The organism is Methylogaea oryzae, assembly GCF_019669985.1.
GTDB lineage: Bacteria > Pseudomonadota > Gammaproteobacteria > Methylococcales > Methylococcaceae > Methylogaea > Methylogaea oryzae.
This window is the reverse complement of sequence record NZ_AP019782.1, coordinates 55,711-113,381: the sequence shown is the minus strand read 5'-3', so window position 1 is coordinate 113,381 and position 57,671 is coordinate 55,711. Positions and strand designations below refer to the sequence as shown.

General features: G+C 65.5%; 47 protein-coding genes (2 of these 47 only partly in view). 43 read left to right on the top strand and 4 right to left on the bottom strand.

The window, feature by feature from the left end; all coding sequences use genetic code 11:
* The 20 genes from K5607_RS00520 to K5607_RS00425 form a co-directional block, all read left to right on the top strand.
* Positions 1-1,095 carry the end of a prepilin-type N-terminal cleavage/methylation domain-containing protein gene (locus tag K5607_RS00520; RefSeq protein WP_221047887.1) on the top strand. 1,371 nt of this gene lie to the left of the window's left edge, so the window shows 1,095 of its 2,466 coding nt (coding positions 1,372-2,466); the start codon falls outside the window, past its left edge; the stop codon is at positions 1,093-1,095.
* Positions 1,096-1,305: 210 nt separating this feature from the next.
* A complete protein-coding gene (prlC, locus tag K5607_RS00515) occupies positions 1,306-3,351 on the top strand; it encodes an oligopeptidase A (protein WP_221047886.1) in 2,046 nt (681 codons plus the stop codon).
* Positions 3,352-3,478: 127 nt separating this feature from the next.
* Positions 3,479-3,772: a hypothetical protein gene (locus tag K5607_RS00510; protein WP_054772887.1), complete on the top strand. Its 294-nt coding sequence runs from the start codon at positions 3,479-3,481 to the stop codon at positions 3,770-3,772.
* Positions 3,773-3,924: 152 nt separating this feature from the next.
* The gene (locus K5607_RS00505; protein ID WP_221047885.1) at positions 3,925-5,535 is read left to right on the top strand and encodes a multiheme c-type cytochrome; all 1,611 of its coding nucleotides are present in this window, start codon (positions 3,925-3,927) and stop codon (positions 5,533-5,535) included.
* Positions 5,536-5,721: 186 nt separating this feature from the next.
* On the top strand, positions 5,722-6,762 hold the full coding sequence (gene haoB, locus K5607_RS00500) for a hydroxylamine oxidation protein HaoB (protein ID WP_162232289.1): 1,041 nt from the start codon (positions 5,722-5,724) through the stop codon (positions 6,760-6,762).
* 143 nt (positions 6,763-6,905) lie between these two features.
* The gene (ccmA, locus tag K5607_RS00495; protein WP_054772885.1) at positions 6,906-7,526 is read left to right on the top strand and encodes a cytochrome c biogenesis heme-transporting ATPase CcmA; all 621 of its coding nucleotides are present in this window, start codon (positions 6,906-6,908) and stop codon (positions 7,524-7,526) included.
* The gene (gene ccmB, locus K5607_RS00490) at positions 7,523-8,200 is read left to right on the top strand and encodes a heme exporter protein CcmB (RefSeq protein WP_221047884.1); all 678 of its coding nucleotides are present in this window, start codon (positions 7,523-7,525) and stop codon (positions 8,198-8,200) included. Before ccmA ends, ccmB begins: the two co-directional genes overlap by 4 nt.
* A 63-nt stretch (positions 8,201-8,263) precedes the next feature.
* Complete coding sequence (locus K5607_RS00485; protein WP_221047883.1) at positions 8,264-9,340, top strand: bile acid:sodium symporter family protein; 1,077 nt, start codon at positions 8,264-8,266, stop codon at positions 9,338-9,340.
* Positions 9,341-9,363: 23 nt separating this feature from the next.
* Positions 9,364-10,107 (top strand): heme ABC transporter permease, encoded by a 744-nt coding sequence (locus K5607_RS00480; protein ID WP_054772882.1) that lies wholly within the window; start codon positions 9,364-9,366, stop codon positions 10,105-10,107.
* 38 nt (positions 10,108-10,145) lie between these two features.
* Positions 10,146-10,715, top strand: coding sequence for a Uma2 family endonuclease (locus tag K5607_RS00475; protein WP_054772881.1), 570 nt, complete (start codon positions 10,146-10,148; stop codon positions 10,713-10,715).
* Between the two features lie 35 nt (positions 10,716-10,750).
* Complete coding sequence (gene ccmD / locus K5607_RS00470) at positions 10,751-10,954, top strand: heme exporter protein CcmD (RefSeq protein ID WP_054772880.1); 204 nt, start codon at positions 10,751-10,753, stop codon at positions 10,952-10,954.
* A complete protein-coding gene (gene ccmE / locus K5607_RS00465) occupies positions 10,951-11,415 on the top strand; it encodes a cytochrome c maturation protein CcmE (RefSeq protein WP_054772879.1) in 465 nt (154 codons plus the stop codon). The genes ccmD and ccmE overlap by 4 nt, the downstream gene beginning before the upstream one ends.
* Positions 11,412-13,397, top strand: a complete 1,986-nt coding sequence (locus tag K5607_RS00460; protein WP_221047882.1) for a heme lyase CcmF/NrfE family subunit — start codon at positions 11,412-11,414, stop codon at positions 13,395-13,397. Before ccmE ends, K5607_RS00460 begins: the two co-directional genes overlap by 4 nt.
* A gap of 30 nt (positions 13,398-13,427) precedes the next feature.
* Positions 13,428-13,841, top strand: a complete 414-nt coding sequence (locus K5607_RS00455; protein WP_221047881.1) for a hypothetical protein — start codon at positions 13,428-13,430, stop codon at positions 13,839-13,841.
* Between the two features lie 141 nt (positions 13,842-13,982).
* Entirely contained in the window at positions 13,983-15,254 is a 1,272-nt protein-coding gene (locus K5607_RS00450) for a TolC family protein (RefSeq protein WP_221047880.1), read from the top strand.
* On the top strand, positions 15,251-16,393 hold the full coding sequence (locus tag K5607_RS00445; RefSeq protein WP_221047879.1) for an efflux RND transporter periplasmic adaptor subunit: 1,143 nt from the start codon (positions 15,251-15,253) through the stop codon (positions 16,391-16,393). The genes K5607_RS00450 and K5607_RS00445 overlap by 4 nt, the downstream gene beginning before the upstream one ends.
* Positions 16,393-19,440: an efflux RND transporter permease subunit gene (locus K5607_RS00440; RefSeq protein ID WP_221047878.1), complete on the top strand. Its 3,048-nt coding sequence runs from the start codon at positions 16,393-16,395 to the stop codon at positions 19,438-19,440. The genes K5607_RS00445 and K5607_RS00440 overlap by 1 nt, the downstream gene beginning before the upstream one ends.
* Positions 19,437-19,739 carry a DUF3240 family protein gene (locus tag K5607_RS00435; RefSeq protein ID WP_054774210.1) on the top strand — a complete coding sequence of 101 codons (303 nt, stop codon included), beginning with the start codon at positions 19,437-19,439 and terminating at the stop codon, positions 19,737-19,739. The genes K5607_RS00440 and K5607_RS00435 overlap by 4 nt, the downstream gene beginning before the upstream one ends.
* 115 nt (positions 19,740-19,854) lie before the next feature.
* Positions 19,855-21,219, top strand: a complete 1,365-nt coding sequence (locus K5607_RS00430) for a D-alanyl-D-alanine carboxypeptidase family protein (RefSeq protein WP_221047877.1) — start codon at positions 19,855-19,857, stop codon at positions 21,217-21,219.
* Positions 21,220-21,262: 43 nt separating this feature from the next.
* Complete coding sequence (locus tag K5607_RS00425) at positions 21,263-21,856, top strand: DUF2939 domain-containing protein (protein ID WP_221047876.1); 594 nt, start codon at positions 21,263-21,265, stop codon at positions 21,854-21,856.
* 14 nt (positions 21,857-21,870) lie between these two features.
* On the opposite strand, the gene K5607_RS00420 is transcribed toward K5607_RS00425, so the two are convergent.
* Positions 21,871-22,092: a hypothetical protein gene (locus tag K5607_RS00420; RefSeq protein ID WP_221047875.1), complete on the bottom strand. Its 222-nt coding sequence runs from the start codon at positions 22,090-22,092 to the stop codon at positions 21,871-21,873.
* Positions 22,093-22,219: 127 nt separating this feature from the next.
* The gene (locus tag K5607_RS00415; protein WP_054774721.1) at positions 22,220-23,206 is read right to left on the bottom strand and encodes a helix-turn-helix transcriptional regulator; all 987 of its coding nucleotides are present in this window, start codon (positions 23,204-23,206) and stop codon (positions 22,220-22,222) included.
* Between the two features lie 74 nt (positions 23,207-23,280).
* Here K5607_RS00415 and K5607_RS00410 point away from each other — a divergent pair, with 74 nt between their 5' ends.
* From K5607_RS00410 to K5607_RS00390, 5 genes are all read left to right on the top strand, one after another.
* On the top strand, positions 23,281-23,751 hold the full coding sequence (locus K5607_RS00410; protein ID WP_054774722.1) for a transcriptional repressor: 471 nt from the start codon (positions 23,281-23,283) through the stop codon (positions 23,749-23,751).
* Between the two features lie 56 nt (positions 23,752-23,807).
* A complete protein-coding gene (locus K5607_RS00405; RefSeq protein WP_221047874.1) occupies positions 23,808-25,832 on the top strand; it encodes a TonB-dependent receptor in 2,025 nt (674 codons plus the stop codon).
* Between the two features lie 85 nt (positions 25,833-25,917).
* The gene (locus K5607_RS00400) at positions 25,918-27,117 is read left to right on the top strand and encodes an SGNH/GDSL hydrolase family protein (protein ID WP_221047873.1); all 1,200 of its coding nucleotides are present in this window, start codon (positions 25,918-25,920) and stop codon (positions 27,115-27,117) included.
* Between the two features lie 82 nt (positions 27,118-27,199).
* Positions 27,200-28,003, top strand: coding sequence for a GNAT family N-acetyltransferase (locus K5607_RS00395; protein WP_221047872.1), 804 nt, complete (start codon positions 27,200-27,202; stop codon positions 28,001-28,003).
* Between the two features lie 163 nt (positions 28,004-28,166).
* Entirely contained in the window at positions 28,167-28,340 is a 174-nt protein-coding gene (locus tag K5607_RS00390; protein ID WP_156302847.1) for a hypothetical protein, read from the top strand.
* A gap of 6 nt (positions 28,341-28,346) precedes the next feature.
* Here K5607_RS00390 and K5607_RS00385 read toward each other — a convergent pair whose 3' ends face one another.
* Complete coding sequence (locus K5607_RS00385) at positions 28,347-28,811, bottom strand: GspH/FimT family pseudopilin (RefSeq protein ID WP_082411726.1); 465 nt, start codon at positions 28,809-28,811, stop codon at positions 28,347-28,349.
* 160 nt (positions 28,812-28,971) lie between these two features.
* Between K5607_RS00385 and K5607_RS00380 the strand changes: the two genes are divergently transcribed.
* The 14 genes from K5607_RS00380 (at position 28,972) to K5607_RS00315 (ending at position 49,097) form a co-directional block, all read left to right on the top strand.
* Positions 28,972-29,394 carry a type IV pilin protein gene (locus K5607_RS00380; protein ID WP_082411727.1) on the top strand — a complete coding sequence of 141 codons (423 nt, stop codon included), beginning with the start codon at positions 28,972-28,974 and terminating at the stop codon, positions 29,392-29,394.
* A 123-nt stretch (positions 29,395-29,517) separates the two neighbouring features.
* Positions 29,518-30,492 (top strand): AAA family ATPase, encoded by a 975-nt coding sequence (locus tag K5607_RS00375; protein ID WP_221047871.1) that lies wholly within the window; start codon positions 29,518-29,520, stop codon positions 30,490-30,492.
* 46 nt (positions 30,493-30,538) lie between these two features.
* Entirely contained in the window at positions 30,539-31,444 is a 906-nt protein-coding gene (locus K5607_RS00370; RefSeq protein WP_221047870.1) for a DUF58 domain-containing protein, read from the top strand.
* 3 nt (positions 31,445-31,447) lie between these two features.
* Positions 31,448-31,930: a DUF4381 domain-containing protein gene (locus K5607_RS00365; RefSeq protein ID WP_221047869.1), complete on the top strand. Its 483-nt coding sequence runs from the start codon at positions 31,448-31,450 to the stop codon at positions 31,928-31,930.
* Positions 31,927-32,913 (top strand): vWA domain-containing protein, encoded by a 987-nt coding sequence (locus K5607_RS00360; RefSeq protein WP_221047868.1) that lies wholly within the window; start codon positions 31,927-31,929, stop codon positions 32,911-32,913. The genes K5607_RS00365 and K5607_RS00360 overlap by 4 nt, the downstream gene beginning before the upstream one ends.
* Positions 32,910-34,709: a VWA domain-containing protein gene (locus K5607_RS00355; RefSeq protein WP_221047867.1), complete on the top strand. Its 1,800-nt coding sequence runs from the start codon at positions 32,910-32,912 to the stop codon at positions 34,707-34,709. Before K5607_RS00360 ends, K5607_RS00355 begins: the two co-directional genes overlap by 4 nt.
* Positions 34,710-34,714: 5 nt before the next feature.
* A complete protein-coding gene (locus K5607_RS00350; protein WP_221047866.1) occupies positions 34,715-36,442 on the top strand; it encodes a BatD family protein in 1,728 nt (575 codons plus the stop codon).
* Positions 36,443-36,916: 474 nt separating this feature from the next.
* Positions 36,917-37,303, top strand: a complete 387-nt coding sequence (locus tag K5607_RS00345; RefSeq protein ID WP_221047865.1) for a hypothetical protein — start codon at positions 36,917-36,919, stop codon at positions 37,301-37,303.
* A 60-nt stretch (positions 37,304-37,363) separates the two neighbouring features.
* Complete coding sequence (locus K5607_RS00340; RefSeq protein WP_221047864.1) at positions 37,364-41,443, top strand: hypothetical protein; 4,080 nt, start codon at positions 37,364-37,366, stop codon at positions 41,441-41,443.
* A 166-nt stretch (positions 41,444-41,609) separates the two neighbouring features.
* Positions 41,610-44,057: a HEAT repeat domain-containing protein gene (locus tag K5607_RS00335; RefSeq protein ID WP_221047863.1), complete on the top strand. Its 2,448-nt coding sequence runs from the start codon at positions 41,610-41,612 to the stop codon at positions 44,055-44,057.
* Between the two features lie 2 nt (positions 44,058-44,059).
* Positions 44,060-45,625 carry an efflux transporter outer membrane subunit gene (locus K5607_RS00330; protein WP_221047862.1) on the top strand — a complete coding sequence of 522 codons (1,566 nt, stop codon included), beginning with the start codon at positions 44,060-44,062 and terminating at the stop codon, positions 45,623-45,625.
* Between the two features lie 93 nt (positions 45,626-45,718).
* Positions 45,719-47,248, top strand: coding sequence for a sensor domain-containing diguanylate cyclase (locus K5607_RS00325; RefSeq protein ID WP_054774290.1), 1,530 nt, complete (start codon positions 45,719-45,721; stop codon positions 47,246-47,248).
* A 183-nt stretch (positions 47,249-47,431) separates the two neighbouring features.
* A complete protein-coding gene (locus K5607_RS00320) occupies positions 47,432-48,721 on the top strand; it encodes an ammonium transporter (protein WP_221047861.1) in 1,290 nt (429 codons plus the stop codon).
* A 64-nt stretch (positions 48,722-48,785) separates the two neighbouring features.
* Positions 48,786-49,097 carry a hypothetical protein gene (locus tag K5607_RS00315; protein ID WP_054773640.1) on the top strand — a complete coding sequence of 104 codons (312 nt, stop codon included), beginning with the start codon at positions 48,786-48,788 and terminating at the stop codon, positions 49,095-49,097.
* Between the two features lie 125 nt (positions 49,098-49,222).
* On the opposite strand, the gene K5607_RS00310 is transcribed toward K5607_RS00315, so the two are convergent.
* Positions 49,223-50,653: a porin gene (locus K5607_RS00310; RefSeq protein ID WP_082411522.1), complete on the bottom strand. Its 1,431-nt coding sequence runs from the start codon at positions 50,651-50,653 to the stop codon at positions 49,223-49,225.
* Between the two features lie 693 nt (positions 50,654-51,346).
* Between K5607_RS00310 and K5607_RS00305 the strand changes: the two genes are divergently transcribed.
* From K5607_RS00305 to K5607_RS00290, 4 genes are all read left to right on the top strand, one after another.
* Positions 51,347-52,684, top strand: coding sequence for a TolC family protein (locus tag K5607_RS00305; protein ID WP_425515796.1), 1,338 nt, complete (start codon positions 51,347-51,349; stop codon positions 52,682-52,684).
* Positions 52,681-53,865 (top strand): efflux RND transporter periplasmic adaptor subunit, encoded by a 1,185-nt coding sequence (locus tag K5607_RS00300; protein ID WP_221047859.1) that lies wholly within the window; start codon positions 52,681-52,683, stop codon positions 53,863-53,865. The genes K5607_RS00305 and K5607_RS00300 overlap by 4 nt, the downstream gene beginning before the upstream one ends.
* Complete coding sequence (locus K5607_RS00295) at positions 53,862-56,978, top strand: efflux RND transporter permease subunit (protein ID WP_221047858.1); 3,117 nt, start codon at positions 53,862-53,864, stop codon at positions 56,976-56,978. Before K5607_RS00300 ends, K5607_RS00295 begins: the two co-directional genes overlap by 4 nt.
* A gap of 133 nt (positions 56,979-57,111) precedes the next feature.
* Positions 57,112-57,671, top strand: the start of a protein-coding gene (locus K5607_RS00290) for a hypothetical protein (protein ID WP_246598919.1). 652 nt of this gene lie beyond the right edge of the window; 560 of the gene's 1,212 nt are visible here — the first part of the coding sequence; its start codon is at positions 57,112-57,114; its stop codon lies off the right edge, out of view.

The window sequence follows — 57,671 nt, the reverse complement described above, 5'->3', positions numbered from 1 at the left end:
GGGCAGAGTTTCACCTTACCGACGACGCCTCCCGCAGCGCAAAGGAATAGCTCCAACCCCTTGGTGATGCAGGTGGGAGACAAGGTGCAGCTGACCGGCCGGGCCGTTTACGTGGATTACCTGTTCTCCACCCTGCTGGACAAAGTGCGGGCGCAAAAGGCGGCCGGCTCGGACTACCTCGTCAACGTGCCCTTCTACGAAGTGGAAGTAACCGGCCGCGCCCCGACCTGCACCGACAGCCCCCTCCCGAACCAAGACTCCGCCTATACCGGCGGCTGGTGCCGCCCCACCGGCACCAGCAGCGTATCGGTCGGCGCGGTGGGCAACGGCGCCAACGCGCTCAATGCCGGCCAGGTTCAGGGCAACAGCGACAGCGGCGGCCAACGGACGGTCACCTTCGACTTCCGCCGCAGCAACACCGGCTTGACCGGCTCCAGCAGCCCGGCCGACGTCAACCCCAACGCCGCCAACCGCGACAGGCTCAAAAACCGCGCAAACGTCGTGGTACAAGTGCTCGGCGCCAGCTCCGCCACGGTTACCCTAACGGTGCCGATAACCGGCGGCTCGCCCACCAGCAGCGTGCTGTCGTTCACCGACACTTACGGCGCAGTGCAGTGCACCGGGACCGGCGCCGGCCCGTTCAACTGCCCGGTCCACTCCGGCGTAGCGGGAACCTTGACCTATACCGGATCGAACGCCACGCAAACGTGCACAGGCTCGGGCAGCTACAGCGCAATAGGGGCGAACACCACGCTATCGCCGGCGCTGGCCATTACCTGCACCACGACCGTGGTCAACTATCCGTTGACGATCAACTTCAATTACAGCCCGAGCAACAAGAAAGCTGACGCGGTCACTTCCTTGACGGCCGTGAACGCCCAAGGCAACAGCGTACTCAACGGTTCGTGCACACCGACGACCCAAGGCCAGACCATCACCGGCTTCACCTGCCAAGTGACGGCCAGCGCCGGTACGGTCACCTTCAGCGGCACGCGCACGTCCGGGCAGTCGACGACGGCCTGCTCGGGATCGGGCTCCTTCGCCGGCGCCACGCAATCCGGCGGCACGGCGACGGTGACGGTCACCTGCCAATAACGCCACCAAGGGAGGGTTCGCCGCAAAAGCGGCCCCTCCCTGCCGATGGCCGGACAAACCTTCGCCTCATCCCTCACGGGATGGGGCGATTTTTTTGCGCCCGGATTACCGCGTGAGAACCGTGTCCGCCCATCCCTCGGCGTCGCGCAGCGGAACCTCCAGGGCTTCGGGTAAACTAGCGAGCAACATCAGCCCCTTAATCAATGCGCCATGAACGACACCAATCCCTTGCTCGAATCCTTCGCCCTACCGCCCTTTTCCCGCATCAAGCCGGAACACGTTGAGCCGGCCATCAGGCAGTTGCTGGACGACAACCGCCGCGCCATCGACGCGTTGCTGACCGGCAACGAGGCCTACACCTGGGACAATCTGGTGCAGCCGCTGGAGGATCTGGACGACCGACTCAGCCGCGCCTGGTCGCCGGTGGGGCATATGAATTCGGTGGTCAACAGCGACGAACTGCGCGCCGCCTACAACGCGTGCCTGCCGCTGTTGTCCGAATACAGCACGGAGCTGGGCCACAACCGCAAGCTGTTCGAGGCCCACAAGAGCCTGGCGGAAGGGCCGGAATGGGCGAAATTGGACGAGGCGCAGAAAAAGATCGTCACCGACGCCCTGCGCGACTTCCACCTGTCCGGCGTGGACCTGCCCGAGGACAAGAAGGCGCGCTTCAAGGATATCGCCCGCGAACTGTCGGAAATCACCAGCCAGTTCGAGGACAACCTCATGGACGCCACCCACGGCTGGCACAAGCGCGTGCACGATCCGGCGCAACTGGCCGGTCTGCCCGACTCGGCGCGCAGCATGGCGCGGGAGCGGGCCGAGCAGGAAGGCGTGGAAGGCTGGCTGTTCACCCTGGAGTTTCCCTCGTACGTGGCGGTGATGACCTATGCCGATGACCGGGAGCTGCGCCGCGAGCTGTACGAAGCCTATGTGACCCGCGCTTCGGAAGCGGGACCCAACGGCGGCCGCTGGGACAACACGGAGCTGATGAACCGCATCCTCGCCCTGCGCCACGAAGAGGCACAGCTGCTGGGCTACGCCAACTACGCCGAGCTGTCCCTGGCCACCAAAATGGCCAAGTCGACCCGGCAAGTGCTGGATTTCCTCAACGACCTGGCACGGCGCTCCCGCCCCATGGCGCTACAGGATTTGCAGGAGCTGCGCGACTACGCCCGCCAACAGCACGGCGCGGACGAGCTGCAAGCGTGGGACATCGGCTACTACGCGGAAAAACTGCGCCAGCACCGTTTCCAGCTATCGGAAGAAGAAGTCCGCCAGTATTTCCCGGCCCAGAAAGCCATCGACGGCATGTTCGCCATCGTCGAGAAGCTGTACGGCATCAGCTTCCGCCGCGTCGAAGGCGTCGATACCTGGCACCCGGACGTGCATTTCTACGAAATCCTCGCCGACGACGGCCAAGTGCGCGGCCAGTTCTATCTGGACCTCTACGCTCGCTCGAAGAAGCGCGGCGGCGCCTGGATGGACGATTGCGTCACCCGCCGCAAGCTGGAAGGCAAGGTGCAGCTGCCGGTAGCCTACCTCACCTGCAACTTCCCGCCGCCCACCAAGGACCAGCCGTCCCTGTTGCGCCACGACGACGTCACCACCCTGTTCCACGAATTCGGCCACGGCCTGCACCACATGCTGACGCGGGTGGACTATTTGTCCGCCTCCGGCATCCACGGCGTGGAATGGGACGCGGTGGAGCTGCCCAGCCAGTTCATGGAGAACTTCTGCTGGGAGCGAGAAGGGCTGGACTTGATCGCCGGCCATTGGCAGACCGGCGCGCCGCTGCCGGAGGAGCTGTACAAGAAAATGCTGGCGGCCAAGAACTTCCAGTCCGGCATGATGATGGTGCGGCAGCTGGAGTTCTCCATCTTCGACTTCCGCATCCACGGCGAATACGACCCGGCCCAGGGCGGGCGCATCTACGACATCCTGGACGAAGTGCGGCGCGAGGTATCGGTAGTAATCCCGCCGGCTTTCAACCGCTTCGCCCACAGCTTCTCGCACATCTTCGCCGGCGGCTACGCGGCGGGCTATTACAGCTACAAGTGGGCGGAGGTGCTGTCGGCGGACGCCTTTGCGCTATTCGAGGAAACTGGGATATTCAACCCGGAAACCGGCCGCAAGTTTCTGGAGAATGTTCTGGAGCGGGGCGGCTCCCGCGAAGCCATGGAGAATTTCGTGGCTTTCCGGGGACGGGAACCTAGCATCGACGCGCTGCTGCGGCACAACGGCATCGCCGCCTGAAATCGAGGAGGCGTCCCGCGCGGCGGCGACCGACTATAGTGTTCCTTACCCGCAGGCAAACCGCTGGGCAGCCGAGACCGGCTGCCATAGCTAACCGTCTACAAGGACTTCACCAGAGGAACTCGCCATGAGCAAAAAATATCTCGCCGGCTTGATGCTGGCAGCTCTCGCCATGACCACCCTGTCGCAAGCGGGATGGGCGAAAGGCCCCGGAACGGGGCGCGGCCACGGCGGCGGCTGGTCCAACAGCAACCGCCAGCAGGACGAAGACAGTCTGCGCGGCCGTGACAGGGCCGAGGAACGCGAAGATTATCGCGACCAGCGGCAGGATCAACGAGAGCTGAACAGGGACTACCGCGAACGCGGCCAGGAACGGGACGACTTTCGCGGACAAGGCCGCGGCGGCAAAGGAAAGCACTAAACTCAACCGCAGAAAGTAACACGGTCCGAAGCGAGGCGCCTCCGCCGGCCGGAATTGTGCGCCGCAAATGTTTTGATCCGACACCGTAGTTCATCTACAATCCCGAACGGCGTCATAACCCCAGCATAACAACGGCGCGCGGAGGCAATTTCATGAAGATCACAAAAACCCTATTACTAGCCCTCGGCGGGCTGTTGATGTTGTCGGGGCTGGCGCTAGCGAAAAGCGACACGCCCGACTTCGACGATCTGAAGGCGCAATACGTCAAGGATCACCCCGGCAAAGGCTCCCACGCCGAATACTGGGAGCCCATCCCCATCCAGAAATACTGGAATCCGCGTAATTTCTACAAGCCGCCGCAAACCGTGAGCGGCGAAGTGGCCCGCGACGCCTGCGTCGCCTGCCACCAGAGCACCACCCCGGGCGCCTACCACGCCTGGAAGGGCAGCACCCACGCCAACCTGGACAAGATCCGCAACATGCCCAACAGCATGGATGCCCGCTACTACAAAAAAGACAAGCTGGCGGAAGTGGAAAAGCAACTGGTTAAGCAAGGCCTGCTGCAGGAAGGCCAGCAGCTGACCGAAGTCGGCTGTATCGACTGCCACGGCGGTGTCGGCAAGCAATCCATCCAGCACGACAAGGATCTGGTGATGCCGGACCGCGCCTTGTGCGGCACCTGCCACACGCCGGAGTTCGCCGAGGCGGAGTCGGAAAAGAACCAGGAATGGCCGCAGAAACAGTGGGGCAAGGGCCATCCCTCCCACGCCGTGGACTGGGCCGCCAACGTGGAAACCGCCATCTGGGCCGCCATGCCCCAGCGGGAAATCGCCGCCGGCTGCGACATGTGCCACTACCAGCAGAACAAGTGCGACGGCTGCCATACCCGCCACACCTTCTCCGCCGCCGAGGCGCGCCAGCCCGAAGCTTGTGCCACCTGCCACAACGGCGTGGACCACAACGAGTGGGAGAACTACCAAACCTCCAAGCACGGCACCGTCTACCAGACCCAAAAGAAGGACTGGAACTTCGAAGCGCAGCTGAAGGACTCCTTCACCAAGGGCCATTACACCGCGCCCACTTGCCAAACCTGCCACTTCGAGTTCAAGGGCGAATACAGCCATAACCTGGTGCGCAAAGTGCGCTGGGCCTTCAACCCGACGCCGGCCATCGCCGACAACCTGAGCCATCCCTGGTTCCAGGATCGCAAGGAAGCCTGGGTGGAGACCTGCTCCAACTGCCATTCCCCCAGCTTCGGCGAGGCTTACCTGACCGCGGCCGACAAGGGCACCATCGACGGCCTGAAAGTGGAACAGGAAGCCAAGAAAGTCGTTACCGCCCTGCACAAGGAAGGCTTGCTGCCCGGCCAGAAGACCAACCGCCCTGCTCCGCCCAAACCGGAGAAGGACGAGGCCGGCGGCTTCTTCCAGCTGTTCTGGGCCAAGGGCAACAGCCCGACCCATGTGGAGCGCGTCTATGCCGACATGTGGGAGCACGACGTGATCAAGCTGTACAAGGGCATCTTCCACGCCAACCCGGGCGGCTTCACCTACACGGAAGGCTGGTCCGAGCTGATGCGCGACTATGCGGAAATCATGGACGCCAACACCCAGCTGCGTGAAAAGGCCGCCATGAAGGTAGGCAGCGCCAGCGCCGCCCCGGTCGGCAACGACCAGGACAAGGAAGGCGGCATGGGACGTTACGTCCTGGGCGTGGCGCTGATCGGCGCCGGCTGGATGGCAATGCGCCGCCGCAAAAAGTAAGCAGCCCCTCGGTTCCCACGCTTCGGCGTGGGAACGCCTTATCTCAAGCCACGTTCCCTGGGTAAACGCTGATCGATCCAGCCTTTACCCAGGGAACGTGGCCTCCAATCCCTCGAAAACCCTCCCCACCCGCCGCGCCGGGCCGTATGTTTCCGGCAGGCCGGGGAAACAGAATTCGGCATTCCCGTGACTCAACGACTTCGTTTATTTTTCGGTATTGCGCTATTGCTGGCGGGCGGCGCCATCGTCGTGCTCGGCCTTCCCGACCTGCCGTTTTTCTGGCATAGGCCGTTCAGCTACAGCAAGCAGGCCGAGCTGAAACCCGGCGACGCGGACTTTCCCAAACTGGAAAGCCGTTACCCGCTGGATAAGCTGACCCGCTACGCCATTACCCGCGACGGCGGCAACGCATTGACCCTGCCCGTGGCGGATTACCGCGACGCCCAGGGCCAAACGCGACGCGCCATGGTGAATTTACCGACCAACGCCGCGGTACCGGGTCCTACCGAAGCCGCCCAGCAGTTGCGGCACGACATTTGGGCCAGAGCGGCCAAGTCCATCGCCAGCCACGTCGGCCCCCACGCCCTGTTCCTCTCCTGGTGGGACGACGGACAACGCCTGCACCTGCTTAGCGGCGCGGACAGCTGGGGCCTGCTGCCCGACGCCGAAGGCTGGCGCGACGGGCACGAACGGCAATTCTGGCTGGAACTGGCGGGCGGCCGCGACGACGGCCAAAAGCAGCGCCAACTGGCGCGCTGGTTGACCATGGATGCGGCCCAAGCGGTCAAGGAAATGGCCGAGGCGGTGCCCAAGGACAAGGACGCCTATGTGTTGGTAACCGTGGACGACTTGGCCCGCCTGGGCGAAATCGAAAACCTGGCCGGCGTCAGCCTGCCCCTGGAAACGCAGGTATTTCCCTCGGGCGAGAACTTCCATGCCCTGATCGCCCAGGTCAAGCGTTGGGCGGGTGAAAGCGAGCGGACCGGGAAAGATCAAAATGACAAGCCCGCGCAGCAGGAAGAAGCCGCCAGCAACTACCTGGTGCAGCAACTGCCCGGCGTCGGCGTGCGCGCCTGGCGCGTCGCCGACCCCAAGGCCAACGACCTGCTCATCACGCGGCTGCTGCCTTTCACCGGCTCGCTCAACCGGCCGCTGGAGGGACTGCAGTTGGTATACCAGTCGGAACAGGCTTATTTGTCGGTTTACCGCTTGGCAAAATCGCCCTGAAGCAAAGCCGTTGTACCGACTTTAGCGGGCATTTCCGCCTACAGCCGCCGCGAAGCGGAAAAGAAGGCTGGCCGAAAGTCGGTACTCCAAGCCTCACTCGGATAAAATGGGCGTTCGACCACCCCAACAGCCCCATCGAGCCCATGCCCCCCGCCCAACTGCTAGTGGACAACCTGGAATGCCAGAGGGGCGACCGCGTGTTGTTCAGCGGCCTGAATTTCCAGGTCGAGGCCGGCCAATTGCTGCTGGTGGAAGGGGAAAACGGCGCCGGCAAAACCAGCCTGCTGCGTTTGTTGTGCGGCTTGAGCCGGCCGGCGGCCGGCGAGGTGCGCTGGCGCGGCGAGAACATCGCCCGTCATCGCGCCCAGTTCCATAACGACATGGCCTATTTCGGCCACCACGGCGGCGTCAAACTGGAGTTGACCGCCCTGGAAAACCTCGTCGCCGCCAGCGCTCTGCGCCGCCATGTGACGGTGATCGAGATGGAAGAGGCCCTGTATCAGGTCGGCCTGGGCGGTTTCGAGGACATTCCCGGCCGGCGTTTGTCGGCCGGGCAGAAGCAGCGCCTGGCCTTGGCCCGCTTGCTGTTGAGCCAGGCCACGCTGTGGATCATGGACGAGCCGTTCACCGCGCTGGACGTGGACGGCATCGCTCTGGTGGGCGGACTGTTGGAGCGCCACGCCGCCAACGGCGGCTTGGCGGTGCTGACTTCCCACCAGCCGGTGGAATTGAAAACCGACCTGCACAGACTGAGATTGGGATGAACGGTACCCCCCACGCCATGGCCGCCCTGATCCGCCGCGACCTGCTGCTGGCCTTCCGCCACCGGGGCGAGCTGGCCAATCCGTTGCTGTTTTTCGCCATGATCGTCACGCTCTACCCCCTGGGCGTCAGCCCCGATCCCGAGCTGTTGCGCGTGGTGGCCCCCGGCGTCATCTGGATCGCGGCGCTTTTGGCGGCGCTGTTTTCCCTGGAAAACCTGTTCCGCTCCGACTTCGACGACGGCGCCCTGGAGCAAATGGCGCTCAGCCCTCATCCCCTGCCGCTGCTGGTGCTGGCGCGGGTGTTGGCCCACTGGCTGGTGTCGGGCCTGCCCCTGCTGCTGCTGGCGCCGCTGTTGGCCCTTCAGCTGAATCTCAACGCTGCCGCCATCCAGGCCCTGCTCGCCACCCTGGCGCTGGGTACGCCGCTGTTGAGCCTGGTGGGCGCCATCGGCGTGGCCCTCACGGTGGGCCTGCGCCGCGGTGGCATGTTATTGACCCTGCTGGTGATGCCGCTTTACATTCCGGTGCTGATTTTCGCCACCAACGCCGTCACCGCCGCCGGCGCCGGCATGCCCATCGAAGGGCAGCTGTATTTCCTGGCCGCGCTGCTGGCGCTGGCCCTCACCCTGGCACCGCTGGCCGTGGCGGCGGCGCTGCGCATTAGCCTGAGCTAGAGGAGAACGATCCGATGAGCGAAGTCCTTTTGTTCCGCACCAAGGCTGTCCGAAGGAAATACCATGGCTATGTCTAGCAACGTCGCGCTACGGCTTGCCGAACACCTGCACCACAACCTGCTCCGATACATTCTCGTCGCCTATTCGGTTGCCGCAGTATTTCCCGAAGCCGGCCTGGCCATCCGAAACATCAATTTCCTGACGATTTCGATTTTCGACGAAACCGTTCAAATCACCGTTCCCGCGGCGCTACTGGCGACACTGCTGTTTAACGCCGGCCTGGGCATCCGCGTGGAGAGCTTATTCGGTCTGGTCAAACGTCCTCTCCTGTTGATATTGGGATTGGCGGCCAACCTCGCCATTCCCCTGGCGTTTATTCTTGCCATATCCATATTCATGCTTCCCTGGCACAACCCAACCGAAGTCCAATACATTCTGGTTGGGCTGGCGTTGATCGCCTCCATGCCCATCGCCGGATCCTCCTCGGCGTGGTCGCAGAATGCCGACGGCGATTTGGCCCTAAGCCTGGGACTGGTCATCCTTTCGACCTGCTTGAGCCCGCTGACGACACCGATGGCATTGAATGCAGCCGGCTGGGTAGCAAACGACGTATACGCCCAACTACTGAACGAACTGGCCGATCATCAAACCAAGGTATTTCTGGCGATGTTCGTATTTCTACCCACTACCTTGGGCATCGGTGCCCGCCGGCTGATGCGCGAAGGCCAATGGGAGCAAGCCAAGCCCCTCATAAAGCCGGCCAATACGATGGTCCTTCTCACATTGATCTATTCGAATGCCGCCGTTGCCTTGCCTCAGGCTTTAGCCAATCCCGACTGGGACTTCTTTGCCGCCTTAACCGCCATTCTTGTGTTGCTGAGCGTCGTCACCTTCGGCTCCGGCTGGATGATCGCCCAAGGCTTGCGGGTAACGCATACCCAACGCGCCGCGTTGATGTTCGGGTTGGGCATGAATAACAACGGAACCGCCATGGTGCTGGCATCCACGGTATTCAGCCAAATGCCGGAAATCATGCTGTCGATAATCCTCTACAACCTGCTGCAACACTTTGCCGCCGGTATTGTCGACCGTTGGATCATCCGGACACCTCTGCCTTTGCAATACGGCACACACGCATAAACACCATCAACCTGCGAACACCTATGTGGTCCTTCTTCTACAAACTCGCCTCCCCCAAATACTTCTACGACCTGGCCGGCAAGTTCATACCCTGGCTGGGCGGACTGGCGGCCGTGTGCTTGGTCGCCGGACTCTACCTAGGCCTGTTCGTAGCCCCGCCCGACTACCAGCAGGGCGAAAGCTACCGCATCATGTTCGTGCACGTGCCCAGCGCCTGGATGTCCATGTTCATCTACACCTTCATGGCGGTGGTGAGCGGCATCGCCATGATCTGGAACATCAAGCTGGCGGACGTGATGGCGCAAAGCTCGGCGGCCCTGGGCGCCTCCTTCACCTTCCTGGCCCTGGCCACCGGCAGCCTGTGGGGCAAACCCATGTGGGGCGCCTGGTGGGTGTGGGACGCGCGGCTGACCTCGGAACTGATCCTGTTGTTCCTGTACCTGGGTTACATCGCCCTCACCAACGCCATCGAAGACACCCGCACGGCGGGCCGGGCCGGCGGCATTTTGATCCTGGTGGGCGTGGTCAACATCCCCATCATCCATTACTCGGTGGAGTGGTGGAACACCCTGCACCAGGGCGCCACTGTGACCAAAATCGACAAGCCCTCCATCCACGCCAGCATGCTGTGGCCGCTGCTGCTGATGGCATCGGCCTTCCAGTTCTACTACTTCACCGTAGTGCTGATGCGGGCGCGGGCGGAAGTGCTGGAGCGGGAGAAGCGCAGCGCTTGGGTGGCGGAGCTGTTGAATCGCCGGGCTGGATAGCCCAAGATGGCCGGAGCTAGCGGATGGGAGCATCAGCCATGAGCAGCGTTTCCGAAAAACTGTACACGCCGGAGGAATACCTGGCTTTGGAGCGCCAGGCTGAATTCAAGAGCGAATACATCAACGGCCGCATTTACGCCATGGCCGGCACCAGTCGGGCGCACAATCTGATTGTCTTCAACCTTGTCCGCGAATTGGGCAACCAGTTGAAGGGCCGGCCCTGCGAAGCCTATGTGGCCGACATGCGCGTGAAAGTTACTCCCACCGGCCTTTACACCTACCCGGATGTGGCGGTGGCCTGCGGCGACATTCGCTTCGACGACCAGCACAACGACACCTTGCTCAACCCCGGCGTCATCGTCGAAGTGCTGTCGGAAAGCACCGAGGCCTACGACCGCGGCGAAAAATTCGCCCATTACCGCCGCCTCGCATCGTTGCGCGAGTACGTGCTGGTGTCCCAGGACCGCATGCGGGTGGAGCACTATCTACGCGACGGCGAGCAGTGGATACTGACCGAACTGAACCAGCCGGAAACGGTGCTGGAACTGTCGTCGATCCAGTGCGGCGTGTTGCTGAAAGACATTTACGACAAAGTGACCTTGTCATAACGGCCTTCGAGGCTTTTGAGTAAGACCCTACCTCCATGAATTTCGAAACGTTCTTCCACATGGGCGGCTACGCCCTCTACGTTTGGACCAGCTACGGGCTGGCTTTAGCCGTGCTGGCGATCAACCTGATCCTGCCGCTGCGCCGCAAGGCCCAGCTACTGGAAAGCCTGGAGCGGGCCCAGCGCCAGGAATCCCGCAAACAGGCCGGCCGAACAGCCGCCGAGGAGAACGCCGCATGAAGAATTTAACCCCCCGCCAGCGCCGCATGGTTTGGGTGGGGCTGTTGATCGCCGGCGTCGCCGTCGCCGCCTTCCTGGCCCTAACCGCGTTCCAGAAAAATCTGCTGTATTTCTACACGCCCAGCCAGATCGCGGCGGGCGAGGCGCCCAAAGGCTATCCGTTCCGCGTCGGCGGCCTGGTGGAGCAAGGCAGCGTGCAGCGCGACCCGCAAAGCCTATTGGTGCGTTTCACCGTCAGCGACGGCAAGGCCAGCGTGCCCATCGCCTACACCGGCATCCTGCCCGACCTGTTCCGCGAAGGCCAGGGCATCATCGCCATGGGCCAGTTGGACGATGCCAACGTGTTCCAGGCCAGCGAAGTGCTGGCCAAGCACGACGAAAACTACATGCCGCCGGAAGTGGCCGACTCCCTGAAAAAGAACGGCCAGATGCCCACCACTTACAAGGACTACCAGAAATGATCGCCGAACTGGGCCACTTCTGTCTGGTCATGGCTTTGCTCATGGCCGGCGTGCAAGCCGTATTTCCCTTGTGGGGCGCGGCCAACGGCAACGGGCTATGGATGGCCCTGGGCAAGCCGGCCGCCCGCTCCCAAGCCATGTTCTTGTTGGCCGCTTTCGGCTGCCTGGTGTACGGCTTCGCCGGCAACGACTTCTCCGTGGCCTACGTCGCCGAAAACTCCAACTCGGACCTGCCCACCTACTACCGCATCGCCGCCACCTGGAGCGCCCACGAAGGCTCCATGCTGCTGTGGGCGGTGATCCTCGGCCTGTGGACGGTGGCGGTGACCATCTTCAGCCGCACGCTGAGCGACGACTTCCTCGCCCGCGTGCTGGGCGTGATGGGGCTGGTGAGCATGGGCGTGCTGAGCTTCATCCTGTTCACCTCCAATCCGTTCGGGCGAATGTTCCCGCCCGCCCCGGACGGCGCCGACTTGAACCCGCTGTTGCAAGACTTCGGCCTCACCGTGCACCCACCCATGCTCTACATCGGCTACGTGGGGCTGGCGGTGGCTTTCGCTTTCGCCATCGCGGCGCTGCTGTCCGGCAACCTGGACTCGGCCTGGGCGCGCTGGTCGCGGCCCTGGACCCTGGTGGCCTGGATGTTCCTCACTTTCGGCATCACCCTGGGCTCCTGGTGGGCATACTACGAACTGGGCTGGGGCGGCTGGTGGTTCTGGGATCCGGTGGAGAATGCGTCTTTCATGCCCTGGCTGGTGGCCACCGCGCTGATTCACTCCCTGGCGGTCACGGAAAAGCGCGGCGCCTTCAAGGCCTGGACCGTGCTGCTGGCAATCTTCGCCTTTTCCCTGAGCCTGATGGGCATGTTCCTGGTGCGCTCCGGCGTGCTCACTTCGGTGCACGCTTTCGCCTCTGACCCGGCCCGCGGCCTGTTCATCCTGGTGTTCCTCGGTTTGACGGTGGGCGGCTCCCTGGCCCTCTACGCCTGGAAGCTGCCGGCAGTGAAGGAGCACGTGCACTACGAATTCGCATCCCGCGAAAACCTGTTGCTGGTCAACAACCTGCTGTTGGTGGTGGCCGCCGCCAGCATCCTGCTGGGCACGCTCTACCCGCTGATTTTGGACGCCTTGCACCTGGGAAAGATTTCCGTGGGCCCGCCCTATTTCAGCGCCGTGTTCACCCCGCTGATGGCGCCGATATTCCTGCTGGCGGGACTCGCCCCCATGGTGGGCTGGCGCTCGGCCGAGCTGGGCAAGATCGCCCGCCGCTTGCGCTGGGTCGCGCCGGTCAGCCTGGCGGTCGGCATCGCCTTGGCGGCCATCTGCTTCAAACCGGTGGAATTGAAAGCCATGGCCGCGCTGGCGATGGCCCTGTGGCTGGCGGCCACCGCGCTCATTTCTTTCTATAGCCGGGTCGGCTTGCGCGACTCGCTCAAGGACGGCCTGCGCCTGCAATCCGCCGGCTTCTACGGCATGACCGTGGCCCACATCGGCCTGGCGGTGTTCCTGGCCGGCGTCGCCGTGTCGTCCCTCTACAGCCAGGAAAAAACCGTGCGCCTGGCACCGGGCGAGACGGCGGAACTGGGCGGCTACGCCTTCCGCTTCGACGGGGTGGAAGCCGCCCCCGGCCCCAACTACGTGGCCCAGCAGGGCCGCTTCACGGTGAGCCGCGACGGGCAAACGGTCGCCGAACTGCACCCGGAAAAGCGCCGCTACAACGTACGCGGCAACACCATGACCGAAGCCGCCATCGACCCCAGCCTGTCCCGCGACCTTTACGTCGCCCTGGGCGAGCCCCTGGGCGACAACGCCTGGAGCGTGCGCCTCTACCACAAGCCCATGATCCGCTGGATCTGGCTGGGCGGCTTGGTGATGATGGCGGGCGGGCTGCTCGCCGCGTTGGACCGGCGCTACCGCCTGGCCAAAGCGCTGGTGGCCGGGCGTGCGAGCGCGACAGCCAGCCCCGCCGGTCGGCCGGTTTGACATTCGCGCCGCCCCCCGCATAATCGTTCCATGGCAGCCACTTCCCTCAGAATCGCGCTCGCGTTGCTCCTGGCCGTCGCCCAACTGGCGGCGCCCCTGGTGCATGCCCATGTGGGCGGCGAGGCCATGACGGGCAAAGTGCATTTGCCGGGCTTGGAAACGCTGGCGGCATCGCCGGATGCGGCGACGTCGGTCGCGGCCGATCCCTCGCCGCAAGAGCCCGGAATGGCGGTCGGCATCGCCACGGGCCTGCAGGCCAAACCGGATCGCGTACTGTCGCCTCCCAGCCCCCAGCTGGCGCTGATGTTTTTCCCCTCGCCGGCGAACTGCGGCCAGATCGCGGCGAGCCCATCGCCGAAGGAACTCGGCCCTTCCCCCCTAGCCAGCCCCCCCAGACGAAAGCTGGCGTCGCCGCGCGCACCGCCCTTCTCGGCTACGCTTTAATCTTTCGTTGCCAAACGTCGCCGGGCCCCGGGCAAGAGCCGTGGCCCGGCGACGCCGGCAACGTAGACTCGACCCTTATTGCGTGTCTCGACCTGTCCGGGCTGTCGCGAACCTGCTCGCGCCCCATGGAGTTTTTCATTTATGTTCATCAAACTCCGGCACTTGCCGGCGCTGTCACTCAGCGTTTTTCTCGGGGCGTCGCCTTTCTGCGCCACGGCGGACAGCAACCATGCCGCCATCGAACACTACGACCAATTGATCAGCGACCCCGGGTTAAACCTTAAGCAGCTGGTCGACATCGCCACCGAGGTTTACCCCAAGCTGGCCGTGGCGGGCGCCATGGAGGAAGAAGCCGGCGCCCTCAAACGGCGCGGCGACAGCTGGATGCCCGGTTATCCGCAATTGTACGCCCAGTACATCGACGACTCCCTGAGCCGCGACCGCGGCATCAAGCAAGTCCAGACCGGCATCCAGATGCCGCTGTGGATGTGGGGCCAGAAAGCGGCCGGCCAGCACTTGGCCGAGCAAGCCGCCACCAATGCCGCCGAATTCCAGCGCGCACTGCGTTACGAAGTGGCGGGGCTGGTGCGGGAGCTGTTGTGGGAGATCAGCCTGGCGGAAAGCCGTTACCACTTGGCCAAGCAGGTATACGACTTGTCCACCCGGCTGACGGACACCGTGCGGCTGCGAGTCGATGCCGGCGATTTGGCGCGCGCCGACTTGCTGCTGGCGCAAAGCGACAACCTGGAAAAGCTCAATGCCTTCACGGAAACGGAGGCCAACCTAATGCACGCGCGCCAAGCCTACATCAACCTCACGCGGCAGGAGCGCATACCGGGCGCTTACGACGAGCAGCGCAGCCCGCGCACCGACATCGGCGGCGACCACCCGGCCCTCGCGGCAGCCTCCACCGCCGTGGAGCGGGCCCGCGCCGAACTGGAATGGGTGAAAAAGTCCAAGCAAGGCAACCAGCCCACCGTTCTGGTGGGCACCCAGCACGACTGGTTCCAGCGGGGCCAGGCGCGCGACGACTCCACCAACCTAGTGGTGCAAGTGCCCTTCGGCGGCAGCGACTACAACGCGCCGGTGGAAGCGGACGCCAACGTCAAGCTCAGCCACGCCATCGCCGACCGCGACCTGTTGGCACGCCAGCTCGAACGGTCCCTGCACGAAGCGAAACACCACCTGGAAGTGGACAAGGCGCAACTGGGGGTGGCCGTGGAGCGCAAGAAGCTGGCCGAGCGGCATTTCGAAATCAGCCGTACCAGCTTCGAAGCCGGCGAAATGGAGCTGCTGGACTTGCTCAAAATCGAATCCGCCGCCCGCACCGCCATCCGCGACGCCGAGCTGCTGGCCATTCAATTGAAACGCGACACCGCCCGTTACAACCAGGTGGTGGGGGAAATGCCATGAAAATTGTTACCGAATATGCGCCGCGCGCCGCGCAACGATATCGGCATGCCGTGCGCCCCCTGGCGCTGATCGCCGCCCTGGCGACGGCCGCCCCGGCCCATGCGGCGCCCCTTATTCCCATCACGGCCGATCAAGCCGCCAAGCTGGATATCCGCACCGCCAAGCCGCGCCCGGCCGGAGCCACGCCGTTGCTGTCCGCCTCCGCGCGGGTGGTGGTGCCGCCGGGGCGTGAATTCATGGTCAGCGCCACTCACGCCGGCCTGGTCAGCCGCATCGATGTGGCCGTGGGCGACACAGTGACCAAAGGCCAGGTATTGGCGCAAATGGCCAGCCCGGCCTTCCTCACCTTGCAACGGGAGGCCCTCCAGGCGTCCCACGAGCATCATTTGGCCGACAGCCTGCTAAACCGCGACCAGAAGCTGCTGGCCGAGGGCGCCATTCCCAAACGCCGCTGGGACGAAACCCGCACCCTGCACGACAAGAACTCCGCCGGCGACGCGGAAGTGCGCCAAGTGCTATCCATTGCCGGCATGACGCCCGCCGAAATCGACCAGCTGTTCAAGACCCAAAAACTGACCGACCGGCTGGAAATCCGGGCGCCGGTGTCCGGCACGGTGCTGGAACGGCTGGTGACCACCGGCGAGCGGGTGGATCAGCTCGCCGCCCTATTCCGCGTGGCCGACGTGAGCCGCTTATGGCTGGAAATCGACCTGCCGCCGGAACAAGTCGACAAAGTGGCCGACGGCGACGTGGCGCGCGTGCAAGGCCGCGAAATCAGCGCCCGCATCGACAGCGTCGGCAAACAGGTGCTGCCCGCCACCCACAGCGTGGTGGCGCGGGCGGAAGTGGACAACGGCGCCCAGCGCCTCTACCCCGGCCAAACCGTCGGGGTGGACATCCTCCGCTCCGGCGCAGCCGCCGGCTTCCGCGTTCCCGCCGCCGCCCTGGCCCGGCAAGCCGGCGCCAGCTATGTCTTCGTGCGCCTGCCGCAGGGATTCGAACCGCGCACCGTCGAGTTCCTGGGGCAAACCAACGGCGACGTGGTGGTGAGCGGCGCCCTAAGCGAACAAGACGACGTGGCAGTGCAAGGCGTTGCCGCCATCAAAGCCAAATGGACGGAAAGCGAGGGCGGCGAATAGTGGCGACGCTGATCCGCTTGGCGCTGACCCAGCGCCTCCTCATCCTGGTTCTTACCACGCTGATGGCCGCGGGCGGCTATATCGCCGCCCGCGGACTCCCCATCGACGCGTTTCCCGACGTGGCCCCCACCCAGGTCAAAATCATCGTCAAAGCCCCCGGCATGACGCCGGAAGAAGTGGAGTCCCGCATCACCGCCCCCATCGAGCTGGGCCTCTTGGGCATTCCCAAGCAGACCATGCTGCGCTCCATCGCCAAGTACGCCGTCACCGACATCACGGTGGACTTCGAGGAAGGCACGGACATCTATTGGGCGCGCCAGCAAGTGGCGGAGCGCCTCAACGGCGTTTGGGCCGATCTCCCCGGCGGCATCGACGGCGGGGTCGCGCCCATGACCACGCCCTTGGGCGAAATGTTCATGTTCACCATCGAGGGCGATATTTCCCTCACCGAGAAGCGCCGGCTGCTGGACTGGACGATCCGCCCGTTATTGCGCAACGTGCCCGGCGTGGCCGACGTCAACGCCCTGGGCGGCTCGGTGCGTAGTTTCGAGGTGACACCGGACCATTTGCGCATGGCGGCGCGGGGCGTGGACTTCCAGGAACTGAAAAGCGCTTTGCAGGCCAACAACAGCAACGACGGCGCCGGCCGCGTCAGCGAGGGCGAGGAATCGTTGCTGGTGCGCTCGGAAGGACGCATCCAGAGCCTGGAAGACCTTGCCGCCATCGTCGTGGCGAACAAGGACGACGTGCCGATCCGCGTCGGCGACGTGGCGAACGTGCGCATCGGCGCGTTGACCCGCTATGGCGCGGTCACGCAGGACGGCAAAGGCGAGGCGGTGGAAGGGCTGGTGCTGAGCCTGCGCGGCGCCAACGCCCGCCAGGTGATCGCCGGTCTGGAACAAAAGCTGGAAGACCTCAAGCCGGCGCTGCCCCCGGGCGTCAGCCTCAAAGTGTTCTACAACCGCGGCGACCTGGTGGGCCGCGCCGTGCACACGGTGGTGAAAGCCTTGATCGAAGCCGTGGTGCTGGTGGTGGTGTTGCTCGCCCTGTTCCTCGGCGACGCCCGCGCCGCGTTGACCGTGGCCTTGTCCCTGCCCCTGGCGGCGCTGTGGACCTTCATCCTGATGAGCTGGTTCGGCTTGTCGGCCAACCTCATGAGCCTGGGCGGCCTGGCCATCGCCATCGGCATGCTGGTGGACGCCGCCGTGGTGGTGGTGGAAAACATCGCCACGCGGCTGGCCGACGGCGAGGCGGCCGCCCGGCTGCCGCGTTTGCACGTGATCTACCGGGCGGTGAAGGAGGTTTCCCTACCGGTCACTTCCGGCATCCTCATCATCATCATCGTGTTCCTGCCCCTGCTCAGCCTGGAAGGGCTGGAAGGCAAGCTGTTCGGCCCGGTGGCGCTAACCATCGTCTTCGCCCTGTCCGGCTCGTTGCTCATGTCGCTCAGCGTCATCCCGGTGCTGGCCTCGTTCCTGCTCAAGCACGTGTCCCACGAGGAACCCTGGCTGCCGCGCAAGCTGCACGCCCTCTACCGGCCGACCCTGCTGTGGTGCCTGGAGCACGTGCCGACGGTGGTGAAGACCGCCGGCGGCCTACTGGTCCTGACCGTGCTGCTGTTCACCCAGATCGGCAAAACATTCATGCCCACCATGGACGAAGGCGACATCATCGTCCAGGTGGAAAAACTGCCTTCCATCACCTTGGAGCAATCCACCCGGCTGGACCAGCAAATCCAGAAAGCCATCCTCAAGCAAGTGCCGGAAGTGACCCGCGTCATCGCCCGCGTCGGCTCGGACGAACTGGGGCTGGATCCCATGGGCCTCAACGAAACCGACACGTTTCTGGTGCTGAAACCGCGCGACGAATGGCGCATGGGCGACAAGGACGCCCTCATCGACGAAATCCGCAAGGTAATGGACGAGTTCCCCGGCATCGCCTACGGCTTCACCCAGCCCATCCAGATGCGCGTGACGGAAATGCTCACCGGCGTGCGCGGCGACGTGGCGGTGAAACTGTTCGGCCCGGAACTGGCCGTGCTCAACGCCAAGGCGGAGGAAATCGTCGCCGCTCTGAAGAAAGTGCCGGGGGCGTCGGACGTGTTCACCATCCGCAACGAAGGCATGCAGTACCTGCGCCTCAGCGTGGACCGCCTGGCCGCCGGTCGGCTGGGGCTCACCGGCGACGCCTTGCAGGAAGCCCTGCGCGCCAGCATCGAAGGCCTGCGGCTGGGCATCGTGCAGGAAGGCATCCAGCGCACCCCCCTGATCCTGCGCGGCCCCGGCGACATGGGAACCTTATCCGCCTTGCAGGTGGCCCTGCCCAACGAACTGCGCGCCCCCCTGTCCACCGTCGCCAAGCTGGAGCGGGTGGAAGGCGTGGTATCCGTAGCGAGGGAACGGGGCCAGCGCTTCGCCGTGGTGCGCAGCAACGTGCACGACCGCGACCTGGTGGGCTTCGTCGAGGAGGCCCGGCAGGTGGTGCAAAAAGAAGTGCAGCTGCCGCCCGGCTACTTCCTGCAGTGGGGCGGCCAGTTCGAAAACCAGCAGCGCGCCGCCGCCCGATTGCAACTGGTCATCCCGGTCGCCATCGGCCTGATCTTCCTGCTGCTGTTTTCCACCTTCGGCTCGGTGCGCCAGGCGGTGCTGGTGTTGTCCAACATCCCGCTGGCCATGGTCGGCGGCGTGGTGGGCCTGTGGGTTTCCGGCGAATACCTGTCCGTGCCCGCCTCGGTGGGTTTCATCGCCCTTCTGGGCATCGCCGTGCTCAACGGCGTGGTACTGGTGAGCTACTTCAACCAGCTGCGCGCCCTGGGCTACGACATGCAGCGGGTGGTGGTGGAAGGCACCTTGCGGCGGCTGCGCCCGGTGCTGATGACCGCCGGCATCGCCGCCTTCGGCTTGGTGCCCATGCTGTTCGCCACCGGCCCCGGCTCGGAGATCCAGCGGCCCTTGGCCATCGTGGTGATCGGCGGCCTGGTGACTTCCACGGCGTTGACGCTGATCCTGCTGCCCATCCTTTACCGGCGTTATGGTGAACCCGCATGACCGACAACTACCTCGTCACCCTCATCGCCGCCCCCAGCCTGGAGGAAACCTTGGTGGACTGGCTGCTCAGCCACGAAGGCCGCTACGGCTTCACCAGCGCCTGCGTCGCCGGCCACGCCAGCCGCCACCAGGGCCTGAGCCTGGAAGAGCAGGTGGCCGGGCGCAAAAAGCAGGTGCGTTTCGAGATGCACGTGCATCAGGCGGACTTGGCCGGGCTGCTGGCGGGACTTAAGGAAGACTTCACCGGTACCGGTCTACATTATTGGGTGTCGCCCGTCATGGAATGCGGTAGCTTGTAATATGACATTGCGGCGGCAAAGGCTATTATTAGGGGATTGGAAAGCCGCGCGTCCACCGCGCCGGCGGCGGCTTACAGCCGTCCCCCGATAAAAACAACCCGCTAGGAGACGACCGTTGCCCGCAACCGCCAAGAGAATTCCGCTGATCCTGTGCCTATGCCTGATGTCGGGTGTCTCGTTCGCCAAGGGCCATCATCAGGCGCAAACGGCCCAGCCGGTCGCCAAGCACAAACCGGCCAAGGCCGCCGCCCGCAGCCACGGATACGATAATCCCGACACCCATGCCGCGCTGGTGATCGACACCGCCAACAATGCGGTGCTGCACGCCCACAACGCCGGCGAGCCCTGGTATCCCGCCTCCCTGACCAAGATGATGACGGCGTTTATGGCATTCGACGCCATGGAAGCCGGCCGCCTAAGCCCGGACGACACGCTGACCGTGTCCTATCACGCCGCCGAGCAGAAAGGCTCGCGCTTGGGGCTGCGCGCCGGCGAGCGCATTACCGTGGACGACGCCATTCGCGGCCTCATCGCCCGTTCCGCCAACGACGCCGCCGTGACCCTGGCGGAACACATCGGCGGCAACGAGGGCGACTTCGCCGCCGCCATGACCAACAAGGCGCACCAGATCGGCATGAGCCATAGCTCGTTCGAAAACGCCACCGGCCTGCCGGCCCCTCACCAAATCACCACCGCCCACGACATGGCCGTCTTGGCGCAAACCCTGATTCGCCGCTTCCCGTCCCAGTACCACTACTTCCAGACGGACAGCATGACCTTCCACCGCCGCACCATGGGCGCCATCAACCCCCTGCTCCGTTCCTACCCGGGCGCCGAGGGTATGAAAACCGGCTTCACCTGCGCCTCGGGCTACAACATCGTCGGCGCCGCCAAGCGGGACGGCCGCCGCTTGATCGCCGTCTACCTGGGCGGCGGCAGCCGCAACCACCGCAATGCCGAGGTTTCGCGCCTACTGGACGCGGGCTTCGCCGACAACCGCGACGCCGCGCAACTGCCCGGGCTGGATGACGCCACCGTGGTGCAGGCGAACAACCAATATCCCATCCACCGGCTGGGCCCGAACGTGTGCAACTCCACCGTGCCGCCGGTCAACACCGCCGCCCACGCGCCGTCCCACGCTCAGCCGGCCGTTGCCGGCGTCGCCGGCCGCGGCAGCCATGCCGTCCAGGCGGCGGACGCCAAACAGCACCGTAGCTGGGGCGTGGTGGTAGGCAACTTCCCCAACCGCCAGCAGGGCCAGGGCGTGCTGCAAAAACTGCGCAGCAACGCGCCCAATGTGGTGGCCCACAGCCAAGCCACCATCATCAGCCGCACCCTGAACAAAGGCCCGCAACAATACGCCGCCCTGCTCACCGGACTGGAGCGGGACGAAGCCGGCCGCCTGTGCAATATGCGCAGCTGGGAGCGTAGCGTCAGCTGCACCGCTCTCGACCCCATCGCCCTGCGCGCCATCCAATAAGCCCCCCGATGCCTGCGGGGGGCCTCCCCTAGGAGTACCCCCCATGCGCAAATCCGTTACCGCCGTCCTGACGCTGGCCCTGCTGGGAGCCGGTGCCGGCTATTTCTACGCCAGCCCGCGCCTGGCGTTGGCGGAGATACAACAGGCCGCCAAGAACAACGACACGGACGCACTGGCCGAAAAAGTGGATTTCCCCCAATTGCGGGCAGGGGTCAAGACCCAGTTGAACACCCTGATACAGGGCAAAATCGGCCGGGAACTGGGCGGCAACCCTTTCGCCGCCTTCGGCGCGGCCATGGCGACAGTGGCCGTGGACGGCATGGTCGACGCCTATGTGTCGCCGGCCGGCATCGGCGCCCTGGCCGGCGGCCTGTCGCCTCGGCATGATTCGAAAAAGCCCCGCCAGGCCGAAACGCCTCCCGTCGCAGCGGCGCCGCCGCCCTCCGCGCCGCAGGAAGCAAGCCCGGCGGAGCGGCCCAAAGCGGAAAAGGTCGCGGTGGAATTCGACTCGCTGCAACAAGCCTCCGCCTACGTCACCGGCAAGCGGGGCGAGCAAGTGCGCTTCATACTGACCCTGGAAGGCCTGCGCTGGCGGCTCACCAATCTCGTTTTGCCGGCGGAGCTGTTCGGCGAGTAAAGCGCGTGCCAACCTCAGTGCCGCACCGCGGCGGCGGCGCCGCCCACGGTGATCACCTCGCCCTCGGCATCCAGCACCGCGTAGAACGAACCCGCCCTGGGGCCGAACACGCGCATGCCGCCGGCGCCGTCCCGCACCACCCTGCCCTGCTCCAATAATCCGCGCAGCGACATTTCGTTCAAACCCAACTGCTTCATGCGTTGGCGCGCATGGCCGCTGATTCTGCCCAGTTTCATGCTCGTCTCTCCTCGATTGGCGCCGGGACCGGAGTGCCCTGGCTTGGGGGAGAGTATGGGCAGGGTAGTGGCTCGCCACGTGAGCCCGTGAAGAATATTTTTTGCAGGATCGTCGCCTTGGCCGCCGTCAACCGGCGTTTTCGAGCGAAGGCGCGGCATACAGCGCGCCGGCGTCGGCCAGCAATCGCGCCACCTTGGCGCGCAGGGAGGGCGGCGCCAGCACTTCCACTTCCGGCCCGTATTTGAGTATGTCCATGAGCAATTCGCGATCGTCGGCGTAGGGCAGTTCCAGGCGATATCGACCGTCCGGCTCGTAGCGCCCCGCTTGCTGCGGATGCCAACCCTCCTGCGCCACCCAGCGGGCGCGCTGGGCGGTGAAGCGCAGCACCGCCGTTTGCAAGCGCGGGCCGGCGAAAATTCCGTAACCCGACCCCAGCGCCGCGCTCAGCGCGTCATCCGCCAGGGAGACGGCTTCGTCCTGCAACGCCGCCACGTCCTCCAAACTGTCCACGGCAAAGCTGCGCAAGGCGTCGCGCCAATGGCACCAGGCGTCCAAATACCAGTTGTCGCGGTAATAAACCAAGCGCTGGGGCGACACCACCCGCTCGCTGCGCAGGTCTTCCGCCCGATTGTAGTGGCGCAAGCGCAAGCGGCGGCGATCCAATAGGGCTTGGGCGATCAACTGAAAGCCGCGCGGCTCCACCGGCCGGGCCGCCGCGTGCAGGATGCGAATGCGCCGCCGCACTTCCTCGGCGGTGTTATCGCCACGCTCCAGCAGGGAATCGAGGCGCGCCTGCAACGGCGCGATGTGGGACGCCAACAGGCCGGGCTGGAGGTTGGCCAACAGGTGCTGCATGGTCAGCAGGGCGTGGATTTCGGACGCGTTGAACCACAGCCCGGGCAGCTCGAACTTGGCGTCGCCCGCGGCCAGGCGGTAACCGCGGGCGTTGCGGTCCCATTCGATGGGCGCGTTTAGCCGCTCGCGCAAATAATCCAAATCGCGCTTGAAGGTGGCGCGCGACACGCCGAGATGCTCCAAAAACCGCTCCAGGCTGACCACGCCCCGCTCGTGCAGCAGTTGCTCGATCTTGTAAAAACGTTCCGTGCGATCCATGAAACCCTCATCCGCCCTTGCCGTGCCGGCGACGGGCGATGTTATAATGTCACATCGCCATTGAGACACCCGCCATGACAGTCGCCGCCGTACACGACCATCAATGCTGCATCGATAAGGCCCTGGCCTGCGCGGACAATCTCTGCGCCCAGCGCGATGTGCGCTTTACGCCCATTCGCCGGCGGGTGCTGGAATTGATCTGGCGCAGCCACGAAGCGGTAAAGGCCTACGACTTGCTGGATCAGCTGCGCAGCTTCGAAGCCGCCGCCAAACCGGCCACGGTTTATCGTGCCTTGGATTTCCTGCTGGAACAAGGCTTGATCCATCGGGTGGAAAGCCTCAACGCCTTCATCGGCTGCAACCACGCGGAACAGCGCCACGAACTGCTGCTGCTGCTGTGCGAGCGCTGCCACCGCGTGGAAGAACTCACCGCCCCGGCGGTGATGGAGGCATTGGCCCAGGAACTGGCCGAGGCGAACTTCGCCGCCAGCCACAAAGCCTTGGAAATTCATGGACTGTGTCGGCACTGCGCGATGGCGGCCTGAGGGCCCTGCCGCGCCCGGTCGATGCAACGTAATAACATTGCAAACAGATACCCACCATGCGGACCACCGATTTTCCTCGCACCACCTTGGCGCTGCCCTGCTTCGTCGGCCTGCTGTTGGGTGCGCCCCGCCCCGTCTCGGCGGACGACGCGCAACGCATGGAAGCCGTGACCGTTTCCGCGCCGGCCGCCGATGACAATGCCGGCGGCGTTTTCGCCCCGGCCGCCAGTCTGGAAGGAAGCGAACTGCGCCGCCGCGCGGCCACCACCCTGGGCGCCACCCTGGAACGGGAAGGCGGCGTCGGCAATGCGTCCTTCGGCCCCGGCGTCGGCCAGCCGGTGATCCGCGGCCAGGGCGGCGGCCGGGTGCAAGTGCTGCAAAACGGCCTGGGCAGCCGCGACGTGTCCGCCCTGAGCCCCGACCACGCCGGCACCACCGAGCCCCTGCTGGCCGAACGCATCGACTTGCTGCGCGGCCCCGCCACTCTGCTCTACGGCAGCGGCCTGATCGGCGGCGCGGTCAACGTGCAGGACGGCCGGGTGCCGGAAAAAGCGCCGGACCAAGGCTACGCGGCGGCCTTCGAGCAACGCTACGACAGCGCCCTGGACCAAAACGCCAGCGTGTTGCGCTTGGACGCCGGCAAAGGGCCCTTGGCGCTGCACGCCGACGGCTTCTACCGCGACAGCAGCGACGTGCTCATCGACGGCCACGCCAACCGGGACGGCAGCGGCCCCAACGGCCGCGTACCCAACACGTCGGCCCGCGCCAAAAGCGGCACGGCCGGCCTGTCCTGGGTCGGCGGCGCCGGCTTTCTCGGCGTGGCGGTGAACCGCCTGGAAAACAACTACGGCATACCGCCGGACGGCGAGCCGCACAACGTGCGCATCGACCTGGAACAATCCCGCTACGACCTGAAGGGCGAACTGCGCGCGCCTTTCGCCTTGACCCGCAAGCTGCGTTTTTCCCTGGCCCACACCGACTACCAGCACGTGGAACTGGAAAGCGGCACGGCGGCCACCAAGTTCCTCAACGAAACCACCGAGGGCCGCTTGGAATGGCATCACGAACCGCTCGGGCCGCTGTCCGGCCTATGGGGCATGCAGGTCGCCGGCGGCACACTGAACAGCCTGGGCGACGAAGCCATCCTGCCCAAAACCGCCACGGCCAACGCCGCCGGTTTCGCCCTGGAAACGCTGGAGCTGGGACCATGGACCTGGCAATTTGCCCTGCGCGGCGAACGCCAACGTCTGACGCCGGAAGGCCGCCCCGCCGCCGAGCACGTCCCCATCAGCGGCGCCGCCTCGACCACTTGGCATTGGAACGACCAGGACTCGGTCAGCCTGGGCTTCACGCGCAGCGAACGGGCGCCCCAGGCGGCGGAGCTGTATTCCGACGGCGTGCATCACGCCACCCACAGCTACGAGCGGGGCACTCCCGGCCTGCGCAAGGAGACCGGCCACAACCTGGAACTGGGCCTGAAAACCGAACGCAGCTGGTACCGGGCGCGGCTGGATCTGTACCACAACTGGGTCAGCGACTATATCTACGGGCACTACACCGGCGAACTGTTCGACCACGCCTTGGCGGACTTCAACCCCGCTTGCGCAGGCGACTGCGCGCCGGTGCTGGAATATCGCCAGCGCGCCGCCACCTTCAAAGGCTACGAAGCGCAAGTGGTGTTCCCCCTGGGCGATTATGCCGGCGGCGGCGTGGACCTGACCCTGTTCTCCGATTACGTGCGCGGCCGCTTCGACAACGGCGAGGACGTGCCGCGCCTGCCGCCGCTGCGCTTCGGCAGCCAGCTCGACTACAGCCGCGAACGCTGGTCGGCTTACGCCCGCGTCACCCGCGCCGAGCCGCAGATCCACCCCGGCGCCAACGAAGCCCCCACCGGCGGCTACGTTAAGCTGGACCTGGGCACCCGCTATACCCTGCGCACGGACAAAGCGGGCGAGTTCACCGTTTTCGCCAACGCCAAGAACCTGCTGGACGCCGACATCCGCAGCGCCGCCTCCTATTTGCGGCAATATTCGCCCGAGCCGGGACGGGGAGCGGAAGTCGGGCTGCGCTGGAATTTCTGACGGCTACCGCCCATAATCGGCTCCCAAATCAGGAGCCGACAGCCGCCCCGTAACGGCTGGCCGAGCCTCCGCCTCGAGGCCGCGCATGTCGAAAAAAGAAGTCTGCAAAAGGATCGCGCTCAACAGCGCCCTGGTCTTGGCCAGCCTGCTGGCCACCCTGCTGGTGCTGGAAATCGTGCTGGAACGCGGTCCCATCCTGCAAACGCCGCTGAAATTCCATTTCGCCCTATCCGACAGCGCCCGCTTCCTGGCGCAAAGCTCCAAGCGCTCGCCCTTGCCGGCGGACTACATCGCCCTGGTCGGCGACTCCTATGCCCAAGGCAAGGGCGATTGGATGCTGGACGCCGACCATCAGCGCAATGCGCCTTTCCACTCCGCCCATTTGCTGCAACAGCGCACCGGCGTCGACGTGGTCAGCTTCGGCTGGCGTCACCGCGGCAGCGTCGGCGGCTTCGTAGTGGAACCCAGCGCCATTTTCCCCTTCCTGAAGCGGCACGTGGACGCGGATCTGGCCCAACCGCGCCAAGTGCTGGCCTATTTTTATGCCGGCAACGACCTGGCCGACAACCTGCTCGACCTGCGCCGCGACTTTTTCCCCAAGCACAGCGCCGCCGAACTCAACGACCCCGCGGCGCTGAACGCCTTCGCCGACGCCGCCATCGCCCACCGGCGCGGCGTCGGCCCCTTCGGCCACTTGCCGCTCCATCGCGGCTGGCTGTTGAACGCCATGGGCCGGACGCTGGGCAACAGCCTGCAACCGCACAAGGACGATGACGTGGTCTGGAACGGCACGCCGGCCGGATCGGTGAACATGGCGCGTATCCAAGCCGCCGCCGTCGCCCTGCCCAACGCCCTGCAAGGCCCGGCCCTGGACTTGACCGAAGAGGAAATCGACCAGGCGTTTCGCTTGCTGGACCTTTCCCTGGAACGCCTGCAACGCTTGTTCGACCAGTCCCGCCTGACGGTGGTCTATGTTCCCTCGGTGCTGGAATCCTACGAGCTGGTCTCCCCACAAGTCAGCTACAGCGACATGCTGGGCAAGCCGAAAGTGGCGGAAACCGCGGCGCTGCAAGAACGCGGCCCGCGGCTGTGCGCCCGGGTGCGCGAAGCGGCGCTACGCCATGGCGCAGCCTTCATCGACACTCGCCCGGCCGTTCGCGCCGCCGCGAAAAACCAGACGATACACGGCCCCAAGGACTGGCTGCACTTCAACCGGGCCGGCTACGAGGCCCTTACCGACGGCATCCTCGACCAGCCGCGCGGCGACTGCGCAGCCGCAATGTAACGAAACCGTAACCGCGCCGACTCGGCCTAGTCACTTTCCCCGCCTATTGTGATTCCCGTCACTACCGCTTAGGGAAAGCCTCATGTCACCAGCCATCGTTGTTCCGCCCATGGCCGCCAGCCGGCGGCCGCGCCGCTACGAAGCCTTCATCGCCGACAGCCCCGCCACGGTTCGCGCCGCTCAAGCGCTACGCTATCGCGTTTTCGCCGAACAGATGGGCGCCCAGCCACCCACCATGCAAGCTTGGCCGGGACTGGACTGGGACGAATTCGACGACTACTGCGACCATTTGGTGGTGGTGGACAGCGCCAGCGGTGCCGTGGTGGGCACCACCCGCCTGCTGAATGACCGCCAAGCGCTCAAACTGGGGCGGTTCCATTGCGAAAGCCAATTCCACATCGATCGCGTGCTGGGGCTAGCCGGCCGCTTCCTGGAAGTGGGCCGCGCCTGCGTGGACGGCGAGGCGCACGGCGGCGCCGTCATCGCGAGCTTGTGGCAAGAGCTGGCGGCCTACGCCATGCAAGGCGGTTACGGCCACTTGATGGGCTGCGCCGGCATTCCGCTCGCGCCCGGCGGCTTCGCCGTGGAGGCGATTTACCGCCGGCTCGAACAGGATCGGATCGGCCCTTCCTATCTGGCCGTGCAGCCCAAACACCCCGTCCCGCCCCAACTGCGCAGCCAACGGGACGAGCCGGGGATTCCGCCTTGGCTGAAAGCCTGCTTGCGCCGCGGCGCCTGGGTTTGCGGCGAGCCCTCCTGGCATGCGGCCTTCAACGCCATGGAGCTGTTCGTCCTGCTGCCCATGACCCGCCTGCAAAGCCGCCACGCCGGCCGGTTCATGGCGGCCGACGACGCCGTTTACCCGCCGCTGGCCGTCGCCGCCTGAGGCTCCATCGCACGCCGTCCGTGTCATCAAGCTGTAGCAAAACGGCGCCACAATAGTCCCACCATCGCCCTCGGGGTCGATGGCTTTTCCTCACATCCTATCGATATGCAACCGTCATTGCCGCACAGGGAGGTGCGGCTTTTTTTATGCAAAGCGCGCGTCCATGAATTCAACCTCCATCACCTCGATCTGGGTCCAATCGACCGGCCTGTCCCATGGCTGGTGCGTCATCGCCAAAGACAACCTCGGCTACCGGCAAAACGTCGGCCAGGTTTACCCGACGCTGGAAGCGGCGCTGTCCGCCGCCCAAGCCTTTTGGCAAGCGTTAACCGATTGACGGGGGCTATTTGTAACGGATGCGCCCCATGGACGAAACCACCACGCTGTAACTGGCCGCGCCGCATTGCAGCGTCAGCGTGGTCGATTGCCCCGTGGTGCCGCGCCGAGGATCGAAGCCGACGGCCAGCGGCAGCGCCCGAGTCGATGTCAGCGTCACGCCGGGAAAATCCCCGCCCGATACGGAACGCAAAACCCCGTCGGCGCAACTGTCGGTGGTAACGCAGTAACTCCACGCCGAACCGCCGGTGATGACGACTTTCACCGCCACGCCGCGCCGGATCGCTTCCGACTTGGAGTAATTCATGTCGGCGTACAACCCTTCGGCCGCGCCCCGCGCACGAATCCGCTCCATCAGGCCCTGGAAAGACGGCAACGCCGTCGTTGCCAGTATCCCCAAAACGCCGGTAGCAACGAACACCTCCAACTGCGTCATTCCGGCTTGGCCGGAACTTGCCTTCCCTGACTTCATAGCGCTTATCCTTTAGCGTAGAGTGTAGGAAGCCGCGCCTCGCGCCCCCGGCCGCTTGTCGGCCCCGCCATGCCGTTAGTCGGCTTGGAACGAGGGGGATCATGCTTTGGCGCTAGATTTGTTCACAGCTTTGACGCTTATCAACCGAAGGGGATTACTTATGGCAAAGCAACGTCGTGTGCTCGGTTTTACCTTGGTCGAACTGATGATCGTGGTAGCCATCGTCGGCATCCTGGCGGCCATCGCCTACCCTTCCTTCAAAAGCTATATGCAGAAAGGCCGCCGGGGAGACGGCAAGGCGGCGCTGATGACGCTGATGCAAAACCAGGAAAAACTCCGCGCCGTGTGTTCTTCCTATGCCACCACCTTGGCGAGCGCGAACAATTGCACCGGCCCCACCGTGGCGGGCAGCGCGGCATCCTCGGACGGCTATTACACGATCAGCGTAACCGCCGCCAACGCCACCAGCTATACGCTGAGCGCCGCGGCCACCGGCATTCAGGCCAGCGACACCACCTGCACGCCGCTGACCATCACCAATACCGCCGGCACTATCACCAAGGGTCCGGCGGGGTGCTGGTAAGCGTCGGGACACCCGTTCGCCCCGATTGAACCAACCGCTCGCCGCCGCCCTTGAATTTCAGGGCGGCGGCCGCACTATTGCCGTACCGATTCCGCGCGCGCAGCGCCAAACGACCTGAAAACCATGCCCTCATCCAGCCAGCAAGCCTTCCACGATCTGCAAAACTTCATCGCCCGCCGCATCATCGGCCAGCGCACCTTCATCGAACGCCTGCTCATCGCCTTGTTGTGCGACGGGCACATCCTGGTGGAAGGCGCGCCGGGCCTGGCGAAAACCCGCGCGGTGAACGTGCTGGGACAGGGGTTGGAAGGGGATTTCCACCGGGTTCAGTTCACCCCTGACTTGCTGCCCGCCGACCTGACCGGCACGGAAATCTACCGCCCCCAGGACGGCAGCTTCGTGTTCCAGCAGGGCCCCCTGTTCCACAACATCGTCCTGGCCGACGAGATCAACCGCGCCCCGGCCAAGGTACAGGCCGCCCTGCTGGAAGCCATGGCCGAACGGCAGATCACCGTGGGCCGGGTCACCTACAAGCTGCCGGCCCTGTTCATGGTGATGGCGACGCAGAATCCGCTGGAACACGAAGGCACCTATCCCCTGCCGGAAGCCCAGCTCGACCGCTTCCTGCTGTATTTGAAGATCGGCTACCCCAGCGCCGCCGAAGAAAAGGAAATCCTGCGTCTGGCCCGGGGCGAAGCCCGCCAGGACGCCGCCCCGGCCGGCGGATCGGACAAGCCGCTGGACCAAGCCACCCTGTTCGCCGCCCGCCGCGAGGTGCTGGAAGTGCACATGGCCGAGGCGCTGGAGGAATACCTGCTGCAACTGGTGCTGGCGACGCGCAACCCCGGCGCCTACGACGCCTCCCTGGCGGGCTGGCTGCAATACGGCGCCAGCCCCCGCGCCAGCATCGCCCTGGACCGCTGCGCCCGCGCGCGCGCCTGGCTCAACGGCCGCGACTTCGTCACGCCGGAGGACATCCAGGAAATGGCCTTCGACGTGCTGCGCCACCGCCTGATCTTGGCCTACGAAGCGGAAGCGGAAGGCATCGACACCGACCGGGTCATCGCCGAACTGATCGCCCGCGTCGCTGTGCCCTGACGGCCATGGCGCTCACACCTCCCTGGAACAGCAAGGCGCAATCGCCATGACCGCCGCCGCCCAAACAGCCAGACCGCCGTTGGACGGCATCGCCGTCTCCCTGGAGGAGCTGGTGGCGCTGGGCCGCTTTCCGCCGCCGCCCAAGGCGCGGATCAAGGCGCGCGCGCAACAAGCCGGCGGCTATTTGTCGCGCCAAAAAGGACGCGGCATGGAGTTCGACGAAACCCGGCCCTACGTGCCGGGGGACGACGTGCGCAACCTGGACTGGAAAGTCACCGCCCGCAGCGGCCGCGCCCACACCAAGCTGTTCCGCGAGGAACGGGAACGGCCGGTGTTCGTCGCCGTGGACTACCGTCCGGCCATGTGGTTCGCCACCCGCGGCATGTACAAGGCGGTGCTGGCGGCGCGGCTGGCGGCATTGCTGGCCTGGAGCGCCCAGCGCCGCGGCGACCGCATCGGCGGCCAAGTCGTCGCGGCCGACGCCATCGCGGACGTGAAACCCCAGCATGGCCGCGCGACCGTGCTGCAATGGTTGCAGTTGCTGGCCGAAGCGCCGCGCGGCCCGGCCGCCGAGGAGGCTTCCTTCAACCAGGCCCTAACCCACCTGACTCGCCACGCCCGGCCCGGCAGCCTGGTTTACGTGCTCAGCGATTTTCGCGGCCTGGATCAGGCCGGGGAAGCCGCCCTGGGCCGTTTGGCCGTCCACTGCCAAGTGGTGCTAGGCTTTGTTTTCGACCCGTTCGAGCAACAGCCGCCAGCCGCCGGCCCGTTGCGGCTGAGCGACGGCCGGCGGGAAATCCTGCTGCCGCCCGCCGCCGCCGCGATCCAGCGCCAGCGCTTCGAACAGCGCCGCGAGCATTTACAAAATCTCGCTCGACGCCATAATCTGCGATTGGTCGATTGTCCGACCACGTCCGATCCCTGGAACCTATTACGCCACCGACTGCTGTAAACCATGTCCGAGCCTACCGACTTGCCGCAAACCCTGTCCCTCAAGGACATCCATTTACCCGACTTGGTCGACTGGTGGCCGCCGGCCCCCGGCTGGTGGCTGCTGGCCTTGCTGTTGCCGCTGCTGATCTGGTTCATGGTGCGCACCGGACGCCGCCGCTTGCACCACCCGAAGCGCCTGGCCCTGTATCAACTGGCCGAGCTGCAGAAGGACACCGGCATGACGCCGTCGGACAAGGTCAAAGCCATTTCCATCCTGTTGCGGCGGGCCAGCATCACCATTTACGGCCGCCCCGAGGCGGCCAAGCTGGCGGGCGAAGGCTGGCTGGCGTTCCTCGACCAAGGCCTTGAAGAGCGGCCCTTCAGCCAAGGCGTGGGCCGCGTGCTGCTGGACGCGCCTTATCGGCCGGACTTCGAAGGCGATCTCGCCCCCCTGTTCAAACTTTGCAAACGTTGGCTCAAACAGCTTCCCGCCGCGCGTAAATGATCCACCTGCAATGGCCCTGGCTGCTGCTGGCCCTGCCCCTCCCCTGGCTCGCGCACCGTTGGCTGGCGCCCTGGGATAACAGCGCCGCCGCGCTGCGAGTGCCGTTTCTGGAGGATTTCGAACAAACCGCCGGCGCCACGCCGTCGTCCGGCAGCAGGTCGCGGCCGCTGGCCTTAGCCGGCCTGGCCTGGCTGCTGCTGGTGCTGGCCTGCACCCGGCCGCAGTGGCTGGGCGAGCCGGTGGAGCAAGCCGTCAGCGGCCGCGACCTGCTGCTGGCCATCGACCTGTCCGGCAGCATGCAAACCCCCGACTTCGTCCTCAACGGCGAAAACGTCGACCGCCTCACCGCCACCAAGCAGGTGGCCGGCCGCTTCATCGAGCGCCGCGCCGGCGACCGCATCGGCCTGATCCTGTTCGGCGAAAAACCCTACTTGCAGGCGCCGCTCACCTTCGACCGCAAAACCGTGCAGACACTGCTGGACGAGTCCTTCATCGGCATGGCCGGCGACGCCACCGCCATCGGCGACGCCATCGGCTTAGCGGTGAAACGGCTCAAGAACAACCCGGCCGAACAGCGGGTGCTGATCCTCATGACCGACGGCGCCAACACCGCCGGCACGGTGGAACCGCTCAAGGCGGCGGAGCTGGCGGCCGGCGAAGGGCTGAAAATCTACACCGTGGGCGTAGGGGCGGACGAACTGATCGTGCGCGACTTTTTCGGCGCGCGCCGCGTCAACCCTTCCGCCGACCTGGACGAAACCGCCCTCAAAGGCATCGCCGAGAAAACCGGCGGACGCTATTTCCGCGCCCGCGACACGCAGGAGCTAGAACAGATCTACGCCTTGCTGGACCGGTTGGAGCCGGTGCAGAAAGACGTGCAATATTTCCGCCCGCGCAGCGAGCTGTATCCCTGGCCGGCGGGCCTGGCCCTGCTGCTGGCGGCCGGGCTGATCGGCGCCCGCTTGCTCGACAAAACCCCATGAACGCACTCGCCGACTTCCATTTCCTTCGCCCCTTCTGGCTGCTGGCCCTGCCGCTGCAGGTCTTGCTGCTGTGGCTGCTGCATCGCCGCAAGCTAAGACACGGCGATTGGGCGGCGCTGTGCGACCCGTGGCTGCTGCCCCACGTGGTGATGGATCGGCCCGGCCGCGGCCGGCGCTTCAGCCTGGGCTGGGTGGGATTGGCCGGTAGCCTGGCGCTGCTGGCCCTGGCCGGCCCCGCCTGGGAGCGGGAGCCCGCGCCCGCTTTCCGCAACGAGCAGGCGCTGGTCATCGCCCTGGATCTGTCCGTCTCCATGGACGCCGCCGACATCAAGCCCAGCCGCCTGGAGCGCGCCCGCTTCAAAATCGCCGATTTGCTGCAAGCCCGCAAGGACGGCCAAACCGCCCTGATCGCCTACGCCGGCGACGCCTTCACCGTGACGCCCCTCACCGACGATGGCGAGACCATCCGCGCCCAGCTGGGCGCCTTGAGCACCTCCATCATGCCGGCCCAAGGCGAGCGGGCGGAATTGGCGCTGCAACAGGCGGAAAAGCTGCTGCGCCAGGCCGGGCTGGCCAGCGGCCACGTGCTGCTCATCGGCGACGGCGTCGACGGCGGCGCGGCGCAAACGGCCGCCGCCCACGCACTGAGCCAAGGCTACCGCGTGTCCGTGCTGGGCGTGGGCACGGAGCAAGGCGCCCCGGTGGTCATGCCCGGCGGCGGTTTTTACAAGGACGCCGCCGGCGCCATCGTACTGCCCAAGCTGGACGGCGGCGCGCTGCAAGCGGTGGCCTCGGCCGGCGGCGGACGTTACCTGCCGGTCGCCGGCGACGACAGCGACGTCAAGGCCCTGACCGCCGCTTTCGACCAGCGTCTGGAGCAGGAAGCCGGCGGTTCCGGCCAAACCAAGCTGGAGTTGTGGAAAGACCAGGGGCCCTGGCTGTTGCTGCCGCTGCTGCCCCTGGCGGCCCTGGCTTTCCGCCGCGGCTTGCTGGCCGCCGCCGGACTGGTGCTGCTACTGCCCTGGCCCAACGATGCCGCCGCTTTCGAGTGGCGCGACCTGTGGCAGACGCCCGACCAGCAAGGCCAGCAGGCCATGCAGCAACAGAATTACGGCGAGGCCGCCGAGCGGTTCCGCGATCCCGCCTGGAAAGGCGCGGCCTATTACCGCGCCGGCCAATACGAACAGGCCGCCGAAGCCCTGGCCGGACTGGACGATGCGGAAGCCCACTACAACCGGGGCAACGCCCTGGCACAGGCAGGGAAATACCCCGAGGCCATCGCCGAATTCGACAAAGCGCTGAAACAAAACCCGCAGCACGCCGACGCCCGCCACAACAAGGAAGAAGTGGAGAAACAGCGCCAACAGCAGAAACAGCACGACAAAAACCAACAAGGCTCCAAAGACTCGCAGAACAAGGATCAACCCCAGGACTCCCAGGAAAATCAAAAGCCCGGCGACCAGGGCGACAACCCGGAGCAGCGGCAGCCGCCGTCCCAACCGCAGGACGACAAGCGCCAGCCGGGCGATAAGCCGCAACAGGACCAGCCGCCTTCCAAGCCCAAGGAAGAACGCCAGCCGGACCAACCGCAAGCGCCAGAGCAACCTGAGGGCAAACAGCAACAACAGCCGCCGCAGGCCGCCCAAACGGCCGCCGAGGAGCAAAACAAGCCGGACGAAACCCAACAAGCCAACGAAGCCTGGCTCAAGCGCATACCGGACGATCCCGGCGGCCTGCTGCGGCGCAAATTCCAGTACCAATATCAGCAACGGCGCCGCGCGCCGACGAAAGAGTGAAAGCCATGGCGACTATTCCGTTATCGCGACTGTTCGCGCTCGTCCTGCTGTTGCGGGCGGGCGCCGGCTTGGCGGCCGACATACAAGTAAACGTGGACCGCGACCCGGTGCAGCTCGACGAATCGTTCCAAATCGTTTTCACCGCCACCGAAGACCCCGACGACGATCCGGATTTCGGGCCGCTGCGCCGCGACTTCGACATCCGCAGCCAGGACCAGAGCAGCCAACTCGCCATCGCCAACGGCAAACGCAGCTGGCAAAAGGAATGGCGACTCACCGTCATGGCGAAGCGGGCCGGCGACCTGACTATCCCCTCCGTCCCCTTCGGCAAAGACCGCAGCCCGCCCATGAATCTGCGCGTGGAAGCCGGATCGGGCCCCAGCACCAGCCAAGCCGGCAAGCAAGGCGAGCTGTTCATGGAAGTGGAGGTGGAGCCGAAAAATCCCTATGTACAGGCGCAGGTGCTCTACACGGTGCGCATCCTCAGCCAAGTGGGCTTGGCCAACGCTCGCTTGGAAGAGCCCAAGCTGGAAAACGCGGTGATGGAACGGGTCACGGAAGACAACCAGTACGAAACCCGCCGCAACGGCCAACCCTATCGCGCCATCGAGCGCCGTTTCGCCATTTTTCCCCAGCAAAGCGGCAAGCTGACCATCCAGCCGCCCTTGCTGGAAGCGGAGGTGCAGAGCGGCCGCAGTTCGATGTTCAACCGCTTTTTCTCGCAGCAAGGCGACGCGGTACGGCTACGGGGCGAGGCCGTGGAGCTGAACGTGCGGCCCATTCCGGCCCAATTCAGCGGCAAGCACTGGCTGCCCGCCAAGGAACTCGCCTTGGAAGAGACCCTGACCCAACCCGGCACCAATGCGACACCGCGACAAACGGCCGCCGGCGAACCGCTGACCCGCACCCTCAAGCTGCGCGCCTTGGCCAGCACCGTGGGCAACCTGCCCGAACTGGCGGCGGCCGCTCCGCCCGGCTTGCGCGCCTACCCGGATCAGCCGGCCCTGAACGAAGAGCGCACACCGAAAGGCCTCAAAGCCAGCCGGGAAGAAAAAATCGCCCTCATCCCCGCTCAGGCCGGCAGCTATACCTTGCCGGAAATCGCCATTCCCTGGTGGAACACGGAAACCGACCGGGAAGAAATCGCCCGCGTGCCGGCGCGGACGCTTACGGTCGGCGCGGGCGCATCCGCGCCCCAAGCGGCGTCCCCGGCCGCTCCGGCGGAACCGGCCGTCGCCCAGCAAGAGACGATCCCGAGCCAATCGCCGGCGGCCGCTCCCGCCGCGCCAGCGACGGCCCCCTACCTATGGATCGGACTAACCGCCTTCTTTGCTCTCGGCTGGCTGCTCACAGGCCTGGCCTGGTGGCGCAGCAGCCGTCCGGCGGCCGCCGTCTCAACCGTGCCGCCCTCCACCGGGGAAAACGCCGCGCGGCAACCGCGCCGCCGCTTGCGCGACGCTTGCCGGGCCAACGACGCCTCGGCGGCCCGGCAAGCCCTGCTGGCCTGGGCCCAGGCCCACTGGCCGGAAAATCCTCCCCGCCATCTGGACGAGGTGGCGGCGCGGGGCGGAACGGAACTGGCGAGTGAAATCGCGCGCCTGAACCGCGCCAGCTACGCAACGGATGCCTCGCCCTGGAGCGGCGCCGACCTGCTCGCCGTTTTGGACCGGCTACCCGAACGCAGCGCCGGAGCGAAAAGCGACGGCCTCGAGCCGTTGTACCGCGCCGGCTAATCCTTTCCGCCGCCTGCCGTAAAGGGCGCCCCGCGCGCCCGCCCCCACAAGCCCCGGGCAGTGCGCCCGCCTTCCCCGCCGCGCGCTCGATCACGCCGCCGGCGCGCCAATCCGTGGCGCGTGCCGCTCGACGCTGCCCGAAATCCGAGCCGCCTCCCCCGCCTAACGCACAAAAATGATCCATATTGGTGCGCGCATAAAAGAATTACGCGCCATTATGGCGCTCAATCGTATTGACGCGAAACCGAGTTTGCTATAACGTTCAATCCGCCAGCCAGCCAGCGCGTCGTTAAAAATCGGCGCAAAGGCAATGATGCCCGCACTCCGAGGACACCCGCGGACGCGGCAACCGGCGGAGCGGGACGCACCATCATGGTGCCGTCGCCTCGACGCCTCGCACGAGCAACGGGCAAGCCGGAACCGGGATCCCGCAACGGCCGACAGAACAATAACGATTAACGAGGAGGGACGGCCATGAGCCACGCACCCCATACCCACCGTCCGCAAGCAGACCAAGCGCTGCAGCAAACACGCTCCTTTTGGCAAGGCATCGCAGCGTCCCTGCTGTTGTGCGCCGTCCAGGCCGGCCCCGTCCAAGCCGCCGTGGACTATCCCGACGCGGAACGCGTCGTCAAAAACCAATCCTGCAAGTCCGGCGAAACCGTCGACCAATTCCTCGACCACAAGCTGAAGCCCAGCCATCGGGATTTGGGCTGGCGAGTGTTCGCGCGGGACGGCGGCTACGACGTGGAACGGGCCTTTCTCGCCAGCAAGAGCATGGAGCTGCGCTACCGCTGGCGGGTGAGCGCCGGCGGCGGCGCCCAGCCCGCCAGCGACCGGGCGCGGAGCTTGTGCTCCTGACGCCGGCAAATCGAAGAATGCGCACCTTGGTAACGAGAAAAACAAAAATGGGACCGTGCCATGCCAACAGCAAAACACTTCGACCGTGTCGCGCGCCTAGCCCTTAAAGACGGTTTAGCCTCCACGCTGGGGCGCGCCGGCGCGGAAGCCCTGCTGCTGCCGCTACGCTGGAGCAACGCCCTGGCCATGCCCCTGCACGGCCTGGGACACGCCCTGGCCTTGTTTTTCGCCACCGGCGACCGCGCGGCCTTGTCGGGCAGAGCCATCCTGGAAGGCGTAGCCCCCGGCGATCTGGCCCGCAGCCTGCTTCCTTACCGCGCCATTCCGCAATGCTCCGCCCAGCCTCCCCGGCTGGAACACGCCCTGACGTCGCCGCTGCGATGCCGCCTAGTGGCCGCCGGCGGCATCGCCATGAACCTGCTGGCGCTGGCCGCCGCGGCCGTGCTGTATGCCGGCATCGAACACCCCGGCCCGGCCAGCCGGTTGGCGCTGCTGTATTTCGCCGCCGGCTCGCTGCTGGCCATGATCTCCCTGCCCGACATCCGGGCCATCTTCAGCGGCGGCGCGTCGCCGCTGGCCTGCGGGCCGGCTTTCGCCGTGCGCTACCGCCTGACCGAAGAGGACAAGGCATCGCCCCTGCTGGTGTCGGACCGCTTGCGCGAACTGGTGGAGCTATTGGCGCGCGAGGCGTCCACCCGCGGCGGCCAATCGGGCGGCTTTTCCATCATCGTGAAAAAACTCGACGCCCTGTCGGTGATTTTCGACAAGGCCGTCAAGGGCAAGCGCGAAGACATCGTCAAGGTGGTGTGCGGCAAAATCGTCAATCTGCTGAAAAAAGCCGGCCGGGAAGGCTACGCCAAAACCGGCGATTTCGAGGCGATCCTGCTGCACCTGCGCTATGCCACGGGCGGCGCTACCCATTGGCACAACGCCCAGCCCCACTGGTACGAACACTTCGACGCGATGATGCACCACCGCGTCGAAGACGGCCAATTGGTCAGCCACTTCGGCGAAGTGTTCAACATGATCGCCCACAACGGCGACATGGACGGGGTACACCTGGAATTCACCGTCGACGGCCAAAAAGTGCGGCAATATTTCAGCCAACTGGAAGCCCGCGCGGTATTCACGACCGCCATGCCGGCCACCACCTCCCAAGGCAATTCCGACTCCCGCAGCGTCGCCGAATGGGTGGATTTCGTCTACACGCAAGGCCTGGCCTACAAGTCGCTGCGCTACGCCTATTTCACCACGGCGCTGGATTTCAACCGGGACGTATGCCAAGGCCGCTTCGACCTGTACCGCTTGTACGGTTGGGCCGAGGACATCGACTTGGCCGTGAGCAAGGCGCGCGCGGAACTGGGCGACCGGCTGCTCAAGCCAGACGCCCGCTCCATCGACGACCTGAGCGATGCGGCCAAGCAAAAAATCCGCGAGGCCTTGCGCGGCAGCATCGGCGCGGACATGATTGAGGCCGCCGCCGAACGCTACATCGCCGCTTTCGAAACGGCGTTCTACAAGCACAACCTGGCTTGGGTGATGCGTCGCGCCTCCCGCGACATGGTGGGGGAATTCGCCCTCATGGTTTGCACCACCTTGGAGCCGCGCCTGGGCGTCTTTTCTCTCACCCAGGCTTTTTCCATCGGCCACAACCGCACCAGGGGCGAAATTTTCGGCAGCGCCGAACCGCAAGGCGTCACCTCCTCCCTGCAACGCGGCGATGCCGACGACGACGCCGTGCAGATTTACCTGGAGGACGGCCAGTACGCCACGGTGGAATACCGCCCCCAGCCCGGACAGGACCCCATTCGCATCTACAACCGCGCGCTGGCGGACGACGACCTGACGCAAATCCCGCAGCCGGCCCCCGGCACCGTGCCGGCGGATCGCGACACGCCTTGCGGCTGGTTCGCCATCACCTGCAACGAAAAGATCGATCGCCACAACCGCAAGGAGGCGCCGGGCGAAGAAGTCCGGCGCGATATCGACGACATTCCCTACATTTTGCGGCGAGTGGTGGACTCCTTCGGCCCCAGGGGTGAAAACGTGCCGGCCATGGAGCACCTGAGCGAATTGTTGTTCCAGAACCTGCTGGACCCGCAGCGCGACCCGTCCAAGCACGACCTGGTGCTGTTCGGCGTGGACTTCAACCAGGACTTGGTCAACGAATTCGCCCAGGCCCTGCACTCCATCCTGCCCGGCCTGCGCATCCGCGCCGAGAACTCCGGCAACGTGCTGAAGGAAATGAAGCGCACCAAGCGCGAAGGCATCGGCCGCTACGGCGAGAAAACGCTGTTCATCGGCGTCAGCAATTCCGCCCAGACCCAATCCACCCTGGCGGCCATCCGCAAGGCGCGGGAACTGGTGGGCACCGAGCGCTGCTTCGTGCTCAGCCAAAGCTTCCTCAACTCCATGACCCAAGCCCTGGGCCAGGGCTACCATCCCGAAGACCCGCTGCTGCCCAACACCTTCGTCAACCTGAGCCATTGGGCCCCGGACGGCACTTGCGGCCGGCGCCGCTCTGAAGCGGCCACCCTGGTGCCGGTGGCGACCCACGCGGTGCTGACGGAAATCCTGCTGCAACTGGCCCAGCGCGCGCTGGCCCTGCGCCAGGACTTGGCCGCCAACGGCGATCGCGCCGGCCTAGAGCACCTGGAAATCCGCCACGACCTGCAGCTCGCCGATATCCAGGCATTCCGCGACTTCCAGACCGTGGTTTACGAAGTGGAAATCCCCAACCGGGTCGGCCGCAACGCGGCGGGGCAGGCCATCGACTCGCCCGATACGGCGGCCCTGGAAAGGGAGGCGGCCGCGCGGGCGGAAAACACCATCGAGTTCGTGCGCGCCTACGCCATATTCGCCGCCTATATCGTGATAGCCACCCTGTTCGGCGTGCCGGTGTTCGCCGTATTGACCGCGCCGTTCCAGTCCATCGCCGGCGTGCCCATGCTGGCCCACGTGCTGGACGCGGCGCTGTTCCTCTCGGCGCTGTGGCTGATCCACTGCGGCGTGCGCTACTGGCAAGGCCGGCCGGTGCTGGAGCGCATCGGCGCGCGGGCCGAGCTGTACATCGACCGGCGCTATATCGCCCGCATGGTGGAGCGCTACAACGCCACGCTGTTTTCCAACGCGCCGGCCTTCCTCACGCCCTATTTCTATTGGGCCGACACGGTGCAGGACGCCCTGCACCGCTTCGGCATCCGCGCCCATCGCGGCGTCGTCACCGTCCACCGCACGCCGGACGAGCGGCTGGGGATCGAGGAGGCCAACAACGCGGCGGAAGAAAACATGGTGTTCGCCCAGATCGGCGGCATCCGTTTCAACCACGGCCAGCCCCAGTCCCGCGACAAAGTGCGCCACGGTTCCTGCTACATGAACCGCAACGCCCGCGACCAAGCGGCGCGGCCGTATCAAACGGTGCTGTCCGACGCCCTGGAGCCGCTGCGGCGCAAATACGACAAGCGGCTGTCGCCGGAAACGCTGCGGTTGGTCAACCGCCGCCTGATCGACTTGTGCGACGGCCTCATCGTCGAATTCGTCCTCGGCGAACGCCGCAAAGAGCTGGTCAACCAAGCGGTGTGGCGGGTCATCCACTGGATTCCCGGCTCGTCCTGGATTTATCAGGGCTTCCTCAGCCACGGCATCGATTTGATGAACCTCACCGGCGAAGCGGACACCGCCAACCAGGCGCAAATCCAGTCCACCAAGCATCCGGTGTCGCCCATGGACATCCACGTGGAAACCATGGCACCGCGCAGCGTGCTGGAATCGCTCAACCAGGCGATCGCCGTCGCCGACGACACGCTGGGCGTGTTCGCCGTCCACGGCGACGCGGTCAGCATCACCGTCAACCGCCACGCCCCGTGGGCGGCGCAAACTCTGGATGCCCCGGAAATCCGCCTGCGTCCGGGCAAAGGCCTGGAGCGGGGCAAACTGGTCGGCGACGGCAAAGGCAAAAACGGCGGCAAGTTCGTCGGCGTGCTGAGCGTCATCGACGGCGAGGAGCACTTCGTCATAGACAACGCCCGCCAGGGCTGCCGCATCAGCCTGCCCACCGCCTGCCTGGGCGAGGAGCAGCGGGAATTTCTGCGGCAACACCTGGCGGCCAATAACGGCGAGGCTTGGGCGGCGGCGGCGTAAGCGCCGCCGGTCGGCCCACGCCACAGGCGCCGGAATGATAAGCAGACAAAGCGGGCTTTGATGCCTTTGCTTTGGTTCTCCCCCTGTAGGGCAAGGCGCTGGGGTTTCGCTTTGTCTGCTTATCATCCCGCGGCGCGCAACCATAACAAGAAGCGGAATATCGCCCATGATGTTTTTCACCACGTTCATCGCCCTGGCGGCGGCCATCGCCTTGCTGGTGTTCCGCCACAAATCCAAATCCCATCAGGATCGGCTCATCGCCAGCCTGATCCTCTATTTCCTCATCGGCGCCGCCTGCCTCATCGTCGCATCCGAACCGCTGCTGCTGCACTGGCCGCCCGCCTTGCAACTGGGCGCCTTCGTCTTCCTCGCCGTGTACCTGCTCTATCGCGTGTTCACCGCCTCATTCTGGGGGGAGATCGTTTTCCAGGCGCTGCTGGTGCTGCTGTTGTTCGTCGGCGGCTATTTGTATAGCGCCACGCAGATCCCCTACGGCGACCGGCCCTTCGCCGCTCTGTCGCAAAACCAGCCGCGCCCCTTGGCGGAAAAGGACGTGCAAAAGGCCTGGATATTGGGCCTCCCCCTGTCCGCAGCGAACGCCCCCGGCAACGCAACCGAGGCGAACCCGGCCGCGACGCCGGCCCCGCCCGCCAAAAGCGGGGCCACCCGCGACGTGCGTTGGGACGAATTGTGGCCCCTGATGCAGAAGGACTCCCGCATTCGCGAAGTGCTGCAAAACCTGCGGGAAAAGCAGGAGCGCGACCTGTCGGAAGTGCGAGCCCAGCTCAACGCCACGTCCGTATCCAGCACCAATATGCGCCGCCACGCCCTGGAGCGCGGCAACGTGGAAGACCTGCTCAAGGAAAACGCCATTTCCCAGGCGCGCTACAAAACCCTGCTGGAAACCTGGAGCCTGCTGGACACCGACGAAACCGCCTTCCGCGAGCGCCAGGCGGAGGAACGCCTGCACGCGCTGCTGGGGCTGCTGGAAGACGGCAAGGTGGACGAATCCCACAAAGTCGAATTCATCGACTTCATGGTCGGCCACTACGGCAACGACATCCGCCTGGTGAAGCCGCTGATCGACATTTACGACGGACTGGACGAGGAATACCCCCGCCAGAAACGCCTCAACCGGCAATTCCTCGACCTCTACCTGGCCAAGCGCGAAGCGGTGCTGCGGGGCTTCCAGCGTATCGGCCAGCCGGCGTTGCAACCGCTGCTGGATTACCGCAAGAAAATCCTGCCGGTCATTTCCTACTCCCAGGCCCGCCTGGACGCCTTCCTGGAAGCCGCCTTCGGCGTGCGGGTTCGGACCCTCTACGGCGTCGCGCCGGCCAAGTCCGTCGCCGACTTCCTCAACCGCGACAAATACCCGCCCCTGCAAAAGCTGTCCGGCGCCTCTTTCGAGCAGGAATACGTGCGCCACGGCCTCAGGAAACTCTCCGCCGAAAACCAGCCGCCGGCGGCGGGCGAACCGCTCATGGGGCTGTCCGCCGAGATTTACCGCGACATCGTCGAAGTGCTGGGACAGCGCTACAGCGAGCGCACCGACGCCCTGCTCATCGACCCCGATCCGGCGGTGCGCGCCAACGCCGCCTGGCGCTTGGCCGAGCTGAAAAATCCCTACACCCTGCCGCTGGTGTTCGAGCTGATGCGCGACCAAAGCCCGGAAGTGCGGCGGCTGGCCGCCATCGCCGTGGGCAATTTCGCCATCCGCGACACCCAGGGCTCCAGCGACCCCAAGTTCACCGAAATCGTCCGCATGCTGCAAAACTACCGCAGCAACTCCGACGCTTTCGGCCGCGCCTGGGCCGTCACCGCCTTGGCCAACGTCGGCGACAAGCAGAAGGCGCTATACATCATCGACCTGGTGCTCAACGACGGCACGGCCAGCAATTCCATCGTCGGCGACGCCGCCCCCAGCTGGCGCGACGAGGAGGAAAAAGCCGCCGTCCAGGGCTTGGTGGACACCCTGAAGCAAACGCCGGAAGAACTGTCGGTGAAAACCCAGGCGTTAGGCGCGCTGCTCGCCATCGAATCGCCGGAAGCCCTGGACGTGCTGCTGCATTACCTCGACCACGTTTACGCCGTGCATCACGCCCGTCCCAGCCTGTGGCGCTACATCGTGCCGCACCTGACCCTGCCCCAGGAAGCGGAAAACGTCGAGGACGTGGTCATGTACCTGGCGCAGACGCAAGGGCCGCATACCCACAAGCGCCAGCTGAAAGCGCTCAACCTGTTCCTGCGCAACGCCTACGAAAACTACCGCAGCGGCGAATTCTTCCAGGCGCTCAATTTCCTGCGCGCGTTCGACGCCGCCGAATACCAGGACTACATCGCCCACACCGGGGAGCAAATTCGCATCATGCGGGGGGTGGAATACTTGCGGGCGACCCTGCCCTTCTGGCTGGCGTTCTGGCCCATAAGCCTGCTGGCACTGTTGTTCATCGGTTACGTGGCGCTGCCCGCGCTCAACCTGGAACCGCCCGCCGCCGGCCAGCCGCGCAGCCCCAACCGCCGGGCCAATCCGGCGGCCCACGGCCACAACGCCAAAACGGCTCCGCCGCCGGCCATCGTGCCCATCAAAATCTCCAGCACGCAGGGGCACTGAGGATGAGCGGAAATCGCGGCTCCGGCCACCGGAAAAAAAGGGGGCGCCTGCCCATCACGGCGGTATTGGCGTTGGCCAGCCTGCTCGGCGGCTGTTTCAAGCTGGGCCCCGATTTCATCGCCCCCGAAATCAAGACCGCCGAGAACTGGCTGGACAAGGACAACACCACGCTCAAGCGCGGCGATTTCCGCCAATGGTGGAAAATATTCAAGGACCCAGCGCTGGACAACGTCATCGACACCGCCTACCGCCAGAACCCCGGCCTGCAAGCCGCCGCGGTGCGCATCATGGAAGCGCGGGCGCAATTGGGCATCGCCAAGGGCAAGCTGTTCCCGCAAACCCAACAGCTGGGCAGCAGCCTGTCCCACAACCAGCTCAGCGGCAACAGCCCCAACCTCACCAACTTCGACCGCATCTACACCGCCTTCGACATGGGGTTCGACGCGCTGTGGGAAGTGGACCTATGGGGCAAATTCCGCCGCGGCGTGGAAGCGGCCGACGCCAACCTGGAGGCGTCGCTGCTGGATTACGACGACGTGCTGGTCAGCCTGACCGCCGAAGCGGCGTCCGGCTACACGCAAATCCGCGCCTTCGAGCAGCGCCTGGCGCTGGCGCGGGACAACGTGGAGATCCAACAGCGCAGTTTGCGCATCGCCGAAGCGCAGTACCGCAACGGCATCAGCACCGAACTGGACGTGCAGCAAGCCAAGGCGCTGCTGCACGGCACCCGCGCCCTGGTGTCCTCCTTGGAAATCGGCCTGCGCCAATCGAAAAACGCCCTCAGCATCCTGCTCGGCCTGCCGCCCGACCATCTGGCCGACCTGCTGGGCAACAAAGGCGCCATCCCCAGCGCGCCGCCGGACGTGGCGGTGGGCATCCCCGCCGAAGTGGTCCGCCGCCGGCCGGACGTGCGCCGCGAAGAATTCAAAGCGGCGGCGCAAAGCGCCATGATCGGCGTCACCCAAGCCGACCTGTTCCCGCGCTTTTCCCTGCAAGGCAGCATCGGCCTGCTGGCCGGCTCCACCCAGGGCGTGGACGCCTTCGACGTCTTCGGCGCCCACGCCATGGCGGCCAAGATCGGCCCCACCGTCACCTGGCCGATCCTGCATTACGGCCGCTTGAAGAACAACGTGCGGGTGCAGGACGCCCGCTTCCAAGAGCTGCTGATCGGCTACCAGAACGCCGTCTTGAAAGCCTTGCGCGAGGTGGAGGACGCCATGGTGGCCTTCCTCAAGACCCGCGAGCAGGTGGCCGATTTGCAGCAAGGCGTGGAGGCCTCGCGCCGCGCCGTGGACATTTCCCTGGCCCAGTACCGGGAAGGCATCGAGGACTACAACCGGGTGCTCAACGCCCAGCAGTTCCTGGTGCAGCAGCAAGACCGCCTCACCAGCAGCCAGGGCGATGTGGCGCGCCACCTCATCGCCATGTACAAGGCCCTGGGCGGCGGCTGGGAGCTGCGCGAAGGGCGGGAAATCGTGCCGGAAGACATCCGCCGCGCCATGGCGGAGCGCACCGACTGGGGCGGGATGCTGGACGAGGAAGCGGAAGCGCCGCCGCCACAGCCGTAGGCCGGCCGCAGGGCGCCGGAGGCCAAGCCGACTTGTGTTGTTGCGCGTGCCGCGCCGCACTACCATAGGGCGCACCGCCAAACCACCGGTACCATGAACGCCCTCGACTCCAACCTTCAACGCAAAACCGCCGTGGAGCAGGTAAAGCTGCTGTTCCGCCACGGCCATACCGCGTTGGCGGGCTCTTTCGCCTGTTTGGGGTTGGCCTATTACCTGTTGAAGAACTACGTATCCGCCCCGAGCCTGTTCGCCTGGTCCGGCGGCATGCTCGCCATCTACCTGGTCAGAGTGTTTTTCACCGCGCGGTTCCAGCGCCTGTCGGCGCGCGGCGCGATCACCCATTGGCAGCGCTGGAAATCCGGCTACTTGCTGGGCTCCGCGGCGGCCGGCACCGTCTGGGGAATGGGCACCTTGATCCTGCCGGACGTGGTGGCCATCGAAGCGGGCTTCGCCTTGCTGATCGGCGGCATGAGCGCTTCCAGCGCCACGGTCCACAGCGCCGTCCGCGGTGGCAGCGAAGTCTTCATGCTGCCGGCCATGCTCATGATGACCGCCTATCTGGCCGGAAAGGACGGCGAGATATATCGCCTGATGGCGCTGATGATGGTGGTCCACACCCTGGTGCTGCTGTGCACGGCGCGGCGCGTCCATGACGCGGTGCGGGAAAATATCCGCTACGGGTTGGAAAAGGACGAATTGTCCGAAAGCCTGCGGCACGAAATCGAGCTGCGCGCACGGGACGCGGAAACCATCCGCCGCTCGGAGGAGGAGCTGCGCACCATCCTGAACAATATGCAGGACGTTTTTTTCCGCGAGGATCTGGAAGGCAACCTGATCCGCCTGTCGCCTTCGGTCACCAGCCTGCTCGGCTACCGTCCGGAAGAGTTGCTGGGCCGCAAGACGGAGGAGCTGTATGTCGACCCCAGCATCAGGAAGGATATCGCCGTGGAGCTTAAACAAAACGGCGGCGCGGTGTTCGGCTACCGCAAGGCGTTAAAGCACAAGAACGGCGACATGGTGTGGGTTTCGACCAACGCCCATTACTGCAAAGACCCGGCAGGAAACGTCGTCGGGGTGGAAGGCACGGCCAGGGACGTCACCGACAATAAGCGATTGGAAGACGAAATGTGGCGTTTGGCCAATTTCGACAGCCTCACCGGCCTGCCCAACCGCCGCTTGTTCTACGACCGCCTCAGGGTCGCGGTGGCGCAGGCCAAGCGCCACGGCAAACGGGGCGCGCTGATGTTCGTGGACCTGGACGGTTTCAAAGCCATCAACGACGATTTCGGCCACGCCGCCGGCGACGCCTACCTGTGCGAAACGGCGCGGCGGCTCGAAGGCGTGCTGCGCCGCTCGGATACCGTCGCGCGCATCGGCGGCGACGAATTCACCATCATTTTTTCCGAGGTGGACAGCAACGGGCACATCGCCGGGGTGGTCGACAAAATCCAGGCCGCCTTGGCCCCGCCCATGCGCCTGCACGACGAGTCCCGCTCCATCGCCGCATCCATCGGCGTCACCGTGTTTCCCGACGAGGGAGACACCGCGGACGAGCTGTTGCGGGCCGCCGACGACAAGATGTACGCCGCCAAAACGGAAACAGGCGGCGCCCGCCGCCGCTGATCCCGCCCCTAAGCGCAACACGGCCTCCCCGGCCATCGTCCGCCGCCCCGTAGCCACGCGCCCCGCCATGGGGCAGAATATGCCCCGCAATGGGGCCTTCCAAGCGAATTCGCCCCAATATGGTGCGACGCACTTGCCCCGCGAGTCCGCACCCCAACCAAACGCCGACTTTTCGGGGTGGCCATGAATAACAATAAACGGGTATTGCCTTTAGTTTCCGCGGGCGCGTTGCTGCTCGCTCCGCTGGCGGCCGCGGCGGAAGAGCTCAACTCAGCCGACACCGCCTGGATACTCACTTCCGCCGCGCTGGTGCTGTTCATGACCGTGCCCGGCCTGGCGCTGTTCTACGGCGGCTTGGTGCGCGCCAAAAACGTGCTGTCGGTGCTCATGCACTGCTTCGCCATCACGTCCCTGGCTTCGATTCTGTGGGTGGTTGCCGGCTATAGCCTGGCACTGACCGAGGGCAACGACGCGCTCGGCGGTCTGTCGCGGCTGTTCCTGGCCGGCATCGGCGCCGACACCCTGCACGGCAACCTGCCGGAATCGGTGTTCGTCATGTACCACCTGACCTTCGCCATTTTCGCCCCGGCGCTCATCGTCGGCGGCTTGGCGGAGCGCATGAAATTCTCCGCCCTGCTGGCCTTCACCGGCCTGTGGCTGCTGCTGGTTTACGTGCCGGTGTGCCATTGGATGTGGGGCGGCGGCTGGCTGCAACGGCTGGGGGTGATGGATTTCGCCGGCGGCATCGTGGTGCACACCAGCGGCGGCATCGCGGCCCTGGTGGCGGCGCTGATGCTGGGGCCGCGCAAAGGCTTTCCCCGCACGCCCATGCCCCCCCACAACCTGACCATGACCGCCACCGGCGGCGGCATCCTTTGGGTGGGCTGGCACGGCTTTTCCGCCGGCAGCGCGCTGATGGCCAACGGCGCCGCCGGCATGGCCATGCTCACCACCCACATCGCCGCCGCCGCCGCCGCCCTGGTGTGGATGAGCATCGAGTGGATCCGTTACGGCAAGCCCAGCGTACTGGGCATCATCACCGGCATGGTGGCGGGCCTGGGCATGATTTCGCCGGCGGCCGGCTTCGTCGGACCGGGCGGCGCGCTGTTCATCGGCATCGCCGCCGGCGGCCTGTGCTTTTTCTCCATCCAGGTCATCAAGCGCCGCTGGCAGGTGGACGACGCCCTGGACGTGTTTCCCGTCCACGGCGTGGGCGGCATGGCCGGCGCAGTGTTGACCGGCATTTTCGCGGCGGAATCCCTGGGCGGCAGCGGCCTTGCCGCGGAATCGGGGATGTTGGGGCAGGTGGCGCTGCAAGCGTTCGGCGTGGGCGTGACCCTGGCCTGGAGCGGCGCGGTGAGCTTCGTCCTGCTCAAGGGGCTGGACGCCGTGCTCGGCATACGCGTCGGCGCCGACGAGGAAACCGAGGGCCTGGACATCGCCCAGCACGATTCCAAAGGCTACAACATGTGAACGCGGCCGGCGCCGGATACCGGCCGGCGCCGGACTCGCCCACTCCGAGACTGCGAGACCGAGCATGAAAAAATTACTGATCCTGCTGGCGACACTGGGCGCCCCCGCCTACGGGGCGGCCGGCGAAGCCGACGCGGAGCAAATCGTCAAAAGCCATCCCTGCGCCGACGGCGAAACCATCGACCAATACCTGGGCCATAAACTCTCGTCCAGCCACCGCGACTTGGGCTGGCGCGTGTTCCCGGCGGAAGGCGGCGTGGACGTGGAGCGCGCCTTCCTCGCCAGCAAAAGCATGGAAATCCGCTACCGCTGGCGGGTGGACGGCACGGGCCAGGTGCAGGCCATCAGCGACCGGGCGCAAAGCCTTTGCTCATAAAAAAACGGCGTTTGCGGTTTTAACCGCGAACGCCGTACCGAGAGAACGCCACCAAAAGCGTTGCTGAAGCCGATCCTTGGCAGGATGGGAGGTCGTCTTGGCCGACTCCCGGCCAAAAACCCCGACTAAAAAGTGATGACCACGTCGGTCGTAAACAACAACTGATCCTTGCGCCGGCCCGCGTCGAACGCCTGGGTTTTGTCGGTCCAGTCGTAGCGGAGGTTGGGCCGTACCGTCAGCCACTTGGTGGCTTTATAGTTCAACCCGGCCGTCACCGCGTAGTAGTTGCTGCCTTCCCACGGATAAGCGCCGTTGGTCGCGGCGGTGGTGCCGCCGCAAGCATAAGTGTCGCCCGCGCCGTTGTTGACGTTGGTGCTGGCGCCGCAACGCCCCGGTCCCCAGACGCGGAAGCCGTTGTGGTCGCGGAACCATTCGGCGCGCACGCCGGCCGACAGCTTGTCGTCGATGTCGTAGAACAGGTACTGGTTGATGCCGTACCAGCGGGCGTTTTCCGTACCGGTGCCGTTGCGCGCGCTGTGCGCCGTAATCACGTTGTTGGCGAAGCCGTGGTCGTGCTGGATCACGTAATGCAGCTTATCGGTGAAGTTATGCTTGCCCACCAAGCTGTACATGGCCCAAGGCGAGCTGGAGTCTTCGCTGCGTCCGCCGGCGGTGGAGGTCAGCGCCAGGGAGGTGCCCGCGTCGTCGCTGGTCCAGGTCGCGCCGCCCAGGAACGCCCAGTTGCCCAGATCGCGGTTCCAGTTGCCGTCCCAACCGCCGGTGTTGCTGCCCGTCACCGCGCCGGCCGTGGCGCTCCAGTTGGAGTTGACGGCATAGCTGGCCAACACGCCGGTATGGGTGAAAGGCTCGCCGTATTGCATGGTGTACGGCTTGGTGACGAAGAAGTTGTCCGGCGCCGTCACCACTTCATAGCCGATGGGCGTGTAGAAGTGGCCGGCCTTCACCGACAAACCGTTGCCCACCGGCAGGTTGAACTCGGCGTAGGCCTGCGGAATGGCCATGCCGTAGAAACGGTCGCCGTGACTGTTCAGGTGCAAGTCCCAATTGCCGCGCTTGATCGGCGCGCCGGTGCGCGGATCGAAAGCCGGCGAACCGTAAGCCTGGGTGAAAATGGCGTCGGTGCCGTACATGAAGTCCACCCGGCCGCCCCAGTCGAAGGCATCGCCGCTGACGTTGACCGCTTTCTGCAAATACAGATACAGCTGGTTCATCTGCAATTCGCCGGTGCGGTCGTTGAACGTCACCGGGCCGTTGTATTTGTCCGGCGAGCTGTGGAAGTTGGCCGACACGCTGCTGTTGAGCCAACCGCCGAACTTCAAGTTCCAGTCCTTCATGAACTTGGCTTCATTGACGTTGACGCCCAGCACCTCGGCCAAGCCGCTGGCGTCGGTCCAGTGCTTCGCCTCGCCCTCAACCGTCTTCGCGCCAGGCTCTTCGGCCTGGACCGCGTCCGCATTGGCGGACTGCGCGGCCAAGGCGGCCAGCACGCCAAAAGCCAGTGTCCTGGCGACCAAGCTCGATGCTTTTGTTTTCATCTGCACACCCCTTCGATAAGTACTAGGCTGCCGGTTTAAGGCTTTACGACATCCCTACTGCACGATTGGTGCCATCTACGCATTTCATTGATTATCAGTGACTTAAGCAATATTCCGTCGCCGTCGGCGCAAAACTTCCCGCACCACCGCTGTGCATCCCGCCCAAAGTTGATACACCAACGGTGCAAGGAAGCGCCACGATTGCGCCCGAACGCGGCATGCCGCGACTCCCTTCGCCCGCCCGGCCGACATCGCCCGCCGCTGAAGAGAAATAAGCCCCCAGTAAGCAAAAAACCGCAAGATTCCCGCCGCCGGACAAAACGGGGAAAGCCTCGCGCCGCAAGGCGCCATCACCGGCTAAAACCGAGAGGAGGCGGCCATCCGATTGAAACGATCGCGGCTTAAAATGGCCCGTCCGCGGGCGCCTATCCGGCGGCAGTGTGATTGAACCGACACCATGCGATACTTAAACCAACGCCGGGCGAGAAAGCATCCTGGATAACACCCTCGGTTACCGACGGAATTAGGACATTAAGGCGTCCGGCAAACCCTATGCGGAACACACACGTTTTTCTTAAAAGCCGAAGCGGTTGGAAATACGCCGACGGCCTCCCTTTTTTTTTGCTTTTGTCCGGCTTGGCGTTGAACGGCTGCGCGACCGGAGAATATCAATCGCCTCCCCTGCCGGTGTTCATGCGCGACGCCGCACCAGCACCAGCACCAGCACCAGCACCAGCACCAGCGGCAGCGGCAGCGCCTCCCCAACAGAGCGCGGAACCGAGCAAGCCGGCACCTGACAACCCGCCGGCCGACATACAGCCATTCACCCTGGACGCGGCGATCCAGCGCGCGCTGGACGCCGACCCGCAAATCCGCGCCGGTTTGGAAAGCGTGCACCAAGCGGAGGCGGATCTGATGACGGCGGGGCTGCCTCCCAATCCGACCTTGTCCACCGGCGGCTCGCTCATGCCCCTGAACCGGCGCTTCACCGTCACTCGCCAAGGCGGGCCGCCCCAGTTCGACGCCGGCGCGGCGTTTCCCATCGACTGGTTCCTGTTCGGCAAGCGCGCGGCGGCGGTGATGGCCGCCGAAAAAAGCGTGGACGTCGCCGCCGCGGGCTTTTCCGACCTGGTGCGCCAGCGCATCGCCGGCACCATCTCCGCTTTTTACGACGTGCTGGAAGCCCAGGCCACGCTGCAGCTGGCGCGGGAGGACATGAACAATCTGTCCGAGCTGGAAAAGATCACCGCCAACCGGGTCGAACTGGGCGGCGTCGGAACGGTCGAACTGGACCGCGTGCGCCTGTCGATTTTCAGCAGCCGGCGCGAAGTGCGGGCCAGGGAAGTGGCGCTGGAAGGCGCGCTGAGCCGCCTGCGGGCCTTTCTCGGCTATACCGACGCGGCGGCCCTGAAAATCCAGGGCAGCCTGGACATCGCCAAGCTGCCGCAGCCCCTGTCCTCCGAAGCGGCGTTCGCCGTGGCCGAGGAAAACCGGCCGGACCTCATCGCCCTGCGGCGCCAAGTGACGCAGGCCGAAGCCAACGTGCAGCTGGAGGAGCGCAAGGCCTACCCGGAGGTCACTCCCCGCGTCGGCTATACCCGCCAGTTCCAGGAAAAAGCCGTCGGTTTTCCCGACGCCAGCTCCTGGGGCGTCGGGGTCGACATGTCGGTGCCCCTGTTCGACCGCAACCAGGGCAACATCGCCAAGGCCCGCTCGATCCAGACCCAGTCCGAACTCAACCTGAACGCCCAATTGGTGGCGCTGCGCGCCGAAATCGACCAGGCGGTCAAGGCCTACGACAGCGCCTACCAGGTCTTGACCACCGACGACCCCGGCCAGCTCGACGCGGCGCGCAACGTGCGCGACAAGATTCGCGCGGCCTACGAACTGGGCGGCAAGACCCTGATGGAAGTGCTGGACGCCCAACGCACCTACCGGGAGACCTACCGCTTGCACATCGCCGCCCGCTCCAACTACTGGCATTCGTTCTACGGCCTCAACGCCGCCCTCGGTAAACAGGTATTGCGATGAATCCCCGGCTTCCTATCGGTAAAGACCCGGCTCACCACGCGATCCGGCCGAAAAGCCCCGTCTGGCTGCTGGCAGCGGGGCTGGTCGCGGTGGCGATCTGGCAACTTTGGCCGTCGACGGAGGACGCACCGGCCGACAAGGCCAAACCCGACGCGGTCACCCTGGCAGGTCCCGGGCTCATCGCCGTGCAACCGGGCAGCCTGTTGGAAAAGAAGCTGGAACTGGCGACGGTGCAGCGGGAGCGCATTAAAACGCCGCTGCTGTCGGTGACCGGCGCCGTCATGGCGCGCCTGCGCCCCGGCAGCGGCGCCGTCGAGGATCGCTGGCAATTCAGCAGCGTCGAACTGTCGGGCATCTACGCGGACTGGCAAAAAGCGGACACGGAAAAAGAATTCGCCGCCAAGCAGCTGAGCAAAACCCGCGAACTGACCGCGGCGCAACTCAATTCGCAAGGCAAGGTGGTGGAAAGGCTGCGCAAGCTGGTGGCGACCGGCACGGAAGCGGTGCGCGATCTGAGCGCCGCCGAGGCCGGTTTGCTGCAAACGCAGCTGGAAGGACAGAAAGCGGTATTCGAAGCGGAAAGCGCGCTGTCCCAGGCCACCCATAGCCACGCCGACCTGGAACGGCACTTGCTCCAAGCCGGCATCGACCCGGCCCTGCTGGCCCAGGTTCCGAGCGGCGCCTCCCTGGTGATGGCCGACGTGCCGGAAGTCCGCATCGCCCTGGTTGCCGCCGGGCAAGCCTGCGAAGCCACCTTCTTCGGGTTGCCGGACCAGGTGTTTCGCGGCGTCGTGCGCAGCCTCGCCCCCGCCCTGTCGCCCGAACGGCGCACGCTGCGGGTCTTTTTCGAGCTCAACGACCAGGACGGCCGGCTGAAGCCCGGCATGTACGCCGAGATCGGCCTGGGCACCGACCCTAGGGAGGCCGTGCTGGCGCCGTCCGACGGCGTACTGCACATCACCAATGCCGATTACGTGCTCACCGAAACCGGCGCCGGACTGTGGAAAGTCACGGAAGTCCAGGTGGGGGAGCGCGCCGGCGACCGGGTGGAAATCCTGGAAGGCCTCCAAGGCGGCGAGCGGATGATCGGCACCGGCGCCATCCTGCTGAAGCCGCTGGTGGTGCAAGCCCTGCTGCAAGCCAAGGCGCCTCCCAAGGCACAGGCGACGGCGCAGCCATGATCCCCGTCCTCATTCGCGCCGCCCTGCACTACCGCTGGATCGTGCTGATCGGCACCGCGGCCTTGGCGGCCCTGGGCCTGTGGTCGTTCAGCCAGATGAAGATCGACGCCTACCCGGACATTTCCGCCCAAATGGTGCAGGTGATCACCACTTATCCCGGCCGCGCGCCGGAAGAAGTGGAGCGGCAGGTGACGATTCCGGTGGAAATCGCCATGCGCAACGTGCCTAAAGTGGAGACGATCCGTTCGCGCACCATCTTCGGCCTGTCCGTGGTGCAGCTCATTTTCGAGGAAGGCACCGAGAGCTACTGGGCGCGCCAGCGGGTTCAGGAAAAACTCGCCAGCCTGCAATTGCCGGACGGCGCCGCCGCCGACCTGGGGCCGCTGGCGACCGCCTACGGCGAAATGCTGCGCTACGAGTTGGAGTCCGACGGCCGCTACGACCTGATGGAACTGCGCACGCTCAACGATTGGGTGGTCATTCCGCGCCTGCTGCGGGCGTCGGGCGTGGCGGAAGTGTCCAACTTCGGCGGTTACGCCAAACAGCACGGCGTGCTGTTGGACCCGGCGCAGCTGCTGCGCTTCGGCCTGTCGGTCAACGACGTGGTGGACGCCATCCAGACCAATAACGCCAGCGCCGGCGGCAGCGTCATTTCCCGCGGCAGCATGTCCTTCGTCATCCGCGGCCGCGGCGCGTTGCAAAGCGAGGAAGACATCGGCTCGATCTTCATCAAGTCCATCGGCGGCACGCCTATCACCGTGCGGGACGTCGCCCAAGTCCGCCTGGACGCCAAGATCCCCGCGGGCATTTTCAGCAAGAACCTCACCGACGAAGCGGTGGAAGGCATCGTGCTGCTGCGCAAGGGCGAAAACCCTTCGGAAGTGCTGGCCAACGTCCAACAGGCGGTGGAAGAGCTCAACGCCGAGGGCTTGCCGGAGGGCGTGCGCTTGTCGCCCTATTACGACCGCAGCCATTTGATCGAAAACACGCTGCACACCGTGGGCCACAGCGTGACCCTGGGGATCGGCCTGGTGGTGCTGGTGCTGCTGGCCTTTCTCGGCCATCCGTCCTTGGCCGCCCTGGTCGCGCTCACCATTCCTTTTTCCCTGCTGTTCGCCCTGGTGCTGATGTACGGCTCGGGCATCCCCATCGGCCTGCTGTCCATCGGCGCCATCGATTTCGGCATCATCGTCGACGGCGCGGTGATCATGGCGGAGAACATCGCCCGGCGCTTGGACGAACGCGAGCACGAAGCACCGGCCGACCGCCCCAGCGTCGGCCAAACGGTGCTGGCCGCCGCCCTGGAAGTGGAGCGGCCGGTGTTCTTCGCCGGCCTGATGATCGTCGGCGCCTTCCTGCCGCTGCTGACCCTCACCCATATCGAAGGCTTGCTGTTCCGTCCCATGGCGCTGACCATCGTTTTCGCCCTGGTCGGCGCCATGCTGTTCGCGCTGTTGGTGGTGCCGGTGCTGGCCACCCTGCTGTTCCGCAAAGGCTACCGGGAATGGGAAAACCCGCTGTTGATCTGGCTGGCTCGACGCTACTCGACGCTGCTGTCCTGGCTGATGCGCCACCGCCGGACGGCGGTGGCCGGGGCGGGCGCGCTGCTGCTGGCGGTATTCGTCCTGGTCCTGCCGCGCATGGGCTCCGAATTCCTGCCTTATATGGACGAAGGCGTCGCCTGGGTGCGCGCCAACTTCCCCGAAGGCACCTCGCTGCAGCAGACCTCCCAGTTCGGCCGGCGTTTGCGCGAAATCGCCCTGGAATTTCCCGATATCGACTTCGTCGCCGTGCAGACCGGCCGCAACGACAGCGGCACCGACCCCTACCCGCCCAGCCGCATCGAGATGATGGTGGGGCCGAAACCGCGCGACGCCTGGACGCAGTTCCATCGCAAGCAAGAACTGGTGGCCGCTTTAGGCGCGCGCTTCCGCGCCGAATTCCCCACCACCCGCTTCAATTTCACCCAGCCCATCATCGACAGCGTCACCGAGGACGCCAACGGCACCTCGGCCAACATGGCCATCGAATTCTCCGGCGCCGATTCCGACGTGCTGCTGGATTTGGCGCGCCGCGCCGAAACCCTGCTGAAACAAGTGCCCGGCGCCATGGACGTGAGCATCGAGCAGGAAGGGCCGCAGCCGCAGCTGGTGATCCAGCCCGACCGCGCCTTGTGCGCCCGCTACAACGTCCGCATCGAGGACGTCACCCTGCTGATCGACACCGCCATCGGCGGCGCGCCCATCGGCACGCTGTTCGAGGGGGAACGCCGCTTCGACATCGTCAGCCGCTTCGCGCCGGAGCACCTGGCCTCGCCCCAGGCCCTGGGCCGGCTGCCGGTCTATAACGCCGACGGTGTGCCGATTCCCCTGGCGCAAGTGGCCCGCATCGATATCGCCGACGGCCAAACCATGATCGCCCGCGCCGACGGGCGCCGCCGCCTGACCGTGCGCAGCGACATCGTCGGCCGCGACCAGGGCGGCTTCGTCGCCGAGGCGCAGCGGCGGTTCGCGCAGGAAATCCAAGTCCCTCCCGGCTACCGCGCCACCTGGCTGGGCATGTTCGAAAACCTGAAACGCGCCGGCCAGCATTTCAAGCTGCTGGTGCCGACGGCCATCACCGTTATTTACCTCTTGTTGCTGGCCATGTTCACTTCCCAGCGAGCGGCCCTGATCCTGCTGCTGGCGATCCCCTTCGCCTTCGTCGGCGGCGCCGTCGCCCTTTATTTGCGCGGCATGAACATCAACGTCTCCTCCGGCGTGGGCTTCGCCGCCGTGTTCGGCGTGTCGATCATGAACGGCGTGCTCATCGTCCGCACCATCACCGACCTGCGCTTGCAAGGCGAAACGCTGGAGAACGCCATACGCCAAGGGGCGGTCCGCTGCCTGCGCCCCATCCTCATCGCCTCGCTGGTCGCCATACTCGGCTTGGTGCCGGCCTCCTTGGCCACCGGCTTGGGCTCGGACGTGCAACGCCCGCTGGCCACCGTCATCGTCTGGGGCCTGTTCAGCGCGACGCTGATGACCTTGTTGCTAGTGCCGGTGCTTTACCGCATGTTCGTCCCCCGTCTGCCGGTAGCGGAAACGGGCAAGGACGAATGGTCGGGCGTTTGACCGCGACCAACCGCCGGGGAGGCGGGAAACGCCCGCGTTGATCGAACGCATGGCGCACGCTACAGTACCGCCGCCACGCGCCGACTCCCCGCCGGCGCGGCGACAACCCAACTCCCCCAAGGCAATCGATTCCATGCCACCCAATGCCTTTCCCGCGCCGACTTCGTCCAAGCTCCTCGCCGGGGCGGCGCTCTGGGCGTTCGCCGTCGGCTTGACGGGCTGCATGTCGCCCGCCACCCTGGACCGGGCCGTCATCGCCTACGACCGGGCCACCACGGATATCCTGTCCAAACAGCTGCTGCTCAACATCGCCCGCGCCCACCAGCACCAGCCCATGCATTTCACCGGCGTGTCCAATATCGCCGCGACCTTCAACTTCCAATTCAACGCCGGCGCCACCCCCGCCCTCACCGGCAGCTCGGGTTCGCTGCTCACGCCCATCTTCGGCGGCACGGTGTCGGAAAATCCCACCGTCAGCATCGTGCCCATGGAAGGCGAGGAATTCACCCGCCGGCTGCTGACGCCCATCCAGGAAACCAAACTGACCATGCTGCTGCGCCAGGGCGCCGACGTGGACCTGGTGCTGCGTCTGATCGCCGGCGAGCTGCGCATGCGCAAGGACGGCCGCGAGGTCGTGTATTTCAACAGGCCGTCCGACGCCACCGGCTATCCCCTGTTCCGCCAAGCCGTGCT

Excerpts from the sequence above, each read along its gene's own strand:
- prlC (WP_221047886.1), top strand. The coding sequence starts at position 1,306 with ATGAACGACACCAATCCCTTGCTCGAATCCTTCGCCCTACCGCCCTTT.
- K5607_RS00510 (WP_054772887.1), top strand. The coding sequence starts at position 3,479 with ATGAGCAAAAAATATCTCGCCGGCTTGATGCTGGCAGCTCTCGCCATG.
- K5607_RS00505 (WP_221047885.1), top strand. The coding sequence starts at position 3,925 with ATGAAGATCACAAAAACCCTATTACTAGCCCTCGGCGGGCTGTTGATG.
- ccmA (WP_054772885.1), top strand. The coding sequence starts at position 6,906 with ATGCCCCCCGCCCAACTGCTAGTGGACAACCTGGAATGCCAGAGGGGC.
- ccmB (WP_221047884.1), top strand. The coding sequence starts at position 7,523 with ATGAACGGTACCCCCCACGCCATGGCCGCCCTGATCCGCCGCGACCTG.
- K5607_RS00485 (WP_221047883.1), top strand. The coding sequence starts at position 8,264 with ATGGCTATGTCTAGCAACGTCGCGCTACGGCTTGCCGAACACCTGCAC.
- K5607_RS00480 (WP_054772882.1), top strand. The coding sequence starts at position 9,364 with ATGTGGTCCTTCTTCTACAAACTCGCCTCCCCCAAATACTTCTACGAC.
- K5607_RS00475 (WP_054772881.1), top strand. The coding sequence starts at position 10,146 with ATGAGCAGCGTTTCCGAAAAACTGTACACGCCGGAGGAATACCTGGCT.
- ccmD (WP_054772880.1), top strand. The coding sequence starts at position 10,751 with ATGAATTTCGAAACGTTCTTCCACATGGGCGGCTACGCCCTCTACGTT.
- ccmE (WP_054772879.1), top strand. The coding sequence starts at position 10,951 with ATGAAGAATTTAACCCCCCGCCAGCGCCGCATGGTTTGGGTGGGGCTG.
- K5607_RS00460 (WP_221047882.1), top strand. The coding sequence starts at position 11,412 with ATGATCGCCGAACTGGGCCACTTCTGTCTGGTCATGGCTTTGCTCATG.
- K5607_RS00455 (WP_221047881.1), top strand. The coding sequence starts at position 13,428 with ATGGCAGCCACTTCCCTCAGAATCGCGCTCGCGTTGCTCCTGGCCGTC.
- K5607_RS00450 (WP_221047880.1), top strand. The coding sequence starts at position 13,983 with ATGTTCATCAAACTCCGGCACTTGCCGGCGCTGTCACTCAGCGTTTTT.
- K5607_RS00445 (WP_221047879.1), top strand. The coding sequence starts at position 15,251 with ATGAAAATTGTTACCGAATATGCGCCGCGCGCCGCGCAACGATATCGG.
- K5607_RS00435 (WP_054774210.1), top strand. The coding sequence starts at position 19,437 with ATGACCGACAACTACCTCGTCACCCTCATCGCCGCCCCCAGCCTGGAG.
- K5607_RS00425 (WP_221047876.1), top strand. The coding sequence starts at position 21,263 with ATGCGCAAATCCGTTACCGCCGTCCTGACGCTGGCCCTGCTGGGAGCC.
- K5607_RS00420 (WP_221047875.1), bottom strand. The coding sequence starts at position 22,092 with ATGAAACTGGGCAGAATCAGCGGCCATGCGCGCCAACGCATGAAGCAG.
- K5607_RS00415 (WP_054774721.1), bottom strand. The coding sequence starts at position 23,206 with ATGGATCGCACGGAACGTTTTTACAAGATCGAGCAACTGCTGCACGAG.
- K5607_RS00410 (WP_054774722.1), top strand. The coding sequence starts at position 23,281 with ATGACAGTCGCCGCCGTACACGACCATCAATGCTGCATCGATAAGGCC.
- K5607_RS00405 (WP_221047874.1), top strand. The coding sequence starts at position 23,808 with ATGCGGACCACCGATTTTCCTCGCACCACCTTGGCGCTGCCCTGCTTC.
- K5607_RS00400 (WP_221047873.1), top strand. The coding sequence starts at position 25,918 with ATGTCGAAAAAAGAAGTCTGCAAAAGGATCGCGCTCAACAGCGCCCTG.
- K5607_RS00395 (WP_221047872.1), top strand. The coding sequence starts at position 27,200 with ATGTCACCAGCCATCGTTGTTCCGCCCATGGCCGCCAGCCGGCGGCCG.
- K5607_RS00390 (WP_156302847.1), top strand. The coding sequence starts at position 28,167 with ATGAATTCAACCTCCATCACCTCGATCTGGGTCCAATCGACCGGCCTG.
- K5607_RS00385 (WP_082411726.1), bottom strand. The coding sequence starts at position 28,811 with ATGAAGTCAGGGAAGGCAAGTTCCGGCCAAGCCGGAATGACGCAGTTG.
- K5607_RS00380 (WP_082411727.1), top strand. The coding sequence starts at position 28,972 with ATGGCAAAGCAACGTCGTGTGCTCGGTTTTACCTTGGTCGAACTGATG.
- K5607_RS00375 (WP_221047871.1), top strand. The coding sequence starts at position 29,518 with ATGCCCTCATCCAGCCAGCAAGCCTTCCACGATCTGCAAAACTTCATC.
- K5607_RS00370 (WP_221047870.1), top strand. The coding sequence starts at position 30,539 with ATGACCGCCGCCGCCCAAACAGCCAGACCGCCGTTGGACGGCATCGCC.
- K5607_RS00365 (WP_221047869.1), top strand. The coding sequence starts at position 31,448 with ATGTCCGAGCCTACCGACTTGCCGCAAACCCTGTCCCTCAAGGACATC.
- K5607_RS00360 (WP_221047868.1), top strand. The coding sequence starts at position 31,927 with ATGATCCACCTGCAATGGCCCTGGCTGCTGCTGGCCCTGCCCCTCCCC.
- K5607_RS00355 (WP_221047867.1), top strand. The coding sequence starts at position 32,910 with ATGAACGCACTCGCCGACTTCCATTTCCTTCGCCCCTTCTGGCTGCTG.
- K5607_RS00350 (WP_221047866.1), top strand. The coding sequence starts at position 34,715 with ATGGCGACTATTCCGTTATCGCGACTGTTCGCGCTCGTCCTGCTGTTG.
- K5607_RS00345 (WP_221047865.1), top strand. The coding sequence starts at position 36,917 with ATGAGCCACGCACCCCATACCCACCGTCCGCAAGCAGACCAAGCGCTG.
- K5607_RS00340 (WP_221047864.1), top strand. The coding sequence starts at position 37,364 with ATGCCAACAGCAAAACACTTCGACCGTGTCGCGCGCCTAGCCCTTAAA.
- K5607_RS00335 (WP_221047863.1), top strand. The coding sequence starts at position 41,610 with ATGATGTTTTTCACCACGTTCATCGCCCTGGCGGCGGCCATCGCCTTG.
- K5607_RS00330 (WP_221047862.1), top strand. The coding sequence starts at position 44,060 with ATGAGCGGAAATCGCGGCTCCGGCCACCGGAAAAAAAGGGGGCGCCTG.
- K5607_RS00325 (WP_054774290.1), top strand. The coding sequence starts at position 45,719 with ATGAACGCCCTCGACTCCAACCTTCAACGCAAAACCGCCGTGGAGCAG.
- K5607_RS00320 (WP_221047861.1), top strand. The coding sequence starts at position 47,432 with ATGAATAACAATAAACGGGTATTGCCTTTAGTTTCCGCGGGCGCGTTG.
- K5607_RS00315 (WP_054773640.1), top strand. The coding sequence starts at position 48,786 with ATGAAAAAATTACTGATCCTGCTGGCGACACTGGGCGCCCCCGCCTAC.
- K5607_RS00310 (WP_082411522.1), bottom strand. The coding sequence starts at position 50,653 with ATGAAAACAAAAGCATCGAGCTTGGTCGCCAGGACACTGGCTTTTGGC.
- K5607_RS00305 (WP_425515796.1), top strand. The coding sequence starts at position 51,347 with ATGCGCGACGCCGCACCAGCACCAGCACCAGCACCAGCACCAGCACCA.
- K5607_RS00300 (WP_221047859.1), top strand. The coding sequence starts at position 52,681 with ATGAATCCCCGGCTTCCTATCGGTAAAGACCCGGCTCACCACGCGATC.
- K5607_RS00295 (WP_221047858.1), top strand. The coding sequence starts at position 53,862 with ATGATCCCCGTCCTCATTCGCGCCGCCCTGCACTACCGCTGGATCGTG.